Source organism: uncultured Algoriphagus sp. (assembly GCF_963974835.1).
In the GTDB taxonomy this organism is placed as follows: domain Bacteria; phylum Bacteroidota; class Bacteroidia; order Cytophagales; family Cyclobacteriaceae; genus Algoriphagus.
In genome coordinates this window covers 344,406-402,076 of the sequence record NZ_CAXBET010000001.1, presented here as the reverse complement: position 1 = coordinate 402,076, position 57,671 = coordinate 344,406, and the positions used below count along the sequence as shown (strand labels likewise).

The window sequence follows — 57,671 nt, the reverse complement described above, 5'->3', positions numbered from 1 at the left end:
AATGGTATCAGAATAACCAGAGCTGAACATAATTCCAATCAAAATCATACCCAAACCAATATGTGCCAAAGAACCACCTGCTAGTTTGAAAGTAGATTTCTTGAGGATTTTGGCTAAAATCACCGAATTGGCAGTTATCGTAAATGTGCCCGCAAGAACTATAATGATGTATTTCCAGTCATAAACTTTCGCCAAGACAATAATCGCTGCCGAAAGTAAAACCGAAATGATGTAAGGAGTCAAAAGCGCATCTTTCAGTGCTTTCTTATCCATTTTTTGCCACCAGAAGAATTGCCCTACAGCGGTAAGCATAGCAAGAGCTACGGCAAACCAAAGTTGGAATTTGGTATAAAACTCAATCTGATCGGCTGGAGGAGCCATATTGGAAATGCCTCCAAAGCTTTCCACCATCGCATTCCACGCAGGAATAGAAGTAGGAAGAATTACTTGAAATGCCATCAATGCAAGTGTTGTCGCACCGATGAATACCCAAAACTCACGGGAGTAAACAGAAGCTTCTTTCTCTGAAGTTGGGATGTGTTTCCAATTGATTACACAAAGAACCACTGCCACTACAAGGAAGAAAAGCATGTAGATAAGTAACTGACCGGAAAGCCCAAGATCAGTAAATGAGTGTACTGAAGCATCGCCCAATACGCCGGATCTTACTAAGAAGGTTGCGTAAAGGACCAGAATGAAGGTCATAATTACTAAGACAATTGAAGTCTTCAAGGCAGTTGCACTTTTCTTAAAAGTAATCATGCAGTGAATGGCTGCAACCAAGATTAGCCATGGTACATACACGGCATTTTCCACCGGATCCCAGTTCCAATAGCCACCAAAATTTAGTGTCACATACGCCCAGTAAGCTCCCATAATGATTCCCATTCCAAGAATCATAGCAGAGAAAATCGCCCAAGGTAAAGCCGGACGAATCCATTCAGAATATTTTTTGGTCACCAATCCACCCATCAAAAAGGCGAAAGGAACCAACGTCGAAGCATATCCTAAGAATAAGGTTGGCGGGTGAATCACCATCCAGATGTTTTGCAAAAGCGGATTTAAACCAGTTCCATCTTCAGGAATGAAATCAGGATTCATCTGGAAGATCGGTGCCTGAGTGGCATCTCTCAACAAAATGAATGGAGAACTTCCCAGTTTCAAATCGCCAATCACCACCCCCAAAATCATGGAAACCAAGAATGCCTGCACGAGTGCAAAAACGATCATTACTGGAGCTTCCCAGAATTTATTTGTGAAAATCAAGATTGTTCCTAAGACTACATTCCAGAAGATCCAAAGAATAAAAGCACCCTCTTGACCTTCCCAGAAGCTGGAAATCATGTAATGAACTGGAAGTGCCGCAGAACTGTGGGAGTAAGCGTAAAAATACTCGAAGCGGTGATTGTAGATGATTTCAAAAAGTGAGACGGCGATCATCACAGCCGACATGCCGTGGATTGCAAAGCTGATTCTACTGAATCTTTTCCAACTGGCTTTGTCAATTTCGTTGGCGCGGAAATACTGAATGTAAGCGTATGCGGTAGTCAGTGCACTGACAAAGGCCACTATAGTCATGAAGTGGCCAAGATTACCGATAAAGGTATTTATCATGGATTTTTTATTCTAACTGCTCTAACTCACATACTTGCCGCCTGCACTTCAGTTTCTTGGTATTTCGATGGGCATTTCATCAGGATCTTATCGGCAATAAAGATTTCGTCATTCTTATAAGAACCAATTACTACCACAGATTCTGAACGGGTAAAATCCGCAGGTACTGGCTCATTGTAAAACACTTCTTGCTCCACTCCTTCATTGTCAACAAGCATAAATGTGAAGGAAACTTTGTCTTCTCTTACATTTAATCCAGTGACTTCTCCACTTGCGTCTTTTTTCAGCTGACCTACAACGTGGATAGCTTTGTCGTCTCCGTCCTGCTTCATCTCTTTGGCAGTGGTGAAGCTTTCGTAGCTACTTGCATCACCAATGGAAGTCATAATAATTACAATAGCCACGGCAATGATTCCTAATCCTATTATATGTCCTGTTTTCATCTTTACTGAATTTTAAGAATGAAGATTTTTTTCAAGCTTACTGATTTTCCGATCAGTGCTGATTAGATAGACGGTAATTCCTGCAAATATGATTACGATGACACCTACCAAAACGTAAATTTTGCCGTTTGATCGCATCAAATCTGCCATCTCTACCTCGTTATTGCTGTAATCAGCTTCTGTTACTGGGATTTTCTCTTGTGCCAAAGCAGAAAGACTGAAAACCAAAAGCGCAATAGTTAATAATTTTTTCATGTGTTTATTATAGATTTGAATTGGCCACATGCCAGCCCGGCTAATGCAAGTCGGACGGGGAATCTCGCATGGTTTATTATCATTCCTATTTGTGTTGTTCGCATCATGCTCGATTTCATCAATCAGGAATTAATCATTCTGTCTTCTATCGTCCTCTCCACCCTACGCATTCTGACGCGGACAGTTGCCATCCAGCAGCCTAAAAGCGTCCATCCAATAATCGCAGGATAGAAAACCGCACGAAGCTTGGAATCTAAATCGTAGGCATTAAAGCCTGGATTTCCACCATTCCCAGGGTGCAAACTATCTGTTAATCTTGGTAATACGAAGATAAGAGGAATAAATGCCGCAAAAGCGAATATGTTATAAATGGCTCCGATACGGGCTCTCTGCTGGGAATCAGTCAGAGAATTTCTTAGAATTAAATAGGCGAAATACATCAGAATCCCGATAGCTGAAGCATTTTGCTTGGGATCACCGCTCCAGTAATCACCCCAAGTGAATTTGGCCCAGAGCATACCCGTTACTATTCCCAATACACCGAATAGAATGGCTGAATTGGTGAATTCTATTGCCATATCATCATGTTGGATGTCGTTGGTGCGTAGGTATTTGATGCTGTAATAAACTGCAGCAACCAGCAGTAAGATCATTCCGAACCACATGGTAACATGGAAGTGAAGGGCACGGATCGTTTCATTGAGGATTGGAAGTCGAGGAGCTTCCATCAGCAATCCTGCAATTAGCGTGTACAGCAGCAGGGCAATTGCAAGAATTTTCCACCAGGATTGGCGCATAGGGCATTTTTGCTAATTCAAGCGCAAAAATAAGGCATAAGTTTCTGAAAACGGTGCTTTTTGTAAGTTCTTTTAACCGCAGAGGTCACGGAGGAGATAGTCAAGAGTCTGGATTTCCCAATGGTCTATTGGAAAAAAGGCAGCCTAATTAAATAATAATTACTTCTCGAATTGGTGAATGATTGTGTCAGGAGCATCAAACGGGTTTATTTCAATGACTTTTCCATTTTTCATCACGACGAAAGAGCTGTTTTTTTGGCGTTTGAAAATCACCATTTTTCGGTATACCTCGTCCATTCCTTTAGAAAAATTTTCCAAAGTGAGTTTAGGCTTGTCTTCTGTAGTTTGAATTATTGGCTTATTCTTGTCCATAATGACGGTTGATAGATTTGAAGCTGACCATTTAAGTTGGAAGCTATTATTTGACTTTGATCTTCAGAAGTATTTGCAAATATCCAGTCATCTACAATATCGAAATAAATATCAAAAAAGTTCTTTAGCCCTCCATAATACCTTCTGACAATCACTTCCTTTGGGATATTATGCCCTCCTTCACTAACTCTTTTCTTAACACGTTCAATGGCTAATTCCGGAGTTTCTAAATAGAAAAAAAGTAATGTCACATGATAGCCTAACTTTTGAGCTTTAAGAATTAGATTTTTATAACTTTTTGAGGATAATGTAGTCTCAAAAGCAAAGTCCTCACCTTTTTCTAACAATGAATTTATTCGCGAAAGCATCAATCTTCCTGATTCGATGCCTACTTCCTCAGGCTGAAAAGGAGATAAGCCTTTTGCTATTTCATCTGCATTTACAAATTCATTACAGTTCAATATCTCGGGCAAAATTGTATAGGATGCAGTTGTTTTTCCTGCCTCATTACAACCTGCGATAATGAAAAGTCTTTTCATGAAAATGAATATAAGTATTTTAATATTGAAGGGAGTTAGCGGAAAACCAATTTTCAAATCTTCCAATCTACCACGGCGGACAAGTTTTCCAATCTCAAGACCTCCACAAATAAGGAAACAGAATATATCCAGTCACTGCGACGATGGCATTGATCGCTAAAAGTGTAAAAAGATAATCCATACTTACACTCCAATCCAATCCGTCCATCGCATTTTTGGAAATGCGGATGGCCATTAGCAAAATCGGAATGATTACTGGAAAACTAAGAATCGCCATCAGAGTGGCGTTATTTCCGGCTTTGGAAGCAATTCCACTTACCATGGTCAAACTTGCTGAAAAGCCCATGGCTCCCAATACCAAATTCAGGATAAATAAGCCTTGATCCTGAACTTCATTCCCTAAAATCAATGAAAAAACTCCATAACCCAAAAGCGCTAGGATCAGAGTTAGCCCAGTGTTGTAGATGATTTTTGAAAGAATAATCGCTTCCGGAGGAGCAATCATGTAGTAATAGAGTTGGCGCCCCTGATGCTCTTGAACAAAGCTTTTGGCAACTGCATTCACAGCAGAAAACAGAATAATGATCCAATACAAGGCATTCCAGGTTGGAGGGGAAATATTCCCGTCCCTAGCTCCTACACTTAAATAGGTGATAAAAACTGCCGAAACCACATAAAGCAAAATCCCATTTAGCGCGAATTTCTGTCGCCACTCCAGAGTGACTTCCTTGCTAATCAGAACTGAGATTTCTTTCCACATCACCCAAAGGTAAGTCAGAAGTATGAAGTGAGAAATCGGAAACTAAGAAATTTTAGATTTCTCACTTTTGATTTTTGACTTTCGTTCCTGCCAAATTGACACCAATTCTCCTTTGGAACAACAGTTGCAATTCTGTGCCCGACAAACATTGTGTTTAACTAAACTAATTTATAGCCATGCAGGAAAAAGGCACGATCTCGATTCATACCGAGAACATTTTCCCAATTATCAAGAAGTTTCTCTATTCTGATAACGAGATTTTTCTAAGAGAACTCGTTTCTAACGCAGTCGATGCGACTCAAAAAATTAAGCGTTTAGCGACATTAGGTCAGTATACTGGCGAACTTGGTGACACTACGGTGGAAGTAAGTTTCGACGAAAAAAAGAAAACGATCACCATCTCCGACCGAGGTCTTGGGATGACTGCTGAGGAGATCAAAAAGTACATCAACCAAGTTGCTTTCTCTGGAGCAGAGGAATTCGTGGAGAAATTTAAAGATGCTAAAGATGCCAATGAGATCATCGGTAAGTTTGGTCTAGGTTTCTATTCGGCTTTCATGGTTGCGGACACGGTAGAAATAGATACACTTTCATACCAAGAAGGAGCAGAAGCTGCAAAATGGACTTGTGACGGTTCTACTTCTTTCGAGATTTCAGAAGGAAAAAGAAAAGAGCGCGGAACTACTATTACGCTTCATATCAATAAAGATTCTGAGGAATTCCTGGACAAATGGAAGCTTCAGGGAATCCTTGATAAATACGCGAAGTTCCTTCCTGTTCCGATCAAATTTGGTACTAAAACCGAATCTGTAGAAGATGGAGTGGATGACAAAGGAGAGAAGAAATGGAAGTCAGTAGAAGTTGACAACTTTATTAATACTACTGCTCCGATCTGGACTAAGTCTCCAAGTGATCTGACTGATGAGGATTACTTGAAATTCTACAAGGAGCTATATCCAATGTCTGAGGATCCGCTTTTCTGGATTCACCTGAATGTGGATTATCCTTTCAACTTGACGGGTGTATTGTATTTCCCGAAAGTTAAAAATGAATTCGAACTGCAGAGAAATAAGATTAAACTATACAGCCGTCAGGTATTTATCACCGACGAAGTAAAAGATATCGTTCCTGAGTTTTTGATGTTGCTACATGGGGTGATTGATTCTCCGGATATTCCTTTGAACGTATCCAGAAGCTTCTTGCAGGCGGATGGAAATGTGAAGAAAATCAACTCTTACATCACGAAGAAGGTTGCAGATAAGCTTGCTGAGCTTTACAAAAAAGACAGAAAAGCTTACGAACATAAGTGGGATGATATCGGACTTTTCGTGAAATACGGAATGATCTCCGAGGAAAAATTTTACGAAAAAGGTAAAGACTTCGCGTTACTTAAAAATACGAATGGCGAATTCTTTACTATCGAAGAATACCAGTCCAAAGTGAAGCCAAACCAAACAGACAAGAATGAGCAAACGGTCATTTTGTATGCAACTGATTTGGAAAAGCAGGATAGTTTCATCCAATCTGCCAATAAAAAAGACTACGATGTCTTGGTGATGGATTCACCAATTGACAGTCATTTTATCCAGAATCTTGAAAGCAAACTGGAGAAAACTCAGCTGAAACGTGTGGATGCTGATGTAGCTGAGAAATTGATTCAAAAGGAGGAAACTTATGCCAACTTGCTGACCGAAGATCAGAGTAAGGAAGTGAAGGAAATCTTCGATAAGGCGATCAACAACAAGACTTATACTGTAGAAGTGGAAGGCTTGAGTCCTGAGGAACTTCCAGTGACGATCACCATGGAGGAATTCATGCGCAGAATGAAGGATATGGCTGCCACTGGCGGAGGAGGAATGGGCTTCTACGGTTCTCTTCCAGATGCTTACAAAGTTGCGGTAAATGGAAATCACCCTGTAGTGGATAAAGTCCTGAAAGCAGAAACCGAAGAAGAAAAAACCAAACTTGCCAAGCAGGCATTTGATTTGGCTAAGCTTTCTCAAGGATTGCTAACAGGTAAAGACCTGACAGCGTTTGTGAAGCGAAGTGTGGAGATGCTTTAAAAACAAGCAATTATTTACAAATATTAAAACGGGTATTATTTCATACCCGTTTTTTTTGTCATATTTATAAAAGCCTAGTACCATACTAGGGTATTGCCCGAAATAACTTATTTTTGTCAATGCTTTCTAAAAAGACTAAATATGCCCTACATGCCTTAACCTACTTAGGCAAGCACAAGGATGAAAAAACTGTTCTGATCCAGGAGATTGCTGAAGAGCACGGGATCTCACATAAGTTTCTGGAGAATATCCTTTTGGAACTAAAAAAAGCAGGAATGCTGGGAAGTAAAAAAGGAAAGGGTGGAGGATACTACTTGATTAAAGAGCCTAAAGATATTCCCCTATCGAGGGTGATCCGATTGCTGGATGGACCTATAGCCTTACTTCCCTGCGTGAGCTTAAACTATTACGAACCTTGTGATGAGTGTAAAAATGAGGCAGTTTGCGGAATAAACCGAGTGATGGTTCAAGTTCGTGATGAGACACTTAAAATACTGGAAAACAAAACATTAGAAGACATTCTCAAAGAGAAATAAAATTTTTTTGTCATAAACCCTATATATTTTATAGGGTTTATATACTTTTGTGTTTTACTCTCGTAATAATCCTAGTATGATTTTAGACCAACCACTTAAAAAGCTTTTTGCTAGCAAGCCGGGAAAAGATAGCAATGCGAAGAGCTTGCTGAAGTCTATCTCATGGAGAATTGTCGGTACCATTGACACCATGATCATTTCCTATTTTGTAACTGGAGAATTGGTTATGGCAATTTCAATCGGTTCTGTGGAAGTCTTTTCCAAAATTATTCTGTTTTATTTCCATGAAAGAATTTGGGAATCTGTACCTAAAGTAAAAGCTGATGACACTCGAGAAGAATATGCATGAGTTAGAAGCTCAGTTAAGTGACCTGAGTGCACTTGAAGGACTATCCTTGATTGCGGATTTATTTCCTGGAAAAGTAACTTTCTCTACTTCATTGGGTCAGGAAGATCAGGTTATCACGCAATTGATAGCTGAGGCTAACTTGTCGATTTCGATCTTTTCTTTGGATACTGGGAGACTTTTTCCTGAAACACTCGATTTGCTTTCCAGGACCGAAGCTAAGTATAAGCAAAATATCAAAGTGTATTATCCAACTACCAATTCTGTTGAAAAACTGGTTTCGGAGATTGGAATCAACGGCTTTTATCACTCTGTTGAAAACCGCAAATCGTGCTGCTTTGTAAGAAAAGTGGAGCCTTTAAAAAGAGCTCTAGCTGGCAACAAAGTCTGGGTAACTGGCCTTCGTGCCGAGCAGTCTCAGAACAGGTCTGGGATGAAACGCATAGAATGGGACGAAGGGAATCAGATTTTGAAGTTTAACCCATTACTGGATTGGACTTTTGATGATATGATAGCATACATAGATGAAAAAAATATTCCATACAATCCACTCCACGACAAAGGATTTATCAGCATTGGCTGTGCTCCATGTACTCGCGCCATTATGGAAGGTGAGGATGCACGCGCAGGCCGCTGGTGGTGGGAAGACTCAAAGAAAGAGTGTGGCTTGCATGCTAAGTAACAGATGTTTGGTGTCTGATGACCGATGTAAGGTGAGCTGAGTACGCTTCGATATTCATCATTGAGAATTCATCATTCGACATTAAAAAATTAGAATTAAGGCATAAGACCGATGTCAGTCTGAGCGAAGGCGAAGACAATTAAAGAGAAAAGCTAAATAGAAGATATAGTTTGAAGTGCAGTTTGACCTCGTAAATCGCACTTCGTAAATCATAAATATCATGAACAACCTATTAATACCTAATCCAAAGGAAGCAGAATCGATTCATATCATCCGTGAGGTGGCGGCGCAGTTTGAGCGTCCGGTTTTACTTTTTTCCGGAGGAAAAGACTCGATTACTCTAGTTAGATTGGCTCAAAAAGCCTTTTATCCAGCGAAAATTCCTTTCCCATTATTGCACGTGGACACGGGGCACAATTTTCCTGAGACCATAGAATTCAGGGATAGACTGGTGGAAGAATTAGGGTTAGAGTTGATTGTCAGAAATGTGCAGGATGCTATCGATCAAGGTAAAGTAAGAGAAGAGCGAGGAAGATATTCCAGTAGAAATTCCCTTCAGACAACTACTCTTTTGGATGCCATCGAAGAATTCAAATTTGATGCATGTATCGGAGGTGCGAGAAGAGATGAGGAAAAAGCCAGAGCAAAAGAAAGAGTATTCTCGGTAAGAGATGACTTTGGGCAATGGGATGAGAAAAATCAGCGACCAGAGCTATTTGATATGCTAAATGGAAAAATCCATAATGGTCAAAACGTTAGATGTTTCCCAATCTCAAACTGGACTGAATTGGACGTGTGGGAATATATCAAAACTGAAAATATCGAGATTCCATCGATCTATTTTGCGCATGAGCGGGAAGTATTTCTCCGTGATGGCATGATCTGGACTGCGAATGAACATGTGTTTAGAGAGGCTCATGAAGAAGTATTCGTGAAAATGGTTCGCTTCAGGACAGTGGGTGACATGACGTGTACTGCAGCTGTGCTTTCGGAAGCTGTATCTCTGGATGATGTTGTGGGTGAAATCAGAGATTCTACTATCTCCGAGCGGGGTGCCAGAATCGATGATAAAAGATCCGAAGCAGCTATGGAGACGAGGAAGAAAGTCGGATACTTTTAGAAAAGTACTAAGTACAATGTACCATGTACAAAGTAGACATCACCATGGTCTATTCACTATCAACTAAAAACTGAATAAAATGTCTGAAAATAGAAAACTTATAAAAATCGCTACTGCTGGCTCGGTCGATGATGGCAAGAGCACGCTAATCGGTAGATTACTATACGATACTAAGTCGCTGACCACAGATAAAATCGAAGCAATCGAACGTAGCTCTAAGCAACGAGGATACGATTACTTGGATTTTTCCTTGGCAACTGATGGATTGGTGGCTGAGCGTGAACAGGGCATTACCATTGACGTTGCTCATATTTATTTCAATACTGCGAAGACAAACTTTATAGTAGCTGATACACCTGGCCACGTGGAGTACACAAGAAATATGGTAACTGGCGCATCCACTTCTCAAGTGGCGATCATCCTGATTGACGCAAGAAAAGGTGTAATCGAGCAAACATACCGACACTTCTTTATTGCCAACCTGCTTCGAATCAGCCATGTGGTTGTAGCTGTCAATAAGATGGACTTGGTCAATTATGATGAAGAAGTATATCTAAAGATCAAAGCTGATTTTGACGCTTTGGTAGCCAAATCTGATTTTGCAGAAGATCAAATCACTTTTATACCGGTCTCAGCTTTGAAGGGCGAAAATATAGCTCGCAAATCAGATGAGATGCCATGGTATGTGGGAAATACACTTCTAGATCATTTGGAAGTACTTGAGCCAGCGGATCTTGAGCCAAGTTCGGTTGCGAGATTCCCAGTGCAATATGTAATTCGCCCAAAAACGGAAGCTTGGCATGACTTCAGAGGTTTCTCTGGAATGCTTTATGGTGGAAGCTTGAAAGTTGGAGATGAAGTGACGCTTCTTCCCTCGTTGAATATTTCCAAAATCAAAAGCATTCACTACTTCGATCAGGAAATTGAAGAAGCCGCTCCAGGAAGCTCTATTGCAATCACACTGGAAACAGAAGTTGATTTGAGTCGCGGGGACATGTTGGTAAAAAGCTCGGCAGTTCCACGGAGTGAAAAGCAAATTACCGCTACGATTTGTCAAGTAAACAGCAAGGCCCTGACAGTTGGCAAAAAATACATACTACAGCACGGAGTGAATCGTGTAATGGCGAAAGTCGATCAGATTGAATCCAGAATTCACACTGATTTCACTGGGAGTGAACATGCGCATTCGCTCAAGTTGAATGATATCGGACGTGTACATTTCCGCCTGAATAAGCCAATTCATTTTGACCCTTATAAGTCAAATAAATCTAATGGAAGCTTTATCCTAATAGATGAAGCGGAGTACGATACCGTTTCTGTTGGATTTATCGAATAATCCAATTTGGTTTAGGAATAAACCTTTAACTCAACTCCAAACCACAAACCTATTACCGCCATGCAAAGCTTTAGAACCGAACTAGAAAATCATATTGTAGAACAAGATATTATTGATTTAGAAAAGAAAATTGCTCTTTTCAAATCAGGAAAAATCGACGAGGAGAAATTCCGTAGCCTTCGTCTGGCACGCGGTGTATATGGACAGAGACAGCCTGGAGTGCAGATGATTCGTATCAAATTGCCATATGGTCGAGTTTCTTCCGATCAGTTGCGCAGGATATGTAAAGTCTCTGACGAATATTCTACAGGTAGATTGCATATCACCACGCGTCAGGATATTCAGATTCATTATGTGAGTTTGGATCGTACGCCTGAACTGTGGGCGGAATTGGAGCGCGACGATGTCACTATCCGTGAGGCATGTGGTAATACTGTCAGAAACGTCACTGCTTCCGAAACTGCCGGCATTGATCCAAATGAGCCATTTGATGTGACTCCTTACGCAAATGCGGTATTCAAATACTTTTTGAGAAATCCTATTTCTCAGGAAATGGGTAGAAAATTTAAAATTTCCTTTTCCTCCTCAGATGATGACACTGGGCTAAGTTACTTGCACGATTTAGGCTTTATTCCCAAAGTTAAAGTAATTAATGGCCAGTCAGTTCGTGGATTCAAAGTGATGCTAGGTGGAGGACTTGGATCCCAGCCACGTCATGCGGATGTGTTTTCAGAATTTGTGGAAGCTGACCAAATCATTCCTTTTGCCGAATCGGTGATCCGGATTTTTGATCGCCATGGAGAGCGGGCAAAAAGAATGAAAGCTAGAATGAAATTCTTAATCAAAGATCTTGGTTTGGAAGCTTTTTTAGAATTGGTGGAAAATGAGAAAAAAGCACTTCCATTCAAGTCATATCCAATTGACTTTGAAGCGTACGAAGCTTCACAATCGCTTCCTGATGCTCCTGCTGCTCCTGTAGAGGAGGAGCTAGGTTTGGATTTTGAGCATTTCAAACTCACCAATATTTTGCCACAAAAGCAAAAAGGCTTTGTCTCGGTGGGTGTAAGAGTTCCTCTTGGAGATTTCTATACAGATCAAGCAAGAAAACTGGCAGATTTGGTAGAGAAGTACGCAAATGCTGAGGTACGTTTTACTCTTCGTCAAAACTTCCTTATCCGGGATGTCCGTGAGGATTTGATTCCATATTTCTACAAAGAGCTGAAGGAAATCGGTTTGGCTTCTGCCGGTTATAATTCTTTGGGTGATATCACCGCTTGCCCAGGTACAGATACTTGTAACCTTGGTATTGCCAGTTCAACAGGAATTGCAGCGGAACTAGAAAAAGTAATACTTGCTGAATATCCCCAATACCTGAAAAATCAAGATTTAGTGATTAAGATCTCAGGCTGTATGAATGCTTGTGGTCAGCATAATATGGCGCATATTGGCTTTCAGGGAATGTCTATGAAATCTGGAAAAGTTGTTATTCCTGCTCTTCAAGTACTGCTTGGAGGTGGAAATATGGGTGATGGAAATGGACGTTTTGCAGATAAAGTGACAAAAATCCCAAGTAAAAGAGGTCCTCAGGCATTGAGAATCTTATTGGATGATTTTGAAGCTAATGCAAATGGTCAGGATTTCCTAAGCTATTACGACGAAAAAGGTCAGATCTATTTCTATGAATTATTGAAAGAACTGGGTGATGCTTCTACGGTGACTCCTGCCGACTACGTGGATTGGGGGAATACAGAAGAATATAAAATTGCAGTGGGTGTGGGTGAATGTGCCGGTGTGGTACTTGACTTGGTAGCTACCTTGCTTTTGGAAGCAAAAGAGAAAATCGATATCGCTCAAAAATGTCTGGAAGAGGGTCGCTGGTCAGATAGCATTTATCATCACTATGCAGGCTTAATCAATGCTGCGAAAGCAATTTTATTAAGTGAGAGCTTAAGTGCGAATTCTTACGCAAATATTATCGCACAGTTTGACGAAGCGTTTATTGCAACAGGGAAAATCAATTTAGGAGGAACCTTCTCCGAAAAGATTTATCAGATCAATCAAAACGAGCCTACTGAAGATTTTGCAAATGCTTATGGAGCACAGGCCTTGGAAATCTACGGTTTGCTGAAAAGCTACCGTGAGGAGGAAGTCACTGCATGAAACCTGTCATTCAACCAAAAGTAACGCTGGTAGGAGCTGGTCCAGGAGATCCTGAACTCATCACGCTGAAAGCTGTTCTTGCATTGAACAAAGCAGATGTGATATTATATGATGCGCTAATTGATCCTGTTCTACTTGATCACGCACCTGAATCTGCACTTAAAATATTTGTAGGGAAAAGAGTAGGAAAGCATTCTTTTCCTCAGGATGACACCAATCAGCTTTGCGTCAGCTTGGCAAAAAAGCATGGACATGTCGTTCGTCTTAAAGGAGGAGATCCATTCGTCTTCGGACGCGGATCAGAGGAAATCGAATATATTGAGGCATTTGGTGTTCCTACTGAGATGATTCCAGGGATTACTTCTGCAATTGCCGTTCCTGCATCAGCTGGAATTCCGGTGACAAAAAGAGGGGTTTCAGAAAGCTTTTGGGTCATTACTGGAACCACTTCTTCGGGTGAACTTTCCAGAGATTTGGCACTTGCAGCGCAATCTACAGCAACTGTTGTGGTACTAATGGGCACCAGGAAATTAGCTGAGATTTCTCAAGTTTATAGGAAGTTTGGTAAGGCTGATTTACCAATTGCCATTATACAAAGTGGCACTACAAGAGATGAGAAGATCACTGCTGGATACATTGGTGACATTGAGCAAAAAGCTTTTGAGAATAAAGTTGAAGCCCCTGCAATCATTATAATTGGCGATGTTGTTCGTGAAAGCATGAAATTGCCTGAAGTGTACCGCGAGGTAGTTAAGTACAACCATTGAGGTGTTAGGACATTTCGAAGCGAAGCAAGAAATCTCTACAGGTTTTTGACTTCTGGACATTCTGGCATTATCACTTAATTTCGAACATGGAATAATAAATTCTGAATATTGAATTTCAGGAAATCTCAAATTTGATATTTCTAATCTCAAACCTTATGAATCACCTATACCCCATATTTCTCAAAGTTCACGAACTCAACGTGCTCCTGATCGGAGGAGGAAATGTGGGTACGGAAAAGTTGGAATTCCTCTTAAAATCAAGTCCCAATGCTCAGGTAACTGCAGTTTCTAGAGAATTTTCGCAGCCCTTCCTTGATCTAGCTTCGACTACTGATTCTGTGACTTTGATAGAGGATGTTTACCATGAGAAATATCTTGGCGGGAAGCATATCGTAATTGCCGCCACTGATGATAAACTTGTAAATCGGCAGATTAGAGACGAAGCTAAAGAACGCTTTTTGTTGGTGAATGTAGCTGATACTCCGGAATTATGTGATTTCTATTTGGGAGGAATCGTTACTAAAGGAAACTTGAAAATAGCCATTAGTACCAATGGCAAATCCCCTACAGCGGCAAAGCGCCTCCGACAATTATTGGAAGATGTGCTACCGGAGGAATTGGATGATTTGCTTAATAATTTAAATGCTTACCGTGAAACTCTCAAAGGGGATTTCGAATACAAAGTGAAAGCAATGAATGAAATTACTGAGGGGTTGGTAAAGAAAAATTAAAAAATGGGCTCTGAGATTAATCAGAGCCCATTTTTTAATTAATTTTTAAGCCAAACAGAGGCCTAAGAAACTTCAACCTCCTGATCAGTTCATACGTGCCAAAGCAGCCGAATAGAGTAAAACTAAATACAAGGACAAACTGGGCTATCGTGGGAAGCGGTAAAGGGAATATCAAAACTGAACCCAAGTACAAGAAAACCATGTGCAGAATATATACTGGGTAAGCAGCTTGGCTGAGGTAAGCTAAGGCTTTTCCAGGATTGTTCAGATACATGCTTCCAAACGCAAATACTGTCAGAATCCAACAAAGTGATTCTGCTGCCAGTAAATAAACCGGAGTTAGGGGGCCGAATTGAATCATTCGGAAGAGATACAAGCCCAACGCAATTGCCACAAAGATCCAACGCCATCTTCTGATCATCTTCCAGAAAGGCTCTCCACTGAGCACAAAGCAAAATCCAAAGAAGAAAGCCAGAATACCAATAAAGACGCCATGCCAAGTCATGGCATATAATTCAAATGGAACCGGCTTAATTAGCAAGACTTCTACAATGAACGCTGCCAATACGAGCAGCAACCCTAGAGGATTACTGAGCATTTTTTTGATCCATCTGGCCAGCTTTCCTGATTCATTTTGCTTTAGGTAAAACAGAAGTGGTGATAATACTATGACATAACAAAAGATATTACCTAAAAACCACAGGTGGCCAGGTGCCCAGACGTAGTTCAGAGACATATCATAATAGTAGCTGAATATCAAAATATGCAACGGAACTATCGCAAACATTCCAAATACATAAGGAAGCAAAATCCTATAAGTACGCTCACCGATCAATTGCTTCCAGCTACGCTTTCGCATGGCGAAATAAACCCCCATACCTGAGACAAAGAATAGTAAAGGAATTCTCCAAACATTCAGAAGAGACATGGCAAGCCATAGTTTGTCTAAGGCTTCTGGGGATGTGATGAAGCCTATCATTCGGCCCCAAGACTGAAAGCCAATGGAAATATGATATATCAAAAGTAAGCCGATTGCTATCACTCGAATCCAATCAATATCATATCTCCTAGCTGAAGTAGGCTGAAATTCTTCCTGCATTACTGGAGCATTTTGGCAATTTCCGGACGAATTTTCTCTAGATATGCATAGTCCAGTTTTAGACCCATAGGTTCTAGAGAATTGCCCATCACATCATACACATCCTTTACAGCAGCAAATGGAGCAGACACATTATCCAGCGCAGTGGTGTTGTATTTATTTTTTATGGTTTTGTCCGCGCCTTTTTCCAAAAGCATTTGGACGATTTCTGGCCTGCCAAAAAACGCCGCTGAAATTAGTGCTGTAGACCCATCGTTGTTTTGGAAGTTGATGTCTGCTCCTCCTTCAATTAGAAGTTTGGCCGCTTCAGGCTTCCCAAATACAGCTGCTGTAATCAAAGGACTCGACCCCCCAAATGGATCTTTTTCATTCAAATCACTGCCGGCAGCTATATGCCCCTTGATTGCTTCAAGGTTATTGGTTATTACTGCAGTCTGCAGATCTACTTGAGGCGCGTCTGCTTTTTTCTCTGTAGAAGAAGCGCAGGAAGCCATTATAATTAGTGTAACAAGGAGTGCAGGTGCAACTAGTCGATAAATTGAAATTGATGTTTTCATAGAAGTTTTCATTTGATTTTTATTTATGACAAAGTAAAATCAAGGCGCAGCGCAGTACTAAATAGCCTTGCTCACAAATGCATAAGAGATCAGGAAACCGATATAAATTATGATGCACCAGTATAAATTATGATGCAGAAAGCTATTTACGCTAGCTTTTGATAGGTGAAAAAATGACTATGCAATCTTCCGAAGCAATGTTTATTCTTAGGATTTTCCTCTAGTTTTACTGTATGGTCACGAGCTCTCCACAGGACAAAGAATTCTTGAATCAGCTAATTGCGATAGTAGAATCACATATCGCAGAGGAGGATTTTGGAGTAGCTGAGTTAGCCGAGGCTATGAACATGAGCCGATCTAATCTGCTCAGGAGGGTCAAAAAGGCAGTTAACATTTCCGTAAGTCAGTTAATCAACCAAATCAGGTTGGAACGAGCTATGGAGATGCTTCGAAATTCAACCCTTAACGTTTCGGAAGTTTCCCACCAAGTTGGATTCAATAGTCCTTCGTATTTTATTAAATGCTTTCGTGAGTACTATGGTTTTCCTCCGGGAGAGGCAAATAAGCATGTCGTTGTTGACCCTGTAGTCCCTAAAGAAGAGGGTTCGAAATCAAAATCATCCAAGGGCTTTTATTGGATTTTGGCTACCATTGGGTTGGTGCTTTTGGCTGCGATTTGGTGGGCATTTAATTCTGAGATTTTTGGGGAGCAAGTCGCAAAGGAAAAATCAATTGCTGTATTGCCTTTCAAAAATGATAGTGCAGACTCGAGCAATGTCTATCTCATCAATGGCCTGATGGATGCCACGCTGAACAATCTCCAAAAAATCAAAGATCTGCGTGTACTTAGCCGTACTTCATCTGAGAAATACAGGGAAAGTACTAAGTCCATTCCTGAGATTTCCGAAGAACTTCAGGTCAGCTTCCTAATCGAAGGAAGCGGACAAAAGATTGGTGAGAGCATCGTGCTGAATATTCAGCTGATCGATGGAGCTAGTGACAAGCATCTTTGGAGCAAGCAATATAGGCGAGAAGTGAGCGACATTTTTGCCCTCCAGCAGGAAATATCAAAGGATATTGCCGAGAAAATCCAAGTGATCATCACGCCTGAAGAGCGAAATCGGATTGAGAAAGTTCCCACAGAAAACCTGCAAGCCTACGATTTTTTCCTAAAAGGTTTGAATCTCTTAAATGAAGGCGGAGATGACAATCTTCTTTCTTCATTAGATTATTTCAAGGAAGCCATCAATGAGGATAAAACTTTCGCTTTGGCATATGCATACACTGCTGTGGCGATGTATTATCATGATGTCTTTCGGGAAGAAAAAGTTTATCTGGAAGAGATGGCGGTCAATGCAGATCAGGCAATACTTTATGATCCTACCTTGGATGAGAGTTTAAGAGCCAAAGCACTTTATTACATGCTGAAAAAGGATTTTAGCAAAGCTCTTCCATATCTGGAAAAAGGATTGGAGTACAATCCGAATTCTGCCCAACTACTTATTTTACTGGCAAGTTATTATGGCGTTTACATGCCAAATACCGGGAAATACCTGGAATACGCGATAAAAGGTTTGCGTTTGGACATTGCTTCAATGGATTCTGCATCCGCAAGCTACCGTTATTTGGAACTGGGGAATGGTCTGATTCAGGCAGGTTTCGTAGACGAATCGCTGGAATATCTTGATCGTTCTCGGGCATATTTTCCCGATAATGCATTTGCAGGCTATGTAAGAGCATTTGTAAGCTATGCCAAAACCAAAGATCTACGCGAAACCCGAAATCAGTTGAAAGCGGAGTTTTCTAAAGACACTTCGAGAATTGATATCCTGCAGGATTTGGGAAAAGTCAGCTATTACCTACGGGAATATGATTCTGCCTACTTTTATTACGAGCGATTAGATCGAATTCGGGAACAACGAAAGCTTGATGTCTATGTACATGAAAACATGATTATCGGCATTACTTATGAAAAAGTAGGACTTCCCGAAAAAAGCCGTGAGTTCATACAGAGTTATAAAGAATATATTGAAGGAGATCAAACTATTTATAGGACTTTGGGACTGTCGATGTACTATGCTTATATGGAGGACTTTGATAAAGCACTTGAGTATCTGAAGCTTTTTGAAAAAGAGGATAATATCCTGTTCTGGGTAGTTTTATTTCTTCCCGAAGATCCAATCATAGATAAGTTTAAACACAACCCGGAGTTCAAAAGAATCTGGGCTGAAATCGATAAAAAGTTCTGGGATAACAATAGTAAAATCCGATTGCAGCTGGAGGAAGAGGAACTGTTATAGCATTGGGAATAAATTTTATGATTATCCGAAGTCAGTAAACTTAATTGCTTTTGTGGTTGGAAGTTCGAGGAAGGATGATCGGAGTCTTGAATGAAATAGGTCTGCCAATAGTCACATACGGGCAGATTCTCAAATTCCCGGTATTGTTAGACTTCCAGTTTTTTATTTCCTCCAGTTCCCGTATTTTTGGGCTTCCTTTAAATAACGCATTACCAACTTATATTTATGGCATATCTATTTACCTCAGAGTCTGTTTCTGAGGGGCATCCAGATAAAATCGCAGATCAAATCTCTGACGCGTTAATTGACAATTTTTTAGCCTTCGACCCAAATTCCAAAGTAGCTTGTGAGACGCTTGTGACGACTGGCCAGGTATTCTTGGCTGGAGAGGTGAATTCTGACATTTACCTTGACGTGCAGAAAATCGCCCGTGACGTGATTAACAGAATCGGTTACACTAAGAGCGAGTACATGTTTGAAGGGAATTCCTGTGGAGTACTTTCAGCTATTCATGAGCAATCTTCAGAGATAAATCAAGGTGTGGTTCGTCAGAGTCCGGAAGAGCAAGGTGCAGGTGATCAGGGAATGATGTTTGGTTATGCCACCAATGAAACTGAAAACTACATGCCTTTGGCTTTGGATCTATCACACATGATCCTTCGCGAATTGGCAGAGCTCCGAAGAGAGAATAAAGATATTACCTATATCCGGCCTGACTCCAAAGCTCAGGTAACTATAGAATATTCTGACGATAACGTGCCTCAGCGTATAGAAGCAATAGTGGTTTCTACTCAGCATGATGATTTTGATGAGGAAGGGAAAATGCTCGCTAAAATCAAATCCGATATCATCAATATTTTGATACCAAGAGTAATTGCTAAGCTAAAACCGGAAATACAAAAGCTTTTCACTTCAGAAATAAAATATCACATCAATCCTACCGGTAAGTTTGTAATAGGTGGACCGCATGGTGACACAGGTTTGACAGGTAGAAAAATCATCGTAGATACTTATGGAGGCAAAGGTGCACACGGTGGAGGAGCTTTCTCTGGCAAGGATCCTTCAAAAGTTGACCGTTCTGCAGCTTACGCCACGCGTCACATAGCCAAAAACATGGTCGCTGCAGGTCTTGCAGATGAGGTTTTGGTTCAGGTTTCTTATGCGATTGGAGTTGCCAAGCCAATGGGTATTTATATTAATACCTACGGAACGGCCAAAGTCGATATGCATGATGGAGCTATTGCGAAGAAAATTGAAGAAATCTTCGATATGCGTCCATATGCTATTGAACAACGCCTGAAACTGAGAAATCCTATCTATGAAGAAACGGCTGCTTATGGTCACATGGGTAGAAAAAATGAAGTAGTAACCAAAGTGTTCGTCTCTCCTTATAGAGATGAGATTAAACTCGATGTGGAGTTGTTCACTTGGGAAAAACTAGACTACGTGGATACGATTAAATCCAAGTTTGGACTTTAAAAATAAAGGCTTCCGATTTTAAATCGGAAGCCTTTATTTTTAGTAGCAAGATTTTTAGAATTCTCAATTCAAGATTCTGAGATGCGAGGAAGTGTCAATCTAGCTCCTTATGTCTAACTACTTATGTCTTAAATAAACATCTCCTCAATCAACTCAGTGTAGAATTCCCTTACTTCCATTCCTATAGCTTTCACTTGCTGTGAAATCAAACTGGTTTCAGTTTGTCCTGGAACAGTGTTTACTTCGATAAAGTAAAATTTGCCTGTTTCATTTTGAAGGAAGTAATCTACTCGGATCGCACCTTTGCAGTTTAATTTTTCATAGATCTTTGCAATTATCCGATTTACACGGGCAACTTCTTCATCAGACATTCTTCCTGGCGTGATTTCCTCTGTCACTCCGGCAACGTATTTTGCTTCATAATCAAAGAATTCTTTGCTGCTTACAATCTCCGTTGCAGGAAGAACAGTGATTTCTCCTTTACCTTTATAGCAGCCAATAGAAAACTCCCGCCCTGAGACAAACTCCTCTACCAGCACCTGCTTATCTTCGGCAAAAGCTTTTCCCAAAGCTTCAGGCAATTCTTCCCAGGTTTTAACTTTACTCATACCGATAGAGCTTCCTCCATTATTTGGTTTGATAAAAAGAGGCAAAGTCAGTTCATCTTGTACCCGCTTTAGGTTTTTAGCAGAGTTTTCAAAAAGCTGAAGTGATTTAGCAATGTGCAGTTCTTCGATATCATCTACGATGGCTTTTGTATACCCTTTATTCATCGTAATGGCTGAACTCAGCTGATCACAAGTGGTGTAAGGAAGCCCTATCATATCGAAATAGCCTGCTAGCTTGCCATCTTCTCCCGGTGAGCCATGAAGGATGTTGAACACTCCGTCAAAGGTGATTTTGTCATCACCGATTCTTATACTGAAGTCGTTCAAGTCCACTGGGATTTTTTCTCCTGAGGCAGAAAAAAAATGCCAATCTCCGGGATAAATCAGGATTTTGTAAACGTCGTAAAGATTACGGTCGATAGTTTTCTCTACCACAGCTGCACCTTTAAGAGAAATCACAGATTCTCCAGTATATCCACCTGTCACTAAGGCTATTTTTCTCTTCATAGTTATTTTACTTAACATTGCGAATTACTTGAATTTTCAGGGAAGGGAGAAGCAAAAAATTAAAGTTGTGGCGTTTATTTTAGGGATGAAATAATTTATTGCCTGGTTGTTTATGATTATAATTAAGTTTTGTCAATTGTTTTGTAGCGAATTATTATTTGTATTCGTATGTAGTTTAGTTGTTAATTATTCTGACTTTAAACCCAATTTTTAATGAAAATCTCTAGGCTTTTTTATTTCATTTATATTTTTAGCGGACTCTTATTCATTGGTTGCGAATCTTCTACTGATCCCGAACCTCGATTATTACTCCAAACGGTGGGATTTGAAGGGAATTTGCCCGACGGCCAAACAGTCAGTTTCCCATCAGATTACGAAGCTAATAGTGAACCTTTGGCATTTAGTTATAGAAATGATCCTGATTTTAATGGAGAGGTATCTGAAGGAAATGTGGCTTCCCATTACATGCATTTAAATGATCTAACTAGAGATTTTAAAATTTCTTTGAGACTTCCAGAACTTAAATGGTCGGATGTTGCCGATGATAGCTTTAAATCAAAAGCCGTTTTTGAAGAAATTTATTCTTATCAAAAAGTTAAAGAGGTTCTCAGCATAGGAGATAAGAAAATCGATGATTTGGAGGAGGGCGGAGAAGTAGTATCGGATTTGTTCAAAGTTTTCTACGCTTCGCCCGGCATTGAGTTTACTTATGAATCAGGTTTGTATAATTCTTTTTATCCTGTGGACGATCAGGAAGACCCAAGCGATAATTATTTTAAAGTAGTCCGCCAGCAAGAGGGCTTTTATAAGAATGCTAGGGGAGAAGAAAAAAGATTGTTGGTGGTAGAGATTGAACTGAAAGTGAATATGTACAAAACTGAAAGTGGTGAAGGTCTGGTACTAAGCCCCCCTATTGAAGGCAGATTGATCTTAGCTTTCAAAGAGTTTATTCCAGAATGGGCGGAATGATATTAATGCTAAATTCTTAATGGATTTTATCATTCTTTCTTATAAACGAATTAGTTGAAAATTTTAATAATTTCTAAATACATTACTTAAACCCAACTCCTATGAAACTCAGTAAGCTTTATTCTTTAGTGTATGTTTTTGGTGGTCTCTTATTCTTCGGTTGCAATTCTTCTGAGGATCCTGAACCTAAATTTCGTCTTCAATCAGTAGGATTTGAAGGGATTTTACCAAATGGTCTTGAGTTTGGCAAGGTTGATATTCGTTCTTCTAATGGGCTGACTACTTCCTCTCAAATGGAGGCAGACGGAGTATTAAAAATGGGTGGAGCACATATTTTATCAATCCGTAATCCTGAAAATGGGTTGACTCTTTCTGTTGAGCTTCCAAGTGTTGATTTTTCTGAGCCTATTATCGTTAATGAATATTCAGCGGAAGTATTAAAAGCGCTTTTCAATGAGGAATATCCTTATGAATTGGTTTTAAGCAAGCTTTTGGAAGAAAAGAATAAAGCTATATCCGATCCTACATATAATTCGATTACTAACATAAGTTTTCAGTATTCAAATATTAAGGAATTCTATAATTATATACACTTCAATCCAGATCCTTTGGATGGGGGGAGAGTGCAAGTAATGGATGTCATCGAAGGGATAGAAGAAAATATCTCAGGTCAACCTGTCAGGAAAATTGAAGTAATATTTGATTTCGATCTTACTATGGAAGCTTCAGGGAGTGATGTTATTCCACAGTCAGGACAAATGAAAGGAACTGCAAGATTTAAGTACAGAGAGGATTTTTATCAGGGAGAATTTGAAAATTAGGATTGTCGAAACGCATTTCTTCCCCGCAGATAACTTACTCAGATATTTACATCAAGCTTTTGGATTAAAAGATTAGCGTAGGCCAGGGTTCTTTTCTGAGAATATCTGCGGGAATGACTACGCTAACTTAATCTGATCGAGATAGAACTTCATCCTTGTATGATCTCGAGGTAAAAAGTCAATCTTATCGATTTTGTCTTGTTTGTGGTTGTAGAAAACTTCGACGTATTCATTTTCCAGCAAATACAAATTTACCTTATGCTTGTAATACCGTATGCCCACGACAAATGTGCCTTCTGTGTAGAGGGTGGCTATTTTTTTGTGAAAAGGAAGGTTGGCGAATTCTTCTTTGCTCATATTCTTTGGTTTCGTTCGTTAAGTTACCAAAACGATTCTCATTTTTGATCAAAAAAGGTTGATTCCTGATAGACTTCGTCTTATACTTGAAGGAATAAAAACCACTATGCAGCGCAAACAATTCCGTTTCACCGCTTTTTTTCTCGTTTTGGGATTAATGCTAGCTACTTCTTGCGCCTCCAAAAAGAAAGCTGCCTCAGAACCATTTAATACTGTTATTAAGACTGCTAGAAGCTATACAGGCACACCCTATCGTTATGGCGGAACTACACGTGCTGGAATGGATTGCTCTGCATTGGTCTACCATTCTTTTTACTCTGTTGGAATTACGATGCCAAGAATCTCGACGGATCAAAGTAAAATGGGGAAAAGTATTCGAACGAATGAGATCAAGCCTGGCGATGTGTTATTTTTCGCCACTGGAAAGCGTAAAAAGCAAGTCACGCATTCTGGAATAGTGACTGAAACTTCTCGTGGGGATGTACGCTTTATTCATTCCTCATCTTCTCTTGGTGTTTCGGAAGATTACCTGAGTAATAATTACTGGTCAAAGGCATTTTTATTCGCGAGACGAATATTGGATTGATTTCTTTTTACCCTAGAGTTCTGGGAAGGCTCGATTAAAGAACAAGTGTTAATATCTTATTAGGTTTTAAACCTTAAGAAAGAATGAAATGTCTAGCTTTTGCAGAAAGTCAATAACTCGTGTATTTTAATATTATAAAATTTGCTGACTTGCATAATTTAACTAGATCTGAGTAAGAGTTTCATTGTCAGGTATTGATAAAATCTTTGGACTAACCATTGAATTTGATACGATCGAAGATTAATTTTCCAAATATCCTTTGGGTTTAGGCATTAATGGTTAATTTTGCGGTCGAATTCAAAAAGCATATCCTTTTTACATTTCAATTATCAAATGGCAAATATTGGAAAGATAACTCAAGTGATCGGGCCCGTAGTGGACGTTTCCTTCGAAGGCGGCAAGCTTCCTAACATCCTTGATGCGGTAGAAGTTACCAAAGAAAATGGCCAAGTGGTCGTAATGGAAGTTCAACAGCACTTGGGCGAAGATCGAGTGAGAACTATTGCAATGGACTCATCTGAAGGGATGGTTCGTGGCATGGAGGTAAGAGATCTTGGTGAACCTATTTCTGTTCCTACAGGTGAAGGTATCAAAGGTCGTCTTTTCAATGTGGTTGGAGAACCTATCGATGGTTTGCCTGCTATACCAGTTGGTAAGAGACTTCCTATTCACAGATCTGCTCCTCGTTTTGAAGATCTTTCTACTGCTACAGAAGTACTTTTCACAGGTATTAAAGTAATTGACTTGATCGAGCCTTATGCAAAAGGTGGTAAGATCGGTTTGTTCGGTGGTGCTGGTGTTGGTAAAACTGTATTGATTCAGGAATTGATCAACAACATTGCGAAAGCGTATGCTGGTCTGTCTGTATTTGCAGGTGTAGGTGAAAGAACAAGAGAAGGAAATGACTTGTTGAGAGAAATGATCGAGTCAGGCATCGTGACTTACGGTGATGACTTCGTCCACAGCCTTGAAGAACAAGGTGGATGGGATCTTTCTAAAGTTGATTTGAAAAAACTGGAAGACTCTAAAGCAACATTTGTTTTCGGTCAGATGAACGAGCCTCCAGGGGCACGTGCACGAGTTGCCTTGACAGGTTTGACTTTAGCAGAATATTATAGAGATGGAGATGGCGAAGGAGCAGGAAAAGATATCCTATTCTTTATCGACAACATCTTCCGATTTACTCAGGCAGGTTCCGAAGTGTCCGCACTTCTTGGACGTATGCCATCTGCAGTAGGTTACCAGCCAACTTTGGCTACTGAAATGGGAGCCATGCAGGAACGTATCACTTCTACTAAGCGTGGTTCAATTACATCTGTTCAAGCGGTATATGTACCTGCTGATGACTTGACGGATCCAGCTCCAGCGACGACTTTCGCTCACTTGGATGCAACCACTTCACTTTCACGTAAGATCGCAGAATTGGGAATTTACCCTGCTGTGGATCCTTTGGAGTCCTCTTCAAGAATCATGTCTGCGGACATTATTGGAGATGAGCATTACAATTGCGCTCAGCGTGTGAAAGAGATTCTTCAGCGTTATAAAGAATTGCAGGATATCATTGCAATCTTAGGTATGGAAGAACTTTCTGAAGAAGATAAGCAAGTCGTACACAGAGCAAGAAGAGTTCAACGTTTCTTATCACAACCATTCTTCGTAGCAGAGCAATTTACAGGCTTGAAGGGTGTATTGGTTGATATCAAAGATACAATCAAAGGCTTCAACATGATTATGGATGGTGAGTTGGATCACCTTCCTGAAGGAGCTTTCAACCTAGTAGGTAGCATCGAAGATGCAATTGCTAAGGGAGAGAAAATGATGGCAGAAGTTAGGTAAATTAGTTGTTGGTTGTAAGTTGTTAGTTTTTCGAAATCAACAACCAATAACTAACAACATGAAAATAATTCAATGTTGACTTTTATCTCTACTTACTAGAATATGAGTCTCCAAACGATAAAAATTCCATGCATTTAGAAATCGTCACACCGGACAAAAAAGTATTTCAGGGTGAAGTATCCGAAGCCAGTTTTCCTGGTGCGAATGGATCATTTCAGGTGCTGAATAATCACGCCCCGATCGTTTCGGCTTTGGCAAAGGGAACTGTTTCCTTTACCACTCCTGAAGGAAAGCAATCCATGATAGTGGATGGCGGCGTAGTGGAAGTAAAAGACAATGTGATTGTATTGCTAGCTGAGAAAGTAGTCGCCTAAGCAATAATTGAAAGATAGAAAGAAGGTGTCCCGTGCAAACGGGACACCTTTTTTGTTGATTTATTTTCAGTTAATAAGTACGACGTTATAAAAAATCGCAAATACAATTATGATCAATTGATAATAGTTTTCTTCTATCTTCGAATATGAAGTTTATACTCTCCCTTTTATTTGTGTCGATGATTTTTTTCGCTAAAAGTGATTCCCAAAAGTACCATAAGCAGTTTCGTGAGGATTTCTCGAAATCAAAATCGAACTATTTTTACTATGGTTCAACTGGTAGTAAAGACGATTTCAAGTTTAATATGGGAGTGGGTTCTCCAACAGAGCCAGGAAAAGAAATTCTTTCCTTTAAGTTAAATCCTCTCGATGAAGCAGGCCCTGGAAAAGGTCCTGAGATTATATCAAAGAAGTTTACGCATTTTGGGACTTATTCCACTCGCTTAAAAGTTCCTGATGTCACGGAGAAGCAATCAAATGTAGGTGCTGTTGTAGGTTACTTTACTTATCATGAAGATGGGAAGGAAGGGCTTAGTGAAATTGACTTTGAATGGCTTATCGCGGATCCAAGGATTATCTATGTGGGAACGTGGACAGGTCAGACTGGTAAGCTACAGCGCATCGGAAGGATTATCAATCTAGCAAAAGGCGAAATCATTGAGACTATTTCAAAGATTAATTACGATGGCAAGCCTACTCCATTAGAAGGAGTTCAAAATATGCCTGAAACGATTCCAGCAATTAAAAATTACGACGCTTCAAATCAGTTTTATACTTATGGTTTTGACTGGAAAAGCGATCAATTGAGATGGTGGATGATCCATCCCGAAACTGCAGACACACTTACTCTTTGGGATTACCAAGGTTCAAAGCTTGGAACCCCACAACATGCTTCAAAGTATAGAATGAATTTTTGGCATACTCAGGACTGGGCAGTGGAAGGCAATCCAAATTCATTGGAGAAGCCAAAATATCCATTTGAACTAGAAGTGGATTGGATGGAATACCTGCCCGAAACGAACTAGCCAGTTTTGTTTAGAGACACTTAAAAATGTTCCTTTTTCACGGCTGTGAGATTTTAAGCGTTGGTGTCAATGGCTACTTCCTATTGATGCGTTGCAATAAGAGTGGAATAGTTGGCGACGCTGGGTTTTAAGGAGTTTATTACTCTGGTCCATTGTTTTTAGAATATTATCCATACCTTTGTGCCCACGAAAGGGGGTGTATAGATATGATCATAGTTAACGTAAAAGAGAACGAGTCAATCGAGAAAGCGCTAAAGCGTTTCAAAAAGAAGTTTGACAAGACTGGTGCAGTCCGTGAACTTCGTGCGAGACAAGCTTTCACTAAGCCTTCCATTAAAAGAAGAGCACAAGTAATCAAAGCGGCTTACAAGCAGCATCTTCAAGAAGAGGCAGCGAAGTAATCAGTTTTGATCTTCAGATATTAAACACACTTGCCTTCAGGTAGGTGTGTTTTTTTATGTCCTTTTGTGATTTAGGTAAGTATTACTTGTCATTTTTTCTCCTAACTTATCTCCTGAGATACGTGATATATGATCGATTCCTTTGTCAATTATTTAGAGTTTGAGAAGAAAGCCAGCCCACATACTGTAGAGGCATACCGTCGGGATTTGACCCAGTTTGAGGAGTTTTTGGCGCTTTCTTTCGAAATAAATGAAATTTCAGAGGCCCAACATCCAGAGCTTCGGGCATGGGTAATTGACCTAGTAGATAGTGGGTTAAGTACAACTTCAGTCAATCGTAAAATCGCCACTCTGAGGTCATATTACAAGTTTTTGCTTAGATCACGGATCATTTCAAAGGATCCAACGTATAAGTTAAAAGGTCTTAAAAACCCAAGGAAACTTCCCGAGTTTGTACAGGAAGATACGATTCTTGCCGTTCTAGATGAAAGCGTTTACGAGCCGAGTTTTGAAGGTCAGCGTGATAAGATGGTAATGGAATTTCTTTATCTCACTGGCGTCAGGCTTTCGGAATTAATTGGTTTAAAATGGTCAGATGTAAATCTAATTGAAGACTCGGTGAAAGTGCTTGGGAAAAGAAAAAAGGAAAGAATTATTCCTATTACAAAAGGCTTAAAACAGAATATTTTGCTGTACAAAAAAGTATTTGAGGAAAGGTTTTCAAAAGTAGGTCAAAGTGAGTATTTTATTGTCAGCAATCAACAAAAGCAAAGTTACCCTATGATGATTTTTCGCATCGTCAGGCATTATCTGGACCTTTTTGCGCAGACATCAAAGCGCAGTCCTCATGTGCTGAGACATACTTTTGCTACTCACCTTCTTAATAAAGGCGCCGATCTGAATGCTGTAAAAGACTTGCTGGGTCACGCAAATCTCGCTGCTACTCAGGTGTACACGCACAATTCCATGGAAAAACTTAAGGCTGTGTTCGAACAGGCACATCCGAAAGCATAAATAAATTATTTGTTCACTACTAAATGCAAATCAATATGAAACTGCAGATGCACTCCATCCATTTTGACGCCGATCGAAAACTGATCGACTTTATTCAGAAAAAAGCTGACAAATTGGATACTTACTATGATCAAATCATAGACGGAGAGGTTTTTTTGAGGCTTGACAAAAATGACAACAACTCTAATAAAATTGTAGAAATCAAGATGAATGTTCCAGGAAAGCAATTTTTCACCAAAAGCCAGTCAGATTCATTTGAGGCTGCTTCTGATGATGCCATCGAAGGACTAAGACGTCAAATCAAGAAACACAAAGAAAAAGTAGTGCTTGCTAAGCAGTAATAAGCTAGCGTAACTAAATTTGCGGCATCTCTCAGTAATGGGAGATGCCTTTTTTTATTCAAACCAAATTCAATGCATAGGTCTACAAGCTATACTATCTATTTCTGGATTATTTCACTTTCGCTTGTGATCGCCAAGGTTTTATTCACACTTCGTCCAGAGATAGACCTGTTTACCGAAGAAGCTCAATACTGGCTCTGGTCAGAGAATATGGCTTGGCACTATTACTCCAAGCCTCCTCTGGTGGCAGTACTCAATTACATAAGCACGGCTATTTTAGGAAATACTGAGCTGGGAGTGCGTATAAATGCGATTTTATGTGGTGTTGGGATATCTTGGGTCACGTTCCTCTTTGGTAGATATCTGTATTCTCCACAGGTAGGGTTCTGGTCAGCGATGATACTTCAGGCTATGCCCATGTGGTGGTTGGCTTCCACTTTTCATATGACTGACAGCTCGCTTACCTTCTTCTGGGCATTAAGTATTTATTTAGCCTACAGAGGCGTGGAGGATGGGAAAAAGTCCTGGTGGATATGGGCCGGTGTGGCGGCCGCATTTGGATTGATGGCTAAGATGGTCCTGATCCTGATTTTCCCTTTTCTGCTTTTGTATCTTATTTATACTAAAAGCTGGAAGGCTCAAAGCAAGAATTTTATTCTTTTTGTGTTAATCACTTTAATGGGTTTTATCCCGGCTTTAATCTGGAACTGGCAAAATAACTTTGACACATTTAAGCATTTGGCTGCACTCAGTGGTGGAGGTGGAGGCGAATCAAAGCCATTTGATGCTGGGAAGGCTTTTGGGCAATTCTTTGAATATGTTGGTGGACAGCTGGCAATGATTTCTATATTTCTTATTCCACTATTCTTTGGAGCCTTTAGAAAAACAATTCAAAGCCAAGAAAGGGCAAAGGTATATTTATTATTACCTGCAGTCATGTCGTGGGCCGGCTTTGCGTTTTTAAGCTTTCTGACATCCATAGAGGTGAACTGGCCAGTTTTTGCTTATAGCAGTTTGGCAATTTTGACGGCAGCTTGGGTTTGCAATCAAAGTGTGAGGTGGCAAAAAATCCGTAATTGGGGAGTGGGTTTAAGCATAGGATTGCCACTGTTTTTTCTGCTTCCGGATATTACCTTTCTGAAAAGTATTCCTGCTATTAAGAAAGTGGAGAAATCCGCTTTCAGAAGGATGGCTGGCTACGAGCCCTTAGCAGAAAGATTGGAAGTGATCCAAGACAGTTTGGGTATCAAAAGTGCTTATGTGTTTTCAGAGACCTATCACATGGCTTCCGAGCTTTCCTTTTACCTTCCCGAGCATCCACAAACCTATATGTTAAATATGGGTTCTAGAAAAAATCAATTTGATCTTTGGCCAGGCTTGGAGCAATTTGCGGGTAAAGATGAAGTGGGGATTTTTGTGAGTTGGAATTACGAATCCCCTAGAGAATTTGCCGATTTCCAGGAATTGATCTACGAGGAAGAGTTGCCGATTACATTCAGGGGTGAACCTCTTCGAGCGGCTAAAATTCAGGTCTGGAGAAAGTTGGAGAAGTTCAATCCTTATCAGGCTGACACCTATTGAGTTTTATAAGCTTATTATTTGGTTCTTTCTAGCCAATAATATTTCTGGCCTTTTTCAGCTAAGATTTGTTCAAAATCTGAGTTTCCAGCATTTTTAAGTAAATCAGGAATCGCACGTGATGCCCAATTTATAGATGCTACTTTTTGTTGAAATCCAGAGGCATCGATAGAATCCATGTATTTATCCTCAATGATCAATCGGTCGTAATTTTTTATCTCATCCCTAAACTCATAGCGCGGCAAATCGATCATTTGGAAATCTGTTCCTAAACCGATTCTAATTTTGCTGCTGGTATGTAGATTTCCTATAAAACCAATTTTCGCAGTTCGGTCAATTTGTTCCTTTACCGCAAAGGCTTTGACCTGCTGACCTTGGTCTGGCAATGAAATTTGATAAGTCCCAGTTGAGATCAAAAAGAATAATAGAAGAAAGCCATAAGCTATTGCTTTTGGTAGTTTGATGCCTTTTGTGGTGAGCTTTCCTAAATAACCTAAAATGGCAAAGGCAAGTCCTAGTTGAAGCCAAATCAAAACAGTAGCTCCTAAATTGGCATTTAGCCAAATGCTAAAAAGGAATACGATGGTATTCAGAATGAGGAAAAACCAACTTGTGATTTTTAATCCTGTTCTTTTGCTTTCGAAGTCAGCCTTTACAAGAATCCATGCCAGTAGAATTGCTAAGACCGGAGCAACTGGAAGTAAATAACGCTCGTAGAATTTACTCGTCATCGCCCCCATTCCGAGAATTGCCAAGCCCCACAGTATCGCAAACCAGAAGAAAACAGGATCTTCTTTTCTAGCAGTAGTAATTGATTTTTTAGCTTTTGAAAGGCCAAAAAAAACCCAAGGCAGAAAGATCAAAATCAGGATTCCTAGTGCCAGAAAGCCATTTTGGATAATGAGTAAATAGCGTGATGCCACTCGAGTTCCCACTTGGTCTTCCAAGAAGCTATCTAAGTAAGTTGGTCCATGGATTTTCCACATAGCTGCAAACCAAAACAATGCGATAAACAAGCTGACTAAAATGGAAGGGATGTGGAAAAGTGTCTTGAATGAGATTTTTTTCCAAGGATTGAAAAGGAGATAAATGATTCCAATTCCACCTAGAGCGGCAGCAGGAAGGCCTTTTACCTCAAATGCTAATGCTAAACTGCCATAAAGAATCCATAGGTATTTTTTCGGAGTAGCGTTACCAAAGCGAATTAGTCCCGCAAAACCCACCGCGCTTGCGGTCATCGTCATTACTAGCAATACATCTGGAATAGATCGGGTCGCACTGAAAATCAGAACGGGATTCGAAGCCATGATTAGGGTAGAAAGTCCGGCTATTCTTTTGTCTTCAAAAAGAACCTTTGCTGCCCAATAGGTAAATCCAATGGTCAACGCACCTGCGATCAAAAAGAAAAATCGAGATGCAAATGGCGTAACACCAAACAGTTTGAAGCCAGCCAATACCGTCCAATAGGTCCCAATGGGCTTTTTGAAACGTAATTCACCACTGCCCAAGTAGGTTGTCAAATAGTCTCCATTTTGCAGCATTTTCACCGCAGCATCTGTGTAGTACATCTCATCTGGGTAATGCATATGAAAGCTTAATGCAAAAGGTCCAATCAGAATGGCAAAAGCAATCATGACTACCCAAGGGCTGATTTGATATTTTTCAGAGGTAACTAAAGACATGCTGCAAAGATAATGTGATTGAACTTTGTCACACCAAATTTTCGTTGGCTTCCGAAAGCGAACCCCAGCTTTTTTGTCCTAGGAAGTATTTTACCGTATTTTTGACAAAATCTTATCGCATGTCCAAGCCACTTATTTCTGTAGTAATCACTGTTTACAATGAAGAGGATAATATCCAGCCTCTTTTGGAAGCTACTTATTCTGCTCTTCAAGCAATCGATTATGAAGTGATTTTGATTGAAGACGGTTCTACGGATCGGACTGTAGCTGAGGTAAAAAAGTATGCTAACAGCAGAACCAAGCTGATTGTTTTCAATAGAAATTTTGGTCAGACTACTGCTTTGGCAGCAGGAATAGACATGGCTACCGGCGAATACATTGCCACCATGGATGGGGATTTGCAAAATGACCCAACTGACATTCCTGTGATGCTTCAAAAGGCAATCGATGAAGAATGGGATGTGGTTGCAGGACGTAGAGCGAATAGAAAAGATGGGTTTGTGCTTCGCAAAATTCCAAGTAAAATCGCCAACTGGGTGATCAGAAATACAACCAAAGTTTACTTGAAAGATTACGGTTGTACACTTAGGGTTTACAAAGCCGAGATTGCTCAGGGGATGGGTCTTTATGGAGAGTTACACCGTTTTATTCCTGTTTTGGCAAAGCAGCAAGGGGCCAAAATGACTGAGATGGATGTGAAGCATCATCCACGAATTCATGGCGAGTCTAAATATGGCTTAAGTCGGACCTTCAAAGTGATGTCGGATTTGATTCTGATGTTGTTTTTTCAAAAGTACTTTCAGCGTCCAATTCACCTGTTTGGAGGAATTGGGATCATCGCATTTTTGATTGGCTTGTTGATTAATTTTTACTTACTCATCCTAAAAATAATGGGAGAGGATATCTGGGGCAGGCCGATTATGATCCTTGGTTTTATTTTGGTGCTAGGAGGTATTCAGTTTATCACCACGGGAATTATCGCTGAGATCATTGTTAGAACATATTTCGAGTCTCAGGACAAGACGACCTATAGCATCAAATCTGTTTATCAGGGAGTACTGGATCCGATAGTTGCAGCGCAGCAAGAAATAGACGGAGCCAACTAGGTTTTCATACAGCAATTGAATTTTGGCGAAAACAAAGAGTTCTCTTAAGAAGAAATTAACAACTGCCTTAAAACTGGTTTTGACAGGCTTTGCGTTGTTTCTTGTTTTTCGCAAAATCGATACTGATCAGCTTTGGCAAATCACCAAAACTATTCACTGGCTTTGGTTGCTTCCTGCGGTTTTAACTTTTGTGCTTAGCAAGCTTTTTACTGCATTTCGCTTAAATCTCTACTTCAAAAATATTGGCCTATTCATATCGGAAAAGCTCAATATCAAGCTTTACCTGATTGGGATGTTTTACAACCTTTTTCTTCCAGGAGGAATTGGCGGTGATGGGTATAAAATTTATCTACTCAATAAACAGTATAAAACTCCTGTCAAATCACTGGTGCAAGCATCGCTATTAGATCGCCTGGGTGGTTTGGTAGCTATTATCTTTTTATTGCTAGTCTTGATTCTTCCAGTGGACTTGACTTTGCCTTTTGACTCGCAAATTCCTTGGGAGATCTTAGTTGGTATAGCCGCTTTGTTGGTTTTTCCAGCATTTTGGGTCATGCAGAAATTGATGTTTAAAGCATTTCTACCATCTTTTTTGAAGGCAAATGGATGGTCCATGGCTGGACAGCTAGCGCAATTAGTATGTGCATGGTTTATACTAAAAAGCTTGGGAGTAACCGAGAATTTCCTTGCCTATCAACTGGTTTTTCTGCTTTCTTCCATCGTGGCAGTGCTGCCTTTGACAATCGGAGGAGTTGGTGCACGCGAACTGGTTTTCGTCTACGCTCACACCTATGCAGGCATTGATGAGGCGATTGCAGTTGCATTCAGTTTGATATTTTTCTTGATCACAGCGATGGTTTCTCTGACAGGATCTATGATTTCAATTGATTTTGATGAAAAATAGATAAATTATTGGTTATCAATTAAATAATAAAAAATCATCCTTGCAAATTTAAAATTTGATTTTAAATTTGCAAGGATGATTGTAAGAGGTTTGACTTTTAAATTGCAAGAATTGATGCCTGATTTTCCGGCAATAGCGATTCTTGGTCCACGGCAAGTAGGTAAAACTACTTTGGTGCAGGAGCTCGTGGAAAGAATCGGCTCTCAGTTTATTTATCTAGATCTTGAAAGTCCCTCAGACCGTAGCAAGCTCGCAGAACCAGAGCAATATTTTGACCTGCATGAAGGACGATTGATCATTTTAGATGAAATCCAGCGAATGCCTGACCTGTTTCCACTTTTACGCGGTGTGATTGATCGAAGAAGAAAGAAGGGCTTTCGATCTTGTCAATTTCTGATTTTGGGTTCCGCTTCTTTGGATCTGATTCGGCAATCGTCCGAATCACTGGCAGGAAGAATTGCTTATGAAGAACTTCCAGGTTTTAATGTGTTGGAAGCAGATTTTTCGGATGGTAATGTGGAAAAACTATGGCTGCGTGGAGGTTTTCCGGATAGTTTTCTGGCGAGCTCGGATAGATCCAGTTTGACCTGGAGAGGAAATTTCATCACTACCTATCTGGAAAGAGACATTCCGCAAATTGCTCAGTTTGTCCCGGCCAATAGACTTCGCCGACTCTGGACGATGCTGGCTCATCAACAGGGACAACTCATCAATTTTTCCAAACTTGGAGCAAGTCTGGATCTGACTTCACCCACGATTAAAAGCTATGTAGAAATGCTTGAAGATCTTTTGCTGATTCGTTCTGTCAGACCTTGGCTGGTGAATGTGGGCAAGCGACTGGTAAAGTCTCCCAAAATCTACATCAGGGATTCTGGAATAACGCATGCGTTATTGAACCTGACCAAAATTGACGACCTGCTGGGGCACCCAGTGGTTGGAGGAAGTTGGGAAGGATTCATCATTGAGAATATTATTTCAGTTTTGCCGAAAGGAGCTGATTATGGATTTTATCGCACCTCGGGGGGAGCAGAACTTGATTTAGTTTTGAGTTTAAATGGGAAAATTTTCGCTATTGAAATCAAAAGAACCTTGAGTCCAAAGCTCTCAAAAGGGTTTCTGAATGCTGTAGAAGATATATCAGCCGATCATCGATATTTTATCTATGCAGGTAAAGATGAATTTCCATTGGGAGAAAATACGCTTGCTATAGGTCTTGTTGGATTTATGATAAAAATAAAGGAAGGCTTTTGAATCTCCTTTTATTCTTTTCCCTCAATAATCAAAATGGCTTCGTGGGGGAAATAAAATTGTCCCTGGCCTTTTATTACCTGCCAATTGATTTGTTTCTTTTCTGGCAAATAGACTAAGCGAATTTCTGAGATTTCGTCAGAATAGGAGCTTTTTATCTTCCCTGTGAATATATTAACCTCTTCTTTTTTAAGATAGATCGAAATCTCTTCAGTACAATCTACTCTTCCTCCATTGTAAAAAGAACCACAGTGCTCACCGACGAAATCATAGACTGAATCGCCTTCCTTTGGTTTGGCTAAGTAGATTTCAAAACTTCTATCTTCAGCTTTATTAATCCAGCGCCAATGCCCCGCTAAATTTTGGCTGTGAGAGTTGTTTATTACCACAAAAATGGAGAGCAATAGCAGTACAGTTCTCATAAATCAGGTTTTTTCAAAAATAGCTAATCCTCTTTTCTTACCTTTGCCAAAATCCTATATTCCATGACCAGAGCAGAGCTTTTCGCCCAAATCCAGAAGAAATCATCTTTTTTATGTGTTGGACTTGATGCAGATCTGGCTAAGATTCCTACACATTTGAAATCTGAGCCTGATCCGATTTTTAGCTTTTGCAAGGAGATTATTGAAGAAACGGCGGATTATGCAGTGGCTTACAAACCGAATATCGCTTTCTTCGAGGCTTTGGGTCCAAAGGGTTGGGAGACCCTTGAAAAAGTTAACGAACTTATTCCGCAGGAGATTTTCACCATCGCAGATGCAAAACGTGGAGATATTGGAAATACGTCTAAGCTTTATGCCAAAGCATTTTTTGAGAAAATGGACTTTGATTCGGTGACAGTTGCACCTTATATGGGAGCGGATAGTGTGACACCTTTTTTGGAGTTTGAGGACAAGTGGGTGATTCTACTTGCACTTACTTCCAACGTCGGTTCAATGGATTTCCAGTTGATCAAAGACGAAAATGGGAAACCTTTATATCAAACTGTATTGGAGAAAAGTCAAGAATGGGGCACTCCTGAAAATCTGATGTATGTGGTTGGCGCAACGCGTGGTGAGTTAATCGGCGAAGTAAGGAAAGTAGTTCCGGATAATTTCTTCTTGGTTCCTGGAGTTGGAGCTCAAGGTGGAAGCTTAGCTGATGTCGTAAAGTATGGCATGAATTCCACTTGTGGGCTTTTGGTGAATTCTAGCCGAGGGATAATTTATGCTTCAGGAGAAAAAGACTTCGGAAAAGCAGCGAGACTGGAAGCTATACAGTTGCAACAGGAAATGGAGACTTTACTTGAGAAGTATCTTTAAGTAGATATTTCATTATCTAATAATTTGAAAGTCAGGGCTTCCTGACTTTTTTATTTTTTAGTTTTTGGTTAGATTCACTTGACTTTTAACCTATACTTTTATGACTTTTAAAGAAGACTTTTTACAGCTAGTCTGGAAATACCAATATTTCGAAAAGGCGAAGCTTCACATTACTTCAGGTGAAGAATTAAAAATTATCCAAGTAGGATTCCATAATCAAGGAGAAGGTCCTGACTTCCATGATTCGGTTGTGGTCATTGGAGGAATAACACTTCACGGACATGTTGAGGTGCATAGATTAGCGAGCGAATGGAAACAACATGCTCATGGCGGTAATCCAGCTTATAATTCCGTTGTGCTACATGTAGTCTGGGAGGATGATCTAGAAGTGCTCAGAAATGACGGGACTGCAATGCCAACCTTAGAGTTGAAGGGGCTGATTTATTTGGATATCTGGAGGAATTATGAGCGTATGCTTGATTACAAGTCGGACTTGCCTTGTGCGCATGGGTTGAAAGATGCTCCAGAAATAGTCAGATTTTCCACACTGGAAAAAGCTTTGGTAGAAAGGCTTCAGGAAAAATCTACTTTGATACTACAAATTCTCAAATCTACGACCGACAATTGGGAAGAAACAGCTTATAGATGGCTTTTCTCCTGCTTTGGCTTTAAAAAAAATAAGTGGGCTATGAGCGAATTAGCTCGGTTGGTTCCTTATAAAATTCTCCAAAAGCATCGAGATCAATTACCTGTTTTGGAGGCTATACTATTAGGCCAATCTGGCTTACTCCCCTTAGAATCGGAAGAACCGTATGTGCAATACCTGATTCGTGAATATGATTTTTATCGTAAAAAATATGGTTGGGATTCTACAATGAAGCGTCAGCATTGGACGTTTATGGGTGTAAGACCAAGTAATTTTCCAACGCTTAGAATTGCACAGTTAGCGGCGATTTTATCCAAAGCTCCAAATTTACTTCAGGCTGTGATGCAGGATTCTCATGATTTCGCAGGATTTAAAAGATTGCTAAAAGTGAAGTCCAGCGAATATTGGCAGTATCATTATAGTTTCGGGAAACCTTCAGAGAGACAGACCAGTGCGGGGATTTCCAGTACTGTATTGGAGCTTTTGGTCATCAATTATGTGGTTCCGCTTTGGTTTGCCTACGGACGGTATTTTGAAGAGTCAGACTGGCAAGAGCGATGCTTTGATCTTTTGCAGGAGATTTCACCGGAGAAAAATCATATCATCTCAAAATTCCAGTCCTATGGTTGGCCAGCAGGAAATGCATTTGATTCCCAGGGTATGATTGGACTTTACAAGAATTCCTGCCAGCCCAAGAAATGTCTTCAGTGTAAAATAGCCCAAGCGCTGATCAAATCAGAATCCAAATGATTTTTGGGTAAGCCAGTGAATTCCTGTATTTTTGCAGCCTGAATTGCAGAAAACTATGGAAAAACCAGTTATTATTTTTGGTGCCAAAGGCATCGCACATCCAGCACTTGAGATTTTCAACAGTAACAATGTAGTTGTTTACGGATTCTTAGATGAGGATGAAAAAATCCACGGGACAGAGATTAATACGGTTTCAGTACTTGGAAATCCTGAGGATGATGGTTTCTTGAAGTTAATCGGTCAGAAGACTGAGGCTTTCGTGGCTGAAGAAAATCCAAAATACCGTAAATTCTTAGTGGAGTTATTGAATGAGCGCCGTAAAGTTCAGCCGGTGAATGCGATTCATCAGCGTTCTTATATTTCTACAGATGCCATCATTGGCCATGGCAATTTTATCAATGCCAATGTAAATATCGGTGCGGGAGTTGAGATTGGAAGCCACTGTATTATCAATTCTGCTGCTGTTATTGAGCACAAAGCTAAGTTGGGAGACTTTGTACAAATCGGTGCTGGATCTGTGATCAACTCAGATGTGATCATTGAAGAAGGTGCTTTTATTGGCTCCGGAGCTACAATCGTTTCAGGAGTCACCATTGGTAAAAATGCCCGCGTAGGAGCTGGATCTGTGGTAATCGCAACAGTGGGAGCAAACGAAACTGTATTTGGTAATCCTGCCGCAAAAATTAAATAAATTTGAGATCTGAAATTTCAAATTTGAAATCGTAAATAAACATTCCAAAATCATAAATCCTTAAACACCCTGCCGCAACAGGGCATTAGTTATGGAAAATACCAATTATCAAATCCTCCTTTATTACTTCTACGCAAAGATTGAAAATCCTGAAGAATACCGCGAGCAGCATCATCTATTTTGTATTGAAAATAACATCCGTGGCCGCATCATTATCTCTGATGAAGGGTTGAACGGTACAGTTTCTGGTTTGGAAGAAGACTGTGAGAAATACATGGCTTATATCCATGCAGATCCGCGTTTCGCAAAAACTGAGTTCAAAATAGACTCGCATGATAAGCATGCATTTACTAAAATTCATGTGCGCTATAAGCCTGAGATTGTCCACAGTGCACTAAGACATCTCGATCCTAATGTGAGAACAGGAAAGCATCTTGACCCAGAGGAATTCAAGAAATTGAAAGATCAGGAAGATGTGGTGATCTTGGATGTTCGCTCCAATTATGAGCACGAACTAGGACGGTTCAAAAATGCCTTGACACTTGATATTGACAACTTCCGTGATTTTCCTGAAAAAGTAAAAGAGCTTGAGCACCTGAAGAATAAGAAGGTGTTGACATATTGCACTGGAGGGATTAAATGTGAGAAAGCCTCTGCATTTCTATTGGAGCAAGGTTTTGAAGATGTTTACCAGCTACACGGTGGAATCATCAAGTATGGTATGGAAGCTGGAGGAGAAGATTTTGAGGGGAAATGCTATGTGTTTGACAATAGAATAGCTGTGGATGTGAATACCGTGAATCCAAAGATGGTTTCTAAATGCCACGTTTGTGGGACGCCTTCAGACCGTATGGTTAACTGCGCCAATCAGACTTGTAATGTGCACGTTCCAATGTGCGAAAAATGTGGTTGGGAAATGGAAGGAACTTGCTCTATTGAGTGCAAGGAGAATCCTGAAAAACGTGCTTACGACGGAACTGGGTATTATCAGAAAAACACGAATGGGTATAATCCCTATAAAGGCCTTGTCCGTAAAGGCAAAGAAAAATCAAATGCTTAACTTGTAGTGTGAGCAGACAAATTCCAGAATCCGAATTGATATTAAATGCTGATGGAAGCATTTATCATTTGCATTTGAAGCCAGAAAATCTGGCTTCACTTGTTTTTACTGTGGGGGACCCTGATCGAGTGCCTTTGGTATCCAAATATTTTGATCAGATTGATTTCAAAGGTAGCAAGCGGGAATTTGTGACGCATACAGGCAGAATCAAAGGGAAACGAATTACCGTGATGTCTACTGGCATGGGTACTGATAACGTGGAGATTTTGATGACTGAACTGGATTCCTTGGTCAACGTGGATCTCAAAACCCATACTGTCAAGCCTAAAGAAGAGAGTTTGGAAATAATTCGATTAGGAACCTCAGGTAGCATGCAGGTAGATCTTCCGGTGGGTAGTTTATTGGCTTCCGAGATTGCTGTTGGCGTTGATACCTTAATGCAGTTTTATCCTAAGCTAGAAGGAAACCAAGAATGGTCTGAGTTAGTCAAGGAAACCTTGGGACTTACTTTTTTACCGTATCAGGCATCTGCTTCTCCGGAGCTTTTACTAAAATTATCTGCAGATTTTCATCGGGGAGTTACACTCACTGCACCAGGCTTCTATGCTCCTCAAGGGAGAGAAATTAGGATAAAGCCGAAAATGGATAATATGATTGAGCGATTGTCAGAGTTAAAAGTTGATGATTTGAAGATGACCAACTTTGAAATGGAAACAGCAGGTTATTATGCCATGGGACAATTATTGAATCACCGGATGCTGAGTCTCAATGCAATAGTGGCTAATCGTCCAAGTGGAGAGTTTGATAAAGAAGCTGAAAAAACCGTTGATCGTATGATCCGCGCAGCCTTAGAAGTTTATTGCTGAAAAAAAATCACCCTTATGCCTGAAATAGACTTTGATAAACGGTTTTATCTACTTTGAAATCTTCCCATTCATGATAATCAATATCCTTGATTATTCTGTTGACAAATTCTGCGCATTCTTGTTTGCAGAGGTAAATCCCAAAAAGCGATTCACTTTTATTTACTAAAAAAGTTCTACTGCTGTCGAACATTCTCACTAAATCCTTCCAAGAACCCAAGACAAGCAGCTCGTCACGGTTTTTTATGGTCTGGATTACTTTAAAATTACCTTGGTAGCTTGAGATTTTCATGTTATAAAAAGTTGGTGTGAGCTAAAATATTTAACCAAACCTACTTAAAATCAATAACTGATTCAATACGTATAAACACGTATATTTCAATTTAACAGATAAAAATGTGTTGTTAATCTATGATATCGCGATTCTTTTGAGCCCAGATTAGCAGCGAGTTATGTTTTTTCTCTAGACTTAGCTTCGTAATCATATTACTCCGATGCTTGTCTACAGTACGCTCTGAGATAAAAAGTTTTTCTGCAATATCTCTAGTAGTAAGTCCATCCGCTATTAACCGTAGGATTTTTACTTCTGAAGGAGTGAGGGGAGTCTGTTTAATTTCCTCAAAAATTTTCTCACTAAAAAAATTACCACCGGCTAACACTTCTGATACGGCCCTCGATAAGTCATCCAAGGCAAATTCCTTTAGGATATATCCAGAAAGATTTAATTCTTTTGCTTGGTGAAAAAGGTATATCTCCTTATGAAGTGTCAAAAGAATGATTTTTGTGTCAATTTTAAGTTTTTTGCAATCTGAAGCTACCTCTAAACCCGATTTGCCGGGCATATCCATATCTAGAATAGCAATTTGAGGTTTGAACTTGGTAATTTGGTCTAATGCGCTTTTACCATCCTTAGCTGTGGCGACGATGTTAAGTCCAATTTCAATGAGAAAATCATGTAATCCTTTGAGGAGGATGGGATGATCGTCGGCTATTATTACTGTTGGTTTTTGATTAGACATATATCATTTAGACATGTTACCACTCTCCTTCCACTGTAGGCTTTCATTCTTTCATTCAGAGGAATAATGCTTTTTTGAGTGTTCCAGCCCGATCCTATGAAAGTCATTCAATTTTTCCAAAAACTCAAATCAATTTTCATTGACTTAATAATTCAATCTAACTTCCTTACTAACAATAGGTAAAATTTACAGTCAATTAAGATTCCTCGTGACCTTGCTACTAATCAAATGATTATTTCATGAGTCAATCCTATAAATAAGCATGACCGATATTATGGTAAAAACAATGCTTAAAGAATAAGTTCATTCTGTTTTCAATCGAATTACTCTTAATATAATGAATTTAATATTTTAAGGGTAATATAAGTGCAACCTAATAACACTTTTAAAATCTCTGCGGATTAAAAATCACCGACCATAAATCTTATTACCATATTATCAAGACAATTTTCCTTAGGAAAAGTTTTAGGCTGAAATCAAAACCTTCGTCAGATTTAAAGGTTTACTTAAATAGGAAGATTTTATAATTATTTGATAATTAATTGTTTGAGAGTAAACTAATAAAAAGCCATTATACGAGAACCCATTTTAATCCACTACAATGAATAGAATTTCACCCATTTCAATTTTATTTTTTTTCTTCATGTCCTCATTTGATTCTTTTTCACAGGAAATCAAATTAAAAGGTAAAGTAATGGATGGCAAACGCGAATCTGCACTTGAGTTTGCAAATATCGCCTTGCTTCATCCAAGGGATTCTGCTGTAGTTACTGGAGGAATGAGTGAGCTTGATGGGAGCTTTGAGTTTTCCACCGCTGCGGGTGATTACATCTTGAGGGTAGGTTTCATAGGGTATTTAGAATTTTATGAGAAAATCACTTTGCCGTCAAACAAGAACTCTGTCAACTTAGGAACAATCACACTAGAAGAGGATGCCCAAAATTTGGACGAAGTAGTCGTTGAAGGTGTGACCTCTATGTTTGAATCGGATATTGACAAGAGAACCTACAATGTAGAAAACAGTATCGTAGCAGAGGGTCAAACAGCTTCTCAGCTTCTTGGTACGTTGCCATCTATTCAAGTTGATGACGAGGGAGGAATTACGATGCGAGGTAGTGGAAATATCCTGATATACATTAACGGGAGGCCATCCAATCTTTCAGGAGATGATGCGGAGAGTATACTATCACAGTTTCCAGCAAATAGTATCAAATCGGTAGAATTGATTACAAATCCATCTTCAAGGTACGATGCTACAGGCGTGGGCGGAATTATTAATATTGTTCTTAAAAAGAATGAAAAAACTGGGTTTAATGGGCAGGTGAATGCTTCGATTGGGACCAGGGAGAAATATCAAGCCGGAATAAATCTGAATTACGGAACTGAAAAAGCAAATTTCTATGCATCCTATAATTGGCAGGATAGACGCCAGCGTGAAAATGGAGAAGGAAGTCGGAATAACTATTTAGAAGGATTTTCTCCGAGATTGGAACAAGTTCAGGATGGCTACGAAGTAGAAAAAACTCATTTGATCAGAACTGGAGTTGATTATAATGTTTCAGATAGAGGGATGTTGGGAATTTATTTCCAGGGGAATTTCGACGATGAGGTAGAATATGCAAACATAACCCAGCGCAATCTGAGTGAAAGTGGTTCGCTGGATTCCAGTTTTGTGCGCATTAATGATGAATTAAGTACTAGTGGAAATTACGAAGGTGGGATCAACTATACGTGGAATATTGATTCACTGGGCCAAAAGCTTTATTCCTCTCTTTCATACTCTTATGACAACAGAGAGCAGACTGAATTTTATAATCAGCAATTTTTCAATGCCGATGGAAATTCAGATCCTACTAAGCGACTGACTCAAACTAATGAAAGGCCAAGGACCAGCAACCTATATGTAGCGCAATTGGATTACGAGAAGCCTTTTACTAATGGAGCATCTATTGAGACGGGATTTAAAGCAACCGTTGGAAATTGGCAATGGAGTCAGGAATTTGCACAAGGTGATGAGTTTAGCGATTTTGAACCGGTAGTGGTGGATTCTCTGTCAGATACGTTTGATTTTGATGAGCATGTATATGCTGCATATTTCACCTACAGAAATACCAAAGGAAAGTTTGGTTACCAATTAGGTCTAAGGGGGGAATACACAGAGACTCTTGGAAAAACGGTAAGGAATAATGAAAGCATTCCAAATGACTACTTCAATGTTTTTCCAAGTGCTTTTTTAAGCTATACAATTGCAGACGAAAATGAGTTGACATTGAATTACACTCGTAGAATCTCAAGACCAAGTATTTGGGATCTTGCCCCAATATACAGAGTTCGTGACCAATACAATTTCAGCATAGGAAATCCATATTTACAGCCGGAATTTACCGATAGCTATGAAGTTGGCTATATGAAAGGCTGGGAAAAATATTTGCTAAATGCCACGGTATACCATCGATTTAGCACCGATGTAGAGACGAGGATTACGATCCTGACTGATGACAATGTGGCCATTCAGAGTCGCCAAAATGCAGATACCCGGTCCAGTACTGGTTTTGAGCTGATCAACCAAGTCCAGATTGTTAAAAATCTGGATGCTACTTTGACTGGAAATCTATTTTACTCTAAAATTAATGCTGAAAATATTGAGGAAGATTTCAGTAATGAGAATTTCAGTTGGACGCTTAATTTACTAGCAAATTGGCTTGTCCCTAACTGGTTTAACGTACAAGTCCAAGGAAACTATCGAGGTCCAATTGTTCTTCCGCAAGGCCAGATTGAACCTCAATACAGTTTAAATGTTGGATTGAGAAAGGATTTATTCAACGGAAAAGCAACTATATCCGCTAATGTGAGCGATGTCTTCAATACCCGTAATTTCAGAATTACAACCAACAATCCACGATTTGATGAGAAGCGAGTTTTTCAGAGAGAAACGCGGGTAGGAACTCTTGCTTTTACATATAGATTCGGAGGATTCAAGGAGCAGCGTCAGGGAAATGAAAGCCGAAGAGAAGGAGGAGATGATGGGGATGATTTCTAGAAAATGTAAAGTTTTCTATTTTAACCATGAGTCTTTTAACAGAACAAATCAAAGCTGCATTGGCTGACAAAGCTATCCCCGAAAAAGCAGCTTTTTTTCCTAAATTCTTCAAATGTAAACCCGGTGAATATGGGGAGGGAGACCAGTTTTTAGGAGTAAAAGTGCCCGAGCAGCGCAAAATAGCAAAGGAAGTTTTTAAGGATATCAGCTACTCAGAAATTGAGGAATTATTGCATCATGTATATCATGAAGTTAGACTTACAGCAGTTTACATTCTTGTTTATCGGTATCAAAAGTTAAAAAATGATACGGATCGAAAGAAGTTAGTAGATTTCTATTTGTCCCATCTTAATTATGTTAATAATTGGGATTTGGTGGATAGCTCATGCCATCATATTTTGGGACACTATTATTTGGATAGAGACAAAGAACTTTTCTATGAATTAGCCTGGACGGATCATCTCTGGAGGCAAAGAGTCGCAATGATTAGTACTTATTATTGGATCAAGCGAGATCGTTTTACTGATGCATTGGAATTAGCTGAAAAACTTCTTCATCATCAACATGATTTGATCCATAAGGCTGTTGGATGGATGCTTCGTGAGATAGGTAATAGAGACTTTGAGGTTGAGATGAGCTTTTTAAGAAGACACTATCAAATCATGCCTCGCACTGCATTAAGATATGCCATTGAGAAGTTTAATCCGGAATTGAGAAATCAATTTTTAAAAGGAAAGCTGGAATAAGCTTTAACCAAAAGAAATATTCTATAGCCAGAACCATTTTCTTTTCTTTGCAATTAGAAATACGAACATTCATTTTAAGAAGTAATACATGCAAAAGCCCGATTTCAACGTCGAAGAAGTAAATAAAATTATACGTGGACGTAGGTCCATGTTTGCTGCGCAATTCAAAGAAAATGACCCTATCGACGATTCTATTATCGAAGAGATGCTTGAAAATGCTCGTTGGGCCCCCACACATAAATTGACTCAACCTTGGAGATTTATTGTATATACAGGTGAAGGGTTAAAGAAATTCGCTGATTATCAGGCTGAAATGTACAAGCTCAGAGCGGAGAAGAATGGTACTCCATTTTTGGAAGCTACATATGAGAAGTTTAAGCAGCAACCTTTAAAGGCTTCCCATATGATCGCAATAATTTTGAAAAGATCAGCAGGAATTCCTCTGATGGAAGAGATTGCAGCAGTGTCAATGGCTGTTCAGAATATGTATTTGACTTCTTCTGCTCATGGTTTGGCAGCTTATTGGGGAACTGGTGGACCTACTTTTTGGCAAGAAGCCAGAGAAGATTTTGGACTTGAGGGTGAAGATGCACTCATGGGATTTTTCTATGTGGCCAAGCCAGCTACTGATACTTGGCCTGAAGGAAAAAGAGACAGTTTGGATGAAAAAGTTGCTTGGATAAGAGAGTGATTACTTCAAATAAAACGGCAATGGTAGATATCATTGCCGTTTTTGTTATTAACATTAATTCCTAGAAACCAACAAATGCTGGTGGCTCCACGCCTTCAGCTCTCAAGTAAGCGATAGCAGATCCTCGATGGTGTGTAGAATGATCCATTATCAAAGCCATTATTTGGCGTCTACTTACGTTGTTTCCAAACACTTCTATAGTTTCCCCTGCATCAGCGTCAGACATAGCTTCCATAGTTGCAGTTCCATAATCATAACATTGAGCTACATAAGTGGCCAGATCCGCTTTAGATGCAGTAGCCAGATCAATACTAAATCCTGGCTCACCACCTTTCAAATATCCCTGAGATAGCCCAACGATTGAATTTGCGATGTGATGAATTTGCTCTTTGAATGACATTGCTTCTGGATCAGTTTTGTAGTCCATACCAGAGTCAGGCATTTTGTCCAGAACATCCAAAGTGAATTGTTTGCTGTTCATCCATTTGCTCATGAACTCTTCTTTTGTTGTTTGCGCTGTAGTTGCTGTAGCAACCATCATAAAAATGGCAAGTATCATACTGCCAAAAAGGAATTGTCGTGCTTTTTCCATTTGAATAGAGATTGGTTATTTGGTTAAATTTCATTTATTCTCCACCCAAATCAAACAGTTTGTCTAATTTTAAAGCATGAGGAAAAATCTTTGGCTCGGTTTCTTGCTAGTAGGTCTAATAGGGTGTGAAGAGACCTATTTGCCAAAACCGGCTGGCTTTAATAGGATTGATTTACCAGAACATTCATTTGAGAGACTTTCTGAGGGCTATAGCTATCAGATAGATTATTCTTCCTATTCTAAAGTGGAGGCAGATTCTTTCAATGTTGCTGAGGAAGAATGGATTAATTTGAATTATTCAGACTTCGGTGCCAAAGTCCATTTAACCTACAAGGAGATAGATGGCGACAAGGTTAATTTTAGACAATTATCCAATGATGCCTTCCGACTTACTTCCCAGCATCAGGTCAAAGCTTATGGAATAGAAGAAGCTGTTCTCCTCACACCCGAAGGGTATACAGGAGTGGTAGCAGAACTCACTGGAGAAGTACCTACTCAATTTCAGTTTTTTGTGACAGATTCCACTAAAAACTTCCTGAGAGGGGCTCTATATTTTAATACAGCTATGAAAAATGATTCTCTTGCTCCAGTTATTGAATTCATCAAGGAGGACATGGCCCACTTGATGAATTCAGTGAAATTTGTTGATTAACTGAGCTTTTTCCAGGAACTGAAAATGATGATTCCTCCTACTACAGCTATTGCTCCTGCGATAAATCCTGCTAGCATGTTTCCGTAGATAAAAAATCCTGTAGAGAACAAGGCTGCGTATACCATCACTGAGCCAATCATCATTAGCCCAATTTCTTTTGGCAATTGACCAATCACTTGCTTTTCGCCCGGATACCTATCTAGTACCTTTTTCCAACCAAAAGAAGCAGGTTTAACTTTTCTATAAAAGGAAAGTAGCACTTCGTCCTTTTCAGGAGCTGTTACAAACGTCACTATCAGCCAGCCGATTGTTGTGATGCTTACACTGTAAATTAATTTCAAATATGCCTGATTTTCAGGGATCATAATCCAGTTTACTTTTGGATTGATCACTTCAAAGAATATAGCCACCACAAATGAAATCGCCATGGCAGAGATCTCAGTGTAAGCGTTAATTCTCCACCAGAACCATCTAAGGATAAAAATCAGACCTGTTCCTGCTCCAATCTGAAGTAGAATGTTAAATGCATCAAGTGCACTCGAAAGTGCCAATGCCAACACAGCGGAAAGTACCATTAATAATACCGTGGATATTCTTCCCACTGCTACCAATTCCTTATCTGAAGCCTCAGGCTTCATAAATCGTAGATAAAAATCATTTACTATATATGAAGATCCCCAGTTCAGATGCGTCGAAAGGGTGGACATAACTGCCGCAATCAAAGAAGCTAATACTATTCCGATCAGTCCCGTAGGAAGAAATGTCAACATAGCCGAATACGCCAAATCGTCTCCCAGTTTGTCAACTGGGATATTTGGGAAAGCAGTTTGAAGATCAGAGATATTCGGGAAAATAATCAAGGAAGCAAGTGCAATCAGAATCCATGGCCAAGGGCGCATCGCATAATGAGCAATGTTGAAGAATAATGTAGCTCCGATGGCATTCTTCTCATCTTTGGCAGAAAGCATTCGCTGTGCGATGTATCCTCCTCCTCCAGGCTCAGCTCCTGGGTACCAAGTCGCCCACCACTGGATTGCTATTGGCATCAAGAAAAGCGGTATGTATGCATTAGGGTTAGAGAAATCAGGAAGGAAATCAAGTTTTCCTGCCACATTCTCGTGAGTCAACAAATTATCCAAAGATCCGATTTGAGGCAGATCCAATATGTAGTATGCTGCGCCAAAAGATCCAATCATCGCGATAAAAAACTGGAAAAAATCAGTAAGTAGAACACCTTTTAGACCACCAAGAGAACTATAAACTACAGTAACTATAGAAGCTATAAGTAATGTCTGAATAGGTGTCAATCCAAGCATTACCCCACCGATTTTAATAGCGGCAAGAGAAACAGTTGCCATAATTACCACATTGAAGAAAACCCCTAGATAGATTGCCCGGAAAGCTCTTAAAAAAGCAGCTCCCTTTCCCGAATATCGCAATTCATAGAATTCCAAATCGGTAGTAACCTCGGATCTTCTCCACAGTTTGGCATAAACGAATACAGTCAGCATACCAGTCAGCAAGAATGCCCACCATGCCCAGTTACCTGCAACACCGTTTTTTCGAACAATATCAGTCACTAAGTTTGGTGTGTCTGCAGAAAATGTCGTAGCCACCATGGAAACTCCCAATAACCACCAAGGCATATTTCTGCCCGAAAGAAAAAATTCTTTGGCAGAAGATCCCGCTTGTTTTGAAGTATATAGTCCTATTAAAAGGGAAATAACAAAGAATGCGGCAATGATCGCCCAGTCAATGGAGGTTACATTCATAGTGGATGAGATTAATGAATTCCTTAATTTTTTTTATAAAATACCTTCTACTTAAATAATAAATTTTACTAATGTATTTATATTTTGTCAAATGGGAAAAATCTAATTCAGAAGTTTACTGAGATTTTGCCGTATTTCGTAAATTTTAAAATAAAATGTATGTGATAGTACATTCTTTATATGCGATGGACTGATTTAAATATAAAACCCACACATTTTGGTAATAGAAATTTTTGTCATTTTAATGAATACTCAGAACCTGATGTCTATTTGACATTCTATTGGATTCCAGCATCACTTGCATGTTAAATTTATGTCAAAATTGCCAACGATTGCCAATTGGAACAAAAACTCATATAATGATCGGTTTTTTTTGTTTCTAATAATTCGGATCTGAATGTCATGCTATAGCTTTGGGCCATGATTAAGGAAGACATTGCTGGCATTCTGGCCAATTATACTTTTACCTCTTTTGAGAATTTTGAATTTCAGGCATTTGGTGCAGGGTTGATTCATGGTACTTATTTGATTGAGTCCGGAGATGCGAGATTCATTTTGCAGGAATTCAACAACGGAGTGTTCCAATATCCTGAGCGGATATCCCATAATCAGCGTTTGGTAAAATCGCAAGGCAATGTCACTTTTCTGCCATTTCAATTGCCTCTACCCATCCTAAACTCAAATAATAAGTTAATCACGACGGTGCACGGCCATCTTTTCCGCCTATTTGAATTCGTCTCAGGGCAGACTATCCAAGAAATTTCTGGGCTAGACCAAGCCTACTTGGCGGCAAAGGCTTATGGAGTATTTGCGGAATGGGGAAAAGACATAGATACCAGCCAGTTGCAGGAATGCATCCCAAACTTCCATCGCTTGGATCTGCGCTTCGCAAAACTGCAGGAAGTTGCTGCAGGAATAAAATCTTTTTCAGAAGAAGATCAGCGGGTATTGGATTTTTACTTGAGTCAAAAGGAATTGATTTCGGCTTATCTGAAATTTCAGGCTATTCTTCCAGACCGATTAACCCACAACGATACAAAAATCAACAATCTAATATTTTCCCATGATCTTCAAAAAGTGGAAGCTGTAGTCGATCTGGATACCTTGATGAGTGGATACCTGATGTATGATTTTGGGGATTTGGTACGAACAGTTGCATGTTCTGTATCGGAGACCAGTCGGAATTGGGATGAGATTAAACTTGAAATCCCTGTTTTCGAGCAGTTACTTAAAGGCTACTGGGAAGGTGTCAAATCCTTGGCTACAGAAGAGGAAGCTAAATCCTTGCTTTTGGCTGGGGAAGTAATGATATGCATTATGGGCCTTCGCTTTTTTACTGATCACCTCCAAGGTAATGTGTATTATAAAGTGGAATATCCTGAACAGAATTTCCATCGGGCAAAAAACCAAATGCTTTTATTGAAAAGTCTTCAGGAAAATAAGTCTGAATTAGAGAAAATCTGGAAGTCTGTCACACAATTCTAAAATTGTATTCTGACAATTCTGGTCATTTTTTATTGGCAATTGGGCAGAGTGGGTTTAATTTGTCCTAATCCAAAAATCAATTTTCCTTGTCCGGATTTTTTGACACCAAGATAGAGTTTCTCAAAGGAGTTGGCCCGCAGCGTGCCGCTCTGATCAACAAGGAGTTGAATATTTTCACCTTCGGGGAATTGCTGCAGCATTATCCGTTTCGGTACGAGGACAGAACAAAGTTTTTCAAGATCCGGGAGCTGCATTCAGAGATGGAATCTGTGCAGGTGATCGCCAAAATCCGAAACTTTGAGCTCGTAGGAATGGGCAATAAAAAGCGACTCGTGGCTCATGTGGCGGATGAAACTGGGGAAATGGAAATGACCTGGTTCAAAGGAATTGCATGGGTTCAAAAGAATATTGTGCCAGGCGCAGCCTATGTTTTTCTGGGAAAACCTGCCCAGTTCGGAAGAAAGTGGAGTATAGCACATCCCGAGATGGAGCCGCTTACCTCAGCTAACGAAAAGAGAAATAATTTCCAGCCCGTTTATTCTACTACGGAAAAGCTGAGAGCCAGATTTTTGGATTCCAAAGGGATTTCCAAAATCATGGAGCAGTTGGTTCAGGTTTGCTTTCCACATATTCAGGAGGCGATTTCTGGGGAGATTTTGCAGCAATATCAACTTATTGGGAAGAAGGAGGCTATTCGTCAGATTCACTTTCCTACTGAGCCAAACCTACTACAACGAGCTAGAAAGCGTTTGAAATTCGAGGAGTTTTTCTATTTGCAACTTCGTCTATTAATGCTGAAAGTAGCCAGGACTGAGAAGTTTCGCGGACAGATACTGAACAACACAGAGTTGCTCACGGAGTTTTATACCAATCACATTCCTTTCGAGCTCACCAATGCGCAGAAAAGAGTAATTCGTGAGTCTTACGGTGACATGAAATCGGGTAAACAGATGAATCGCCTGATCCAAGGAGATGTGGGAAGTGGTAAAACGATGGTTGCGTTTATTTGCGCATTGATTGCGATCAGTTCTGGGGCGCAGGCTTGCTTGATGGCTCCCACGGAGATTCTGGCGACACAGCATTATGCCGGTTTGAAGGAATTCGCTGATATGATGGGGCTAAAAATTGCTTTGCTCACGGGCTCAACCAAGAAATCTGCCCGAAAAATCATTCACGAGGACCTGCTTTCCGGTGAACTCAAAATTCTGATTGGAACGCATGCACTTTTAGAAGATGTGGTTCAATTCCAAAATCTAGCATTGGCAATAGTCGACGAGCAGCATCGTTTTGGTGTAGCGCAACGAGCTAAGCTTTGGGCTAAAAATGAAGAGTTTATTCCTCACGTATTGGTCATGACGGCGACCCCAATTCCAAGGACGCTGGCGATGACTCTTTACGGGGATTTGGATGTGTCCGTGATCGATGAGATGCCGGCGGGAAGAAAGCCGATTCAGACAGTGCATCGCTATGATAAGGATCGCTTGAAGGTTTTCGGTTTTATTAATGAAGAAATCAAAAAAGGAAGGCAAGTTTATATTGTTTACCCGCTGATCGAAGAGTCCGAAAAGATGGATTTGAAAAATGTCATGGATGGCTTTGAAAGTATCTCCCGTGCATTCCCTAATTATCCAATTAGCATCGTGAACGGAAGTATGAAGGCTGATGCGAAAGAATACGAGATGCAACGATTCGTGAAAGGTGAAACCAAGATCATGGTGGCGACTACGGTAATTGAGGTGGGAGTGAATGTGCCCAATGCTTCGGTGATGATCATTGAGAATGCAGAGCGTTTTGGGCTATCTCAGTTGCATCAGTTGCGCGGAAGAGTGGGAAGAGGTGCTGAGCAGAGTTATTGCATCCTGATGAGCAAGTATGAGCTTTCTAAGGATTCCCGGGTGCGATTGGAAACAATGGTTCGTACCAATGATGGGTTTGAGATTGCTGATGTGGATTTGCGGTTGCGTGGTCCCGGGGATTTGATGGGAACCCAGCAAAGTGGAATTACTGATTTGTTGATTGCTGATCTAAGTAAAGATGCTCCAATTTTGACTTCGGCGAGGGATGCAGCCCAGCAGCTATTAGTTAATGACCCAGAATTACTTCAGCCGGAAAATGCTCCGATTCTCCGACAGATTAAGCAACAGAAGAAAACGGCTGTAAACTGGAGCAGGATTTCTTGATCTGCAAACTACGCGACATCCTTTTCTTCGAAGTGCTTTATTTTATTGAGGTCTTTTTCTTTTTGCAAACCTTCTTCTTCGATATCATAGTCGTTTTGTAGGCCAAGCCAGAATTTAGCTGAATTTCCAAAATATTTACTCAGTCTGAGAGCTGTATCTGCAGTGATCCGGCGATTGCCTTTTATAATCTCTGAAATTCTGGTTTGAGGGATGTTTAGGTCTTTAGATAATCGATAAGCAGTAATATTTAACGGCTCCAAAAACTCCAAAATCAAAACTTCTCCCGGGTGTACGTTTGCTAATTTTTCCATGGTATTTATAATGATTACCTATTACACTCCTTCACAGTCTAAGAATATGGTTTTATTATTTAACTATCCCGCTGATTCTCATTGACAATGTAGCAACACAATTGAATCTATACGAAAATCTCCGCGAGCTCTGCTGAAAAAAAGTTATTTCCGCTTAGAAAATAATTCACCTATTCTTCTGAAAATTTGCTTCTCTTTTTCCCAGAAGAATTTAAACTGGCCGAAAATAAAGCCATAAATCAGTAGAAATATCTGATAAAGAGGAAGTACTAATAAGAGATATAAAAGGGTGTTGACTAAACCTCCTTTTTCTACTCCGAAGAAGTCAAGAATTGGATTCTTGATAAAAAGTATGGTGAATCCGGTGCAGGCAAAAACAACCAAAACTAAAACGACCTGAAGAAGGCTATCCAATTTCCATTTGGATTGAAGGCGCTGAAGAAAGCCTGGTTTATCGTTTTCCGCTGACATCACCCAAAAGTAATAAGAATCAGTCTAAATAAAATAGCCGGCGCTAGGCCGGCTATCATTTTTACCAAGTAAATAAGTCTTGATTGAGACTTTGAAGTGCTTCTTTTTTGAATTTGGAGTCTACCAAAACTGAAACGTTATGGCGGCTTCCACCAAAGGATACCATTCTAACAGGATATTCTATAAGCGAATCAATCACGGATTGGATAGCACCTTTGCTTTCTGAAACCATATTTCCGACAATACAGATAATGGTCTGGTCTCTATCAACCTCCACGCTACAGAATGTACCCAGTTCTTCTAAAATATGCTGCAAGTGACTTAAATCGTCGATAGTTACCGATACTGCCACTTCGGATGTAGTGATCATATCGATTGGAGTTTTATATTTTTCAAAAATCTCAAATACCTTTCTCAGGAAACCATAAGCCAAAAGCATTCGGCTGGATTTAATTTTGATAGCTGTGATCCCGTCTTTAGCTGCGATCGCTTTCACCCCAACAGAGGCTACTTCTGCCTTAATCAACGTGCCGTGAGCTTCTGGCTGCATTGTGTTAAGCAATTTCACCGGTACGTTAAATTGCTGCGCAGGCCAGATAGATGCAGGGTGAAGAATTTTGGCTCCAAAATAAGCAAGCTCGGCAGCTTCGTCGAAGGACATTTCAGCGATCGGGCGCGTTTTATCAACAATCCTAGGATCGTTATTATGCATTCCGTCGATATCCGTCCAGATCTCGCAGGCAGTAGCTTGAATTGCGGCAGCAACCAAAGAAGCAGTGTAATCCGATCCGCCACGCTTCAGGTTATCCACTTCATTCAGGTGGTTTTTGCATATAAAACCCTGAGTGATGAAGATCGTGTCTTCTGGATGCTGGGCAAGTATTGCCTTCAATCGATCTGAGATTTTTTGAAGTTCCGGCTCTGCATTTTCATCAATACTCATGAAGTCAAGTGCAGAAAGGAATATTGCAGGAATCTCCAATTCTTCCAAAAGCGTATGAAAAAGCTTTGTAGAAAGTAATTCTCCTTGGGCTAGAATGTCGCGATTGATAGCCTCATTAAAAGAGATTCTCAAAAGAATATTCAGAAACTCAAAGTGCTCTTTGATGATTTCCTGAGCTTTTTCTCTTGCTACTTCAGTTTTTACCAGTTTTGGATAAAAGTCATTGTAATGTGCATGGAGCTCATCTATCCTTGATTTAGCCAGCACTTTATCAGCTGAAGCCAAAGCCTCTCCTATGCTTACCAACGAATTGGTTGTGCCGGAAAGAGCAGAAAGAACTACGATTTTTGATTCATCACCTCGGGTGATCAGGTCTTTTACCTGGTGCATGCGTTCTGGACGGCCCACAGAGGTGCCACCAAATTTCATGATTTTCATAGGGTCTATGCTTAAAAGGTTAATAGGTTTTTGTCTTAGAATCCAAGCATTTTAACAGCGGTGATAGCCGCTTCGTCGCCTTTGTTACCATGCTTTCCTCCAGCACGATCCATGGCTTGCTGCTGAGTATTTGGGGTTAATACTCCAAAAATCACTGGTTTATTATATTTCAAGGCCACATTGGTGATGCCATGAGCAACCGCATCACAGATGAAATCAAAGTGCTTAGTCTCGCCTTGGATCACACATCCAAGACAGATTATAGCATCAATGTTTTCTTCCTGAGCCAGCCATTGAGCAGCAAGGGTTAGCTCAAATGAACCAGGGACATTCTTTCGAATGATATTTTCTTTCTTTGCTCCATTTTCGATAAGAGTCTGGTAAGCACCAGAATAGAGTGCTTCTGTCACGACTTCATTCCATTCGGATACGATGATTCCAAATGTTTTATCGCTGATGTCCTGAACGTTTTTGGATGAGTGCGCACTAAGGCTTTTAAGAGAAGTTGCCATTGATAGGTTCTTTATAAAGTATTGTAAACAAAAAAAGAGTAAGACCACAGGGCCTTACTCTTCTAGTATGCTATAGCAAAAGCATTACTTAGAGGCAAGACCTTCTAAGCGAGCTTTATGTTTTCGTGCCGCAGCAAATTCGAAAGACTCGAAATACTTGTCTTCGATCTCACCATAAGCAGCAATTGCGTCAGGAATGTTACCTGCAGCTTCGTATGCGATAGCAAGCTTGGACAAATACTTAGGAGTGAAATACTTGTTTTCATCGTATTCAGCCGCTTTTTTGTAATTAGCAATTGCCTTATCAGTATTGCCAAGCTCCATGTTTGCATCACCGATAAGTGAATAAGCTTTTGCCTGTACCAAGAAATCATCAGCAGAGAACTGCTCTAATTCAGTGATCGCTTGTTCGTAATTTCTCTCAGAAAGATAGATAGACCCGATGTAGAAATGTGCAAGGTTTGCAGCATCTGTTCTTGGATAATCCTCTACAATATTAAGTAAACCAGCATTAATCCCGTCGCCATTCAAGGCAAGTTGAACACTGTCTTGCTCGTAGAAATACACAGCTTGGAACATTTCCTTCTGCGCTTTTTCGTTTTGGTTTTGGGTGTTGATCTGGAAAAACAAGATTCCACCGATCAAAACTACTGCAGCTATCAATATGCCCGCCAGTATTTTACTGTTCTGCTTTAAAAAAGCCTCACCTCTGCCAAGTCTTGTTGCTATCTCGGAAGGATCTTCCAAAATATCATTGTGATGCTCAGGGTGTACTCTTTTAGTTTGTTTCGTTGCCATGCTACTCAAATTTCAGCCGCAAATATACGGTTTTTATAATTTCTACAAAGTCCAATAAAAAAGCCATGAAAGCTTTCTGTCTTCATGGCTTTTAAGTGGTTATGTAATTATTGATTTATTCCATTACAAATGGATAGTCTTCCTGGATGTAGACATCCTTGAAAGCATCCTGTCCGTCAGGCCAAGGGGATTCTTCAGCAAATTTCACAGCATCCGTTACCTTTTGTTTTACGCCTTTTACGATTTCCTCAAGTTCTTCTTCGCTAAGAATATTATTTTCTTTGATAGTTGAAAGCACCTGCTCCACTGGATCACGCTGCTTGTATTCTTCTACTTCCTCTTTGGTTCTGTATTTCTGAGGATCGGACATCGAGTGTCCTTTGTATCGGTAAGTTCTCATTTCAAGCAAAGTTGGTCCATCACCTCTTCTTGCTCTATCAGCAGCTTCAGCTACTGCTTCGTGAACTGCTTCTACATTCATTCCGTCAACTGCGAATGAAGGCATGTCGTAAGATTCTCCCAAAGTAGAAAGGTCTTCTACGTTCGAAGATCTTTTTACGGCAGTACCCATTGCATAGCCATTGTTTTCAATGACGAAAATCACAGGAGTCTTGTAAAGCATAGCCAAGTTCAATGCTTCGTGAAAAGCTCCCTGACGAACAGCACCATCTCCCATGTAGCAAATTGCTAAGTTTTTGGTGCCTTTATATTTTTCTGCGAAGCCCATTCCAAGACCCATAGGAATTTGTGCACCTACGATTCCGTGGCCCCCCATGAAGTTTTTCTCTTTATCGAAAATGTGCATGGAACCACCTTTTCCTTTGGTAGTGCCCGTTGCTTTACCGAAAAGCTCAGCCATCACAGCTCCTGGATCAGTACCCAATCCAAGTGGGTGAGCGTGACAACGATAAGCTGTGATCCACTTGTCGTCTTTGGTCAACGCAGAAATAGCACCGGAAGCACAAGCTTCCTGGCCAATATATAAATGACAGAATCCTCTGATTTTTTGCTGACCGTAAAGTTGTCCAGCTTTCTCCTCGAACCTCCTCATTAAGAGCATGCTCTCGTACCAAAAGGTGTAAGTTTCTTTTGAATATTTTACTTTAGACTTAGTCGCTGCAGTTTTCTTTGCCATATCGTAATGATGAAAATATGCTAATTTTAGGATCCAAATATAATCATCCCGCCCTAAATAACAGGCTCCCTTCGAAATAATTACCCAATCTCATGCACCTGAAGTCTCTCGAACTCTTACAATTTAAAAACCATGAGAAGACCCGACTCCAATTTTCCAGCGAGATCAATTGCTTTGTAGGTTTGAATGGAAGTGGAAAAACCAATGTGCTGGATGGGATTCACTACCTGTCTTTGACCAAAAGCGCCGTGCAATCCAGCGA

59 protein-coding genes (2 of these 59 cut by a window edge) are annotated in these 57,671 nt (G+C 40.0%); 36 read left to right on the top strand and 23 right to left on the bottom strand.

Annotation, left to right across the window (positions count from 1 at the left end; genetic code table 11):
• The 7 genes from ccsA (AACZ73_RS01830) to AACZ73_RS01800 all read right to left on the bottom strand — a co-directional run.
• A protein-coding gene (gene ccsA / locus AACZ73_RS01830) for a cytochrome c biogenesis protein CcsA (protein WP_339874873.1) crosses the window boundary here: on the bottom strand, positions 1-1,614 show its 5' portion. Its footprint begins 909 nt before the window's first position; only the first 1,614 of its 2,523 coding nucleotides appear in the window; its start codon is at positions 1,612-1,614; its stop codon lies beyond the left edge, outside the window.
• Between the two features lie 26 nt (positions 1,615-1,640).
• The gene (locus AACZ73_RS01825) at positions 1,641-2,057 is read right to left on the bottom strand and encodes a cytochrome c maturation protein CcmE (RefSeq protein WP_339874871.1); all 417 of its coding nucleotides are present in this window, start codon (positions 2,055-2,057) and stop codon (positions 1,641-1,643) included.
• Between the two features lie 12 nt (positions 2,058-2,069).
• Positions 2,070-2,312 carry a CcmD family protein gene (locus AACZ73_RS01820; protein WP_339874869.1) on the bottom strand — a complete coding sequence of 81 codons (243 nt, stop codon included), beginning with the start codon at positions 2,310-2,312 and terminating at the stop codon, positions 2,070-2,072.
• 122 nt (positions 2,313-2,434) lie between these two features.
• Entirely contained in the window at positions 2,435-3,109 is a 675-nt protein-coding gene (gene ccsA, locus AACZ73_RS01815; protein ID WP_339874867.1) for a cytochrome c biogenesis protein CcsA, read from the bottom strand.
• 159 nt (positions 3,110-3,268) lie between these two features.
• Positions 3,269-3,481 (bottom strand): hypothetical protein, encoded by a 213-nt coding sequence (locus AACZ73_RS01810; protein WP_339874866.1) that lies wholly within the window; start codon positions 3,479-3,481, stop codon positions 3,269-3,271.
• Positions 3,460-4,020 (bottom strand): zeta toxin family protein, encoded by a 561-nt coding sequence (locus AACZ73_RS01805; RefSeq protein WP_339874864.1) that lies wholly within the window; start codon positions 4,018-4,020, stop codon positions 3,460-3,462. Before AACZ73_RS01805 ends, AACZ73_RS01810 begins: the two co-directional genes overlap by 22 nt.
• A 94-nt stretch (positions 4,021-4,114) precedes the next feature.
• Positions 4,115-4,780 carry a heme exporter protein CcmB gene (locus AACZ73_RS01800; RefSeq protein WP_339874863.1) on the bottom strand — a complete coding sequence of 222 codons (666 nt, stop codon included), beginning with the start codon at positions 4,778-4,780 and terminating at the stop codon, positions 4,115-4,117.
• 176 nt (positions 4,781-4,956) lie between these two features.
• On the opposite strand from AACZ73_RS01800, the gene htpG reads away from it, so the two are divergent.
• The 9 genes from htpG (at position 4,957) to AACZ73_RS01755 (ending at position 14,521) form a co-directional block, all read left to right on the top strand.
• Positions 4,957-6,843, top strand: a complete 1,887-nt coding sequence (htpG, locus tag AACZ73_RS01795) for a molecular chaperone HtpG (RefSeq protein WP_339874862.1) — start codon at positions 4,957-4,959, stop codon at positions 6,841-6,843.
• Between the two features lie 119 nt (positions 6,844-6,962).
• Entirely contained in the window at positions 6,963-7,379 is a 417-nt protein-coding gene (locus AACZ73_RS01790; RefSeq protein WP_339874860.1) for an Rrf2 family transcriptional regulator, read from the top strand.
• 76 nt (positions 7,380-7,455) lie between these two features.
• A complete protein-coding gene (locus AACZ73_RS01785; RefSeq protein ID WP_339874858.1) occupies positions 7,456-7,728 on the top strand; it encodes a DUF2061 domain-containing protein in 273 nt (90 codons plus the stop codon).
• Positions 7,703-8,407 carry a phosphoadenylyl-sulfate reductase gene (locus AACZ73_RS01780; RefSeq protein ID WP_339874856.1) on the top strand — a complete coding sequence of 235 codons (705 nt, stop codon included), beginning with the start codon at positions 7,703-7,705 and terminating at the stop codon, positions 8,405-8,407. Before AACZ73_RS01785 ends, AACZ73_RS01780 begins: the two co-directional genes overlap by 26 nt.
• Positions 8,408-8,627: 220 nt before the next feature.
• Positions 8,628-9,527 (top strand): sulfate adenylyltransferase subunit CysD, encoded by a 900-nt coding sequence (gene cysD, locus AACZ73_RS01775; RefSeq protein WP_339874854.1) that lies wholly within the window; start codon positions 8,628-8,630, stop codon positions 9,525-9,527.
• A 79-nt stretch (positions 9,528-9,606) separates the two neighbouring features.
• On the top strand, positions 9,607-10,863 hold the full coding sequence (locus tag AACZ73_RS01770) for a GTP-binding protein (RefSeq protein ID WP_339874852.1): 1,257 nt from the start codon (positions 9,607-9,609) through the stop codon (positions 10,861-10,863).
• A 60-nt stretch (positions 10,864-10,923) separates the two neighbouring features.
• Complete coding sequence (locus AACZ73_RS01765) at positions 10,924-13,023, top strand: nitrite reductase (protein ID WP_339874850.1); 2,100 nt, start codon at positions 10,924-10,926, stop codon at positions 13,021-13,023.
• Positions 13,020-13,790, top strand: a complete 771-nt coding sequence (gene cobA / locus AACZ73_RS01760; protein WP_339874848.1) for a uroporphyrinogen-III C-methyltransferase — start codon at positions 13,020-13,022, stop codon at positions 13,788-13,790. The genes AACZ73_RS01765 and cobA overlap by 4 nt, the downstream gene beginning before the upstream one ends.
• 155 nt (positions 13,791-13,945) lie before the next feature.
• The gene (locus tag AACZ73_RS01755) at positions 13,946-14,521 is read left to right on the top strand and encodes a bifunctional precorrin-2 dehydrogenase/sirohydrochlorin ferrochelatase (protein ID WP_339874846.1); all 576 of its coding nucleotides are present in this window, start codon (positions 13,946-13,948) and stop codon (positions 14,519-14,521) included.
• A gap of 34 nt (positions 14,522-14,555) precedes the next feature.
• Here the strand turns inward: AACZ73_RS01755 and AACZ73_RS01750 are convergent, their stop codons facing one another.
• Together AACZ73_RS01750 and AACZ73_RS01745 are read right to left on the bottom strand one after the other, a co-directional pair.
• Positions 14,556-15,620, bottom strand: coding sequence for an acyltransferase family protein (locus AACZ73_RS01750; protein ID WP_339874844.1), 1,065 nt, complete (start codon positions 15,618-15,620; stop codon positions 14,556-14,558).
• Entirely contained in the window at positions 15,620-16,177 is a 558-nt protein-coding gene (locus AACZ73_RS01745) for an ankyrin repeat domain-containing protein (protein ID WP_339874843.1), read from the bottom strand. Before AACZ73_RS01745 ends, AACZ73_RS01750 begins: the two co-directional genes overlap by 1 nt.
• Before the next feature lie 233 nt (positions 16,178-16,410).
• Here AACZ73_RS01745 and AACZ73_RS01740 point away from each other — a divergent pair, with 233 nt between their 5' ends.
• Positions 16,411-18,477 (top strand): helix-turn-helix domain-containing protein, encoded by a 2,067-nt coding sequence (locus tag AACZ73_RS01740; protein WP_339874841.1) that lies wholly within the window; start codon positions 16,411-16,413, stop codon positions 18,475-18,477.
• A gap of 225 nt (positions 18,478-18,702) precedes the next feature.
• Positions 18,703-19,956 carry a methionine adenosyltransferase gene (metK, locus tag AACZ73_RS01735; protein ID WP_339874839.1) on the top strand — a complete coding sequence of 418 codons (1,254 nt, stop codon included), beginning with the start codon at positions 18,703-18,705 and terminating at the stop codon, positions 19,954-19,956.
• Between the two features lie 128 nt (positions 19,957-20,084).
• Here the strand turns inward: metK and AACZ73_RS01730 are convergent, their stop codons facing one another.
• A complete protein-coding gene (locus AACZ73_RS01730) occupies positions 20,085-21,071 on the bottom strand; it encodes a D-alanine--D-alanine ligase (RefSeq protein WP_339874837.1) in 987 nt (328 codons plus the stop codon).
• A 213-nt stretch (positions 21,072-21,284) separates the two neighbouring features.
• Here AACZ73_RS01730 and AACZ73_RS01725 point away from each other — a divergent pair, with 213 nt between their 5' ends.
• Positions 21,285-22,040: a hypothetical protein gene (locus tag AACZ73_RS01725; protein ID WP_339874836.1), complete on the top strand. Its 756-nt coding sequence runs from the start codon at positions 21,285-21,287 to the stop codon at positions 22,038-22,040.
• Positions 22,041-22,141: 101 nt separating this feature from the next.
• Positions 22,142-22,861 carry a hypothetical protein gene (locus AACZ73_RS01720; RefSeq protein WP_339874835.1) on the top strand — a complete coding sequence of 240 codons (720 nt, stop codon included), beginning with the start codon at positions 22,142-22,144 and terminating at the stop codon, positions 22,859-22,861.
• A gap of 117 nt (positions 22,862-22,978) precedes the next feature.
• Here the strand turns inward: AACZ73_RS01720 and AACZ73_RS01715 are convergent, their stop codons facing one another.
• Positions 22,979-23,218, bottom strand: coding sequence for a hypothetical protein (locus AACZ73_RS01715; protein WP_091692516.1), 240 nt, complete (start codon positions 23,216-23,218; stop codon positions 22,979-22,981).
• Between the two features lie 106 nt (positions 23,219-23,324).
• Between AACZ73_RS01715 and AACZ73_RS01710 the strand changes: the two genes are divergently transcribed.
• The 8 genes from AACZ73_RS01710 to AACZ73_RS01675 all read left to right on the top strand — a co-directional run bounded on the left by AACZ73_RS01710 (position 23,325) and on the right by AACZ73_RS01675 (position 30,376).
• Entirely contained in the window at positions 23,325-23,804 is a 480-nt protein-coding gene (locus AACZ73_RS01710; RefSeq protein ID WP_339874832.1) for a C40 family peptidase, read from the top strand.
• 333 nt (positions 23,805-24,137) lie between these two features.
• Positions 24,138-25,640, top strand: a complete 1,503-nt coding sequence (atpD, locus tag AACZ73_RS01705) for a F0F1 ATP synthase subunit beta (RefSeq protein WP_339874830.1) — start codon at positions 24,138-24,140, stop codon at positions 25,638-25,640.
• Between the two features lie 128 nt (positions 25,641-25,768).
• On the top strand, positions 25,769-26,014 hold the full coding sequence (gene atpC / locus AACZ73_RS01700; protein WP_057936785.1) for an ATP synthase F1 subunit epsilon: 246 nt from the start codon (positions 25,769-25,771) through the stop codon (positions 26,012-26,014).
• A gap of 146 nt (positions 26,015-26,160) precedes the next feature.
• Entirely contained in the window at positions 26,161-27,039 is an 879-nt protein-coding gene (locus AACZ73_RS01695) for a glycoside hydrolase family 16 protein (protein WP_339874829.1), read from the top strand.
• 206 nt (positions 27,040-27,245) lie between these two features.
• On the top strand, positions 27,246-27,440 hold the full coding sequence (gene rpsU, locus AACZ73_RS01690) for a 30S ribosomal protein S21 (RefSeq protein WP_057940466.1): 195 nt from the start codon (positions 27,246-27,248) through the stop codon (positions 27,438-27,440).
• A 129-nt stretch (positions 27,441-27,569) separates the two neighbouring features.
• Positions 27,570-28,454 carry a tyrosine-type recombinase/integrase gene (locus AACZ73_RS01685; protein ID WP_339874827.1) on the top strand — a complete coding sequence of 295 codons (885 nt, stop codon included), beginning with the start codon at positions 27,570-27,572 and terminating at the stop codon, positions 28,452-28,454.
• A gap of 35 nt (positions 28,455-28,489) precedes the next feature.
• Positions 28,490-28,795, top strand: a complete 306-nt coding sequence (gene raiA, locus AACZ73_RS01680) for a ribosome-associated translation inhibitor RaiA (protein ID WP_091692889.1) — start codon at positions 28,490-28,492, stop codon at positions 28,793-28,795.
• 72 nt (positions 28,796-28,867) lie between these two features.
• The gene (locus tag AACZ73_RS01675; protein ID WP_339874823.1) at positions 28,868-30,376 is read left to right on the top strand and encodes a glycosyltransferase family 39 protein; all 1,509 of its coding nucleotides are present in this window, start codon (positions 28,868-28,870) and stop codon (positions 30,374-30,376) included.
• Between the two features lie 14 nt (positions 30,377-30,390).
• On the opposite strand, the gene AACZ73_RS01670 is transcribed toward AACZ73_RS01675, so the two are convergent.
• A complete protein-coding gene (locus tag AACZ73_RS01670) occupies positions 30,391-32,055 on the bottom strand; it encodes a glycosyltransferase family 39 protein (protein WP_339874821.1) in 1,665 nt (554 codons plus the stop codon).
• Between the two features lie 119 nt (positions 32,056-32,174).
• On the opposite strand from AACZ73_RS01670, the gene AACZ73_RS01665 reads away from it, so the two are divergent.
• From AACZ73_RS01665 to AACZ73_RS01655, 3 genes are all read left to right on the top strand, one after another.
• Positions 32,175-33,161 carry a glycosyltransferase family 2 protein gene (locus tag AACZ73_RS01665; protein ID WP_339874819.1) on the top strand — a complete coding sequence of 329 codons (987 nt, stop codon included), beginning with the start codon at positions 32,175-32,177 and terminating at the stop codon, positions 33,159-33,161.
• Between the two features lie 22 nt (positions 33,162-33,183).
• Complete coding sequence (locus AACZ73_RS01660; protein WP_339874817.1) at positions 33,184-34,065, top strand: lysylphosphatidylglycerol synthase transmembrane domain-containing protein; 882 nt, start codon at positions 33,184-33,186, stop codon at positions 34,063-34,065.
• A gap of 75 nt (positions 34,066-34,140) precedes the next feature.
• A complete protein-coding gene (locus AACZ73_RS01655) occupies positions 34,141-35,316 on the top strand; it encodes an ATP-binding protein (protein WP_339874815.1) in 1,176 nt (391 codons plus the stop codon).
• Positions 35,317-35,324: 8 nt separating this feature from the next.
• Here AACZ73_RS01655 and AACZ73_RS01650 read toward each other — a convergent pair whose 3' ends face one another.
• Entirely contained in the window at positions 35,325-35,735 is a 411-nt protein-coding gene (locus AACZ73_RS01650; protein ID WP_339874813.1) for a hypothetical protein, read from the bottom strand.
• A gap of 63 nt (positions 35,736-35,798) precedes the next feature.
• Here AACZ73_RS01650 and pyrF point away from each other — a divergent pair, with 63 nt between their 5' ends.
• The 5 genes from pyrF (at position 35,799) to AACZ73_RS01625 (ending at position 40,627) form a co-directional block, all read left to right on the top strand.
• Positions 35,799-36,614, top strand: a complete 816-nt coding sequence (gene pyrF / locus AACZ73_RS01645; RefSeq protein WP_339874811.1) for an orotidine-5'-phosphate decarboxylase — start codon at positions 35,799-35,801, stop codon at positions 36,612-36,614.
• Positions 36,615-36,714: 100 nt separating this feature from the next.
• The gene (locus AACZ73_RS01640; protein WP_339874809.1) at positions 36,715-38,010 is read left to right on the top strand and encodes a DUF2851 family protein; all 1,296 of its coding nucleotides are present in this window, start codon (positions 36,715-36,717) and stop codon (positions 38,008-38,010) included.
• 55 nt (positions 38,011-38,065) lie between these two features.
• A complete protein-coding gene (locus tag AACZ73_RS01635) occupies positions 38,066-38,701 on the top strand; it encodes an acetyltransferase (protein WP_339874808.1) in 636 nt (211 codons plus the stop codon).
• 91 nt (positions 38,702-38,792) lie between these two features.
• Complete coding sequence (locus AACZ73_RS01630) at positions 38,793-39,761, top strand: rhodanese-related sulfurtransferase (RefSeq protein WP_339874807.1); 969 nt, start codon at positions 38,793-38,795, stop codon at positions 39,759-39,761.
• Between the two features lie 8 nt (positions 39,762-39,769).
• Positions 39,770-40,627: a nucleoside phosphorylase gene (locus AACZ73_RS01625; protein ID WP_339874806.1), complete on the top strand. Its 858-nt coding sequence runs from the start codon at positions 39,770-39,772 to the stop codon at positions 40,625-40,627.
• Positions 40,628-40,640: 13 nt separating this feature from the next.
• Here AACZ73_RS01625 and AACZ73_RS01620 read toward each other — a convergent pair whose 3' ends face one another.
• Positions 40,641-40,916, bottom strand: coding sequence for a hypothetical protein (locus tag AACZ73_RS01620; RefSeq protein WP_339874804.1), 276 nt, complete (start codon positions 40,914-40,916; stop codon positions 40,641-40,643).
• Positions 40,917-41,028: 112 nt separating this feature from the next.
• A complete protein-coding gene (locus AACZ73_RS01615; protein WP_339874801.1) occupies positions 41,029-41,643 on the bottom strand; it encodes a response regulator transcription factor in 615 nt (204 codons plus the stop codon).
• Positions 41,644-42,286: 643 nt separating this feature from the next.
• Here AACZ73_RS01615 and AACZ73_RS01610 point away from each other — a divergent pair.
• From AACZ73_RS01610 to AACZ73_RS01600, 3 genes are all read left to right on the top strand, one after another.
• On the top strand, positions 42,287-44,683 hold the full coding sequence (locus AACZ73_RS01610; protein WP_339874800.1) for a TonB-dependent receptor: 2,397 nt from the start codon (positions 42,287-42,289) through the stop codon (positions 44,681-44,683).
• A gap of 26 nt (positions 44,684-44,709) precedes the next feature.
• On the top strand, positions 44,710-45,429 hold the full coding sequence (locus tag AACZ73_RS01605) for a DNA alkylation repair protein (protein WP_339874798.1): 720 nt from the start codon (positions 44,710-44,712) through the stop codon (positions 45,427-45,429).
• 88 nt (positions 45,430-45,517) lie between these two features.
• Positions 45,518-46,120 carry a nitroreductase gene (locus AACZ73_RS01600; protein WP_339874797.1) on the top strand — a complete coding sequence of 201 codons (603 nt, stop codon included), beginning with the start codon at positions 45,518-45,520 and terminating at the stop codon, positions 46,118-46,120.
• Positions 46,121-46,181: 61 nt separating this feature from the next.
• Here AACZ73_RS01600 and AACZ73_RS01595 read toward each other — a convergent pair whose 3' ends face one another.
• The gene (locus AACZ73_RS01595) at positions 46,182-46,712 is read right to left on the bottom strand and encodes a DinB family protein (RefSeq protein WP_339874796.1); all 531 of its coding nucleotides are present in this window, start codon (positions 46,710-46,712) and stop codon (positions 46,182-46,184) included.
• 76 nt (positions 46,713-46,788) lie between these two features.
• Between AACZ73_RS01595 and AACZ73_RS01590 the strand changes: the two genes are divergently transcribed.
• Entirely contained in the window at positions 46,789-47,364 is a 576-nt protein-coding gene (locus AACZ73_RS01590) for a gliding motility lipoprotein GldD (protein WP_339874795.1), read from the top strand.
• Here AACZ73_RS01590 and AACZ73_RS01585 read toward each other — a convergent pair.
• Positions 47,361-49,136 carry a sodium:solute symporter family protein gene (locus AACZ73_RS01585; RefSeq protein ID WP_339874794.1) on the bottom strand — a complete coding sequence of 592 codons (1,776 nt, stop codon included), beginning with the start codon at positions 49,134-49,136 and terminating at the stop codon, positions 47,361-47,363. The two genes, AACZ73_RS01590 and AACZ73_RS01585, sit on opposite strands and share 4 nt — an antisense overlap.
• Positions 49,137-49,556: 420 nt before the next feature.
• Between AACZ73_RS01585 and AACZ73_RS01580 the strand changes: the two genes are divergently transcribed.
• Together AACZ73_RS01580 and recG are read left to right on the top strand one after the other, a co-directional pair.
• A complete protein-coding gene (locus AACZ73_RS01580; RefSeq protein WP_339874793.1) occupies positions 49,557-50,621 on the top strand; it encodes a phosphotransferase in 1,065 nt (354 codons plus the stop codon).
• A gap of 86 nt (positions 50,622-50,707) precedes the next feature.
• Positions 50,708-52,801, top strand: a complete 2,094-nt coding sequence (recG, locus tag AACZ73_RS01575; protein WP_339874792.1) for an ATP-dependent DNA helicase RecG — start codon at positions 50,708-50,710, stop codon at positions 52,799-52,801.
• Between the two features lie 8 nt (positions 52,802-52,809).
• On the opposite strand, the gene AACZ73_RS01570 is transcribed toward recG, so the two are convergent.
• The 6 genes from AACZ73_RS01570 to pdhA form a co-directional block, all read right to left on the bottom strand.
• Complete coding sequence (locus AACZ73_RS01570; protein ID WP_339874791.1) at positions 52,810-53,112, bottom strand: HigA family addiction module antitoxin; 303 nt, start codon at positions 53,110-53,112, stop codon at positions 52,810-52,812.
• 144 nt (positions 53,113-53,256) lie between these two features.
• On the bottom strand, positions 53,257-53,583 hold the full coding sequence (locus AACZ73_RS01565; protein ID WP_339874790.1) for a DUF6787 family protein: 327 nt from the start codon (positions 53,581-53,583) through the stop codon (positions 53,257-53,259).
• Between the two features lie 61 nt (positions 53,584-53,644).
• On the bottom strand, positions 53,645-54,964 hold the full coding sequence (locus AACZ73_RS01560) for an aspartate kinase (RefSeq protein WP_339874789.1): 1,320 nt from the start codon (positions 54,962-54,964) through the stop codon (positions 53,645-53,647).
• Between the two features lie 35 nt (positions 54,965-54,999).
• Positions 55,000-55,476: a 6,7-dimethyl-8-ribityllumazine synthase gene (gene ribH, locus AACZ73_RS01555; protein ID WP_339874788.1), complete on the bottom strand. Its 477-nt coding sequence runs from the start codon at positions 55,474-55,476 to the stop codon at positions 55,000-55,002.
• A gap of 84 nt (positions 55,477-55,560) precedes the next feature.
• Positions 55,561-56,274: a tetratricopeptide repeat protein gene (locus AACZ73_RS01550; RefSeq protein WP_339874787.1), complete on the bottom strand. Its 714-nt coding sequence runs from the start codon at positions 56,272-56,274 to the stop codon at positions 55,561-55,563.
• Positions 56,275-56,389: 115 nt separating this feature from the next.
• Positions 56,390-57,409, bottom strand: coding sequence for a pyruvate dehydrogenase (acetyl-transferring) E1 component subunit alpha (gene pdhA / locus AACZ73_RS01545; protein ID WP_339874785.1), 1,020 nt, complete (start codon positions 57,407-57,409; stop codon positions 56,390-56,392).
• A gap of 92 nt (positions 57,410-57,501) precedes the next feature.
• Between pdhA and recF the strand changes: the two genes are divergently transcribed.
• A protein-coding gene (gene recF / locus AACZ73_RS01540; RefSeq protein ID WP_339874784.1) for a DNA replication and repair protein RecF crosses the window boundary here: on the top strand, positions 57,502-57,671 show its start. It continues 940 nt past the right edge of the window; the window shows 170 of its 1,110 coding nt (coding positions 1-170); it begins with the start codon at positions 57,502-57,504; its stop codon lies beyond the right edge, outside the window.

Coding starts and splice junctions, on each gene's coding strand:
- AACZ73_RS01825 (WP_339874871.1), bottom strand. CDS start 2,057: ATGAAAACAGGACATATAATAGGATTAGGAATCATTGCCGTGGCTATT.
- AACZ73_RS01820 (WP_339874869.1), bottom strand. CDS start 2,312: ATGAAAAAATTATTAACTATTGCGCTTTTGGTTTTCAGTCTTTCTGCT.
- ccsA (WP_339874867.1), bottom strand. CDS start 3,109: ATGCGCCAATCCTGGTGGAAAATTCTTGCAATTGCCCTGCTGCTGTAC.
- AACZ73_RS01810 (WP_339874866.1), bottom strand. CDS start 3,481: ATGGACAAGAATAAGCCAATAATTCAAACTACAGAAGACAAGCCTAAA.
- AACZ73_RS01805 (WP_339874864.1), bottom strand. CDS start 4,020: ATGAAAAGACTTTTCATTATCGCAGGTTGTAATGAGGCAGGAAAAACA.
- AACZ73_RS01800 (WP_339874863.1), bottom strand. CDS start 4,780: ATGTGGAAAGAAATCTCAGTTCTGATTAGCAAGGAAGTCACTCTGGAG.
- htpG (WP_339874862.1), top strand. CDS start 4,957: ATGCAGGAAAAAGGCACGATCTCGATTCATACCGAGAACATTTTCCCA.
- AACZ73_RS01790 (WP_339874860.1), top strand. CDS start 6,963: ATGCTTTCTAAAAAGACTAAATATGCCCTACATGCCTTAACCTACTTA.
- AACZ73_RS01785 (WP_339874858.1), top strand. CDS start 7,456: ATGATTTTAGACCAACCACTTAAAAAGCTTTTTGCTAGCAAGCCGGGA.
- AACZ73_RS01780 (WP_339874856.1), top strand. CDS start 7,703: ATGACACTCGAGAAGAATATGCATGAGTTAGAAGCTCAGTTAAGTGAC.
- cysD (WP_339874854.1), top strand. CDS start 8,628: ATGAACAACCTATTAATACCTAATCCAAAGGAAGCAGAATCGATTCAT.
- AACZ73_RS01770 (WP_339874852.1), top strand. CDS start 9,607: ATGTCTGAAAATAGAAAACTTATAAAAATCGCTACTGCTGGCTCGGTC.
- AACZ73_RS01765 (WP_339874850.1), top strand. CDS start 10,924: ATGCAAAGCTTTAGAACCGAACTAGAAAATCATATTGTAGAACAAGAT.
- cobA (WP_339874848.1), top strand. CDS start 13,020: ATGAAACCTGTCATTCAACCAAAAGTAACGCTGGTAGGAGCTGGTCCA.
- AACZ73_RS01755 (WP_339874846.1), top strand. CDS start 13,946: ATGAATCACCTATACCCCATATTTCTCAAAGTTCACGAACTCAACGTG.
- AACZ73_RS01750 (WP_339874844.1), bottom strand. CDS start 15,620: ATGCAGGAAGAATTTCAGCCTACTTCAGCTAGGAGATATGATATTGAT.
- AACZ73_RS01745 (WP_339874843.1), bottom strand. CDS start 16,177: ATGAAAACATCAATTTCAATTTATCGACTAGTTGCACCTGCACTCCTT.
- AACZ73_RS01740 (WP_339874841.1), top strand. CDS start 16,411: ATGGTCACGAGCTCTCCACAGGACAAAGAATTCTTGAATCAGCTAATT.
- metK (WP_339874839.1), top strand. CDS start 18,703: ATGGCATATCTATTTACCTCAGAGTCTGTTTCTGAGGGGCATCCAGAT.
- AACZ73_RS01730 (WP_339874837.1), bottom strand. CDS start 21,071: ATGAAGAGAAAAATAGCCTTAGTGACAGGTGGATATACTGGAGAATCT.
- AACZ73_RS01725 (WP_339874836.1), top strand. CDS start 21,285: ATGAAAATCTCTAGGCTTTTTTATTTCATTTATATTTTTAGCGGACTC.
- AACZ73_RS01720 (WP_339874835.1), top strand. CDS start 22,142: ATGAAACTCAGTAAGCTTTATTCTTTAGTGTATGTTTTTGGTGGTCTC.
- AACZ73_RS01715 (WP_091692516.1), bottom strand. CDS start 23,218: ATGAGCAAAGAAGAATTCGCCAACCTTCCTTTTCACAAAAAAATAGCC.
- AACZ73_RS01710 (WP_339874832.1), top strand. CDS start 23,325: ATGCAGCGCAAACAATTCCGTTTCACCGCTTTTTTTCTCGTTTTGGGA.
- atpD (WP_339874830.1), top strand. CDS start 24,138: ATGGCAAATATTGGAAAGATAACTCAAGTGATCGGGCCCGTAGTGGAC.
- atpC (WP_057936785.1), top strand. CDS start 25,769: ATGCATTTAGAAATCGTCACACCGGACAAAAAAGTATTTCAGGGTGAA.
- AACZ73_RS01695 (WP_339874829.1), top strand. CDS start 26,161: ATGAAGTTTATACTCTCCCTTTTATTTGTGTCGATGATTTTTTTCGCT.
- rpsU (WP_057940466.1), top strand. CDS start 27,246: ATGATCATAGTTAACGTAAAAGAGAACGAGTCAATCGAGAAAGCGCTA.
- AACZ73_RS01685 (WP_339874827.1), top strand. CDS start 27,570: ATGATCGATTCCTTTGTCAATTATTTAGAGTTTGAGAAGAAAGCCAGC.
- raiA (WP_091692889.1), top strand. CDS start 28,490: ATGAAACTGCAGATGCACTCCATCCATTTTGACGCCGATCGAAAACTG.
- AACZ73_RS01675 (WP_339874823.1), top strand. CDS start 28,868: ATGCATAGGTCTACAAGCTATACTATCTATTTCTGGATTATTTCACTT.
- AACZ73_RS01670 (WP_339874821.1), bottom strand. CDS start 32,055: ATGTCTTTAGTTACCTCTGAAAAATATCAAATCAGCCCTTGGGTAGTC.
- AACZ73_RS01665 (WP_339874819.1), top strand. CDS start 32,175: ATGTCCAAGCCACTTATTTCTGTAGTAATCACTGTTTACAATGAAGAG.
- AACZ73_RS01655 (WP_339874815.1), top strand. CDS start 34,141: ATGATTGTAAGAGGTTTGACTTTTAAATTGCAAGAATTGATGCCTGAT.
- AACZ73_RS01650 (WP_339874813.1), bottom strand. CDS start 35,735: ATGAGAACTGTACTGCTATTGCTCTCCATTTTTGTGGTAATAAACAAC.
- pyrF (WP_339874811.1), top strand. CDS start 35,799: ATGACCAGAGCAGAGCTTTTCGCCCAAATCCAGAAGAAATCATCTTTT.
- AACZ73_RS01640 (WP_339874809.1), top strand. CDS start 36,715: ATGACTTTTAAAGAAGACTTTTTACAGCTAGTCTGGAAATACCAATAT.
- AACZ73_RS01635 (WP_339874808.1), top strand. CDS start 38,066: ATGGAAAAACCAGTTATTATTTTTGGTGCCAAAGGCATCGCACATCCA.
- AACZ73_RS01630 (WP_339874807.1), top strand. CDS start 38,793: ATGGAAAATACCAATTATCAAATCCTCCTTTATTACTTCTACGCAAAG.
- AACZ73_RS01620 (WP_339874804.1), bottom strand. CDS start 40,916: ATGAAAATCTCAAGCTACCAAGGTAATTTTAAAGTAATCCAGACCATA.
- AACZ73_RS01615 (WP_339874801.1), bottom strand. CDS start 41,643: ATGTCTAATCAAAAACCAACAGTAATAATAGCCGACGATCATCCCATC.
- AACZ73_RS01610 (WP_339874800.1), top strand. CDS start 42,287: ATGTCCTCATTTGATTCTTTTTCACAGGAAATCAAATTAAAAGGTAAA.
- AACZ73_RS01605 (WP_339874798.1), top strand. CDS start 44,710: ATGAGTCTTTTAACAGAACAAATCAAAGCTGCATTGGCTGACAAAGCT.
- AACZ73_RS01600 (WP_339874797.1), top strand. CDS start 45,518: ATGCAAAAGCCCGATTTCAACGTCGAAGAAGTAAATAAAATTATACGT.
- AACZ73_RS01595 (WP_339874796.1), bottom strand. CDS start 46,712: ATGGAAAAAGCACGACAATTCCTTTTTGGCAGTATGATACTTGCCATT.
- AACZ73_RS01590 (WP_339874795.1), top strand. CDS start 46,789: ATGAGGAAAAATCTTTGGCTCGGTTTCTTGCTAGTAGGTCTAATAGGG.
- AACZ73_RS01585 (WP_339874794.1), bottom strand. CDS start 49,136: ATGAATGTAACCTCCATTGACTGGGCGATCATTGCCGCATTCTTTGTT.
- AACZ73_RS01580 (WP_339874793.1), top strand. CDS start 49,557: ATGATTAAGGAAGACATTGCTGGCATTCTGGCCAATTATACTTTTACC.
- AACZ73_RS01570 (WP_339874791.1), bottom strand. CDS start 53,112: ATGGAAAAATTAGCAAACGTACACCCGGGAGAAGTTTTGATTTTGGAG.
- AACZ73_RS01565 (WP_339874790.1), bottom strand. CDS start 53,583: ATGTCAGCGGAAAACGATAAACCAGGCTTTCTTCAGCGCCTTCAATCC.
- AACZ73_RS01560 (WP_339874789.1), bottom strand. CDS start 54,964: ATGAAAATCATGAAATTTGGTGGCACCTCTGTGGGCCGTCCAGAACGC.
- ribH (WP_339874788.1), bottom strand. CDS start 55,476: ATGGCAACTTCTCTTAAAAGCCTTAGTGCGCACTCATCCAAAAACGTT.
- AACZ73_RS01550 (WP_339874787.1), bottom strand. CDS start 56,274: ATGGCAACGAAACAAACTAAAAGAGTACACCCTGAGCATCACAATGAT.
- pdhA (WP_339874785.1), bottom strand. CDS start 57,409: ATGGCAAAGAAAACTGCAGCGACTAAGTCTAAAGTAAAATATTCAAAA.